Genomic DNA, 57,671 nt, shown 5'->3' with positions numbered 1-57,671 from the left:
TTATCTTTGTGTATTACCGGCAACCGTTCAATCTGCTATCGCGTTTACCTCAATAGCAAAAGGCAATGTGGCTGCTGCAATTTGTAGTGCTTCAGCATCAACTTTATTGGGAGTATTTATTTCCCCTGTTTTAGTGAGTTTATTGATGCATACTCAAGCTTCAAATTCTATGAATATGCTAGATGCTATCACTTCTATCATGTTAAAACTTATGTTACCATTTGTACTTGGTCACTTATCAAGACGCTTTATTGGCAAATGGGTAGATAAATATAAAAGTGCCATTTCTAAAACCGATCGATTCTCTATTCTATTAGTTGTATATGTAGCCTTTAGTGATGCCGTTGCTAATGGCATTTGGTCTCAAATTAGCTTGTTATCACTTCTAGCAATTATCTTTTATTCAATAGTGTTGTTAACTATTGTTTTATTTATAACAACTTATGGTGCAAGACTACTGGGTTTTAATAAAGAAGATGAAATCACTATTGTGTTTTGTGGTTCCAAAAAAAGCTTAGCCAGTGGTATTCCTATGGCAAGTATTATCTTTCCTATGTCGATAATAGGAATAATGATTTTACCCTTAATGATTTTTCATCAAGTTCAATTAATGATTTGCGCTATTTTAGCTGCGCATTATGCAAAACGAAAAATTTAAAAATTGTTTTGCTCATTACACTATTCTCAAGGATAATAGGCGCGCTATTAACAACAGAGAGATATGTTATGTTACATCTATTTGCTGAATTAGAATTTTCGACCATTATGCTATTGGTTTTGGCGCTGTTTTTTGTTCTCTTTTATGAAGCAATTAATGGATTTCATGACACAGCTAATGCTGTTGCAACAGTTATTTATACAAGAGCCTTAAAAGAACAACTTGCTGTTTTTATGGCTGGTATGTTTAACTTTTTTGGGGTTTTGCTTGGTGGTCTTAGTGTGGCTTATGCCATAGTTCATCTACTACCTACAGATTTATTACTTAATGTAAGTTCATCACATGGGCTTGCTATGGTCTTTTCTATTTTATTTGCAGCTATTATTTGGAATCTTGGAACATGGTATCTTGGTATTCCAGCGTCAAGCTCACATACCCTAATTGGTTCAATTATTGGTGTGGCACTTACTAATGCATTTATTATGGATACATCAATAATAGATGCCCTTAATATTCCTAAGATGATTCATATCTTTTTATCATTAATTGTTTCCCCTGTTGTTGGTCTTGTGGTTGCTGGCTTGATGATCTTTTTACTGCGGAAATATTGGACTCGTAAAAGTCAAAGTAAAAAAAGTAGTAAAAAACGAGAACGTATTTTCATGACACCAGAACAACGTGAAAAGCTCTATGGCAAAAAAAAGCCTCCTTTTTGGATCCGCATTATGCTTATAATTTCAGCTGCTGGTGTGAGTTTTTCGCATGGTGCTAATGATGGTCAAAAAGGTATCGGCTTATTGATGTTAGTATTAATGGGCATTGCGCCAGCTGGCTTTATTGTTAACATGAGTGCCTCTACCTATGATATTGCAAATACGCGCAATGCGATTCACAATATTCAAGAGTACTTTGTTACTCATAACAATGATTTAAATACGATAATTGGTACTCAACCTGCGTTAGACACCAGTATTCCAGAAGGCGATTTGAATAAATATCATTGTGATTATTCTCGGTCATTTATCACATTAGATATTGCTAATCATTTATTTAACAAAATAAATGATTACGACTCACTGACTGTTGAACAACGATCTCAAACTAGACGTATATTGTTATGTCTATCTGATACAGTATCTCATGTTGCTAAACAACCGAATGTATCATCAGAAGATAAACAATATCTTAAATCTTTAAAAAATGATTTACTTAAGACGGTAGAGTATGCCCCAATTTGGATTATTGTTGCGGTTGCCTCAGCATTAGCAGTAGGGACGATGATTGGTTGGCGTCGTGTGGCTATTACTATCGGTGAAAAGATTGGCAAAAAAGGCATGACTTACGCACAAGGTGTATCGGCACAAATCACAACAGCTTTATCAATAGGGATTGCAAGTTACACTGGCATGCCAGTATCAACAACTCAAGTTCTTTCTTCATCGGTTGCGGGGACGATGATTGTTGATGGTGGGGGGGTGCAAAGTAAAACCATTAAAAGTATTGCATTAACATGGATTTTAACACTTCCAATTTCGATTTTGTTATCTGGATCACTTTTTTGGCTTGCTCAAAAATTGATTTAGTAGTAAAAGTAGAGTACTGATTTTCAATTTACTTGAGCGTTAAAAATAGGAAGGAGTAAAGTATCATGGCTTATAAACATATATTAGTCGCTGTAGATTTATCACCTGAAAGTGAAGTTCTAGTCGAAAAAGCTGTTTCAATGGCTAGGCCATATAATGCTCAAATATCATTGATTCATGTTGGTATTAACTATTCAGATCTTTACACGGGGTTAGTTGATATCAATATGAATGATATGAAAGATCGTATCACTGAAGATGCACATCTTGCATTAAATAAATTAGCGGATGATGCAGGCTATCCTATTGCCCATACTCTTTCAGGCAATGGGGAATTTGACCAAGTATTAATTGAAGCTATTCACGAATATAACATTGATCTGGTGGTGTGTGGGCATCATCAGGATTTCTGGAGTAAATTAATGTCTTCTGCTCGTCAACTTATCAATAATACCCATATTGATACTTTGATTGTTCCATTAAAAGATGAAGAGCCAATGGAAGAACCCGTTAAATGAAGTGTTAAATATCAACCCGCTTAATTAGCGGGTTTTTTATTAGTAATTTCATAAATAAATTTGTAAAAAACTTTCAGAAAAGTATGTGTTTCAGTCTATTTTTATTTACTACTTTCTTGTTTGTGCCTATTAAATTTATGGAAATATACTAAAATTATTATATAGTCAATAAGGGGATTTAATATGAATATCGCTTTAGTTACTGGTGCATCTTCTGGATTTGGGCAAGCTATTTGTCGTAAGCTAATTGCAGATGGCTATAAAGTGGTCGGTGTCGCTAGGCGTGCAGAAAAATTACAAAAGCTAGCCGATGAATTGGGAAGAAACTTTATTTTTTTAACTTTGGATGTCACAAAAAAAGATGCAGTAGAGTCAATATTGTTGCAGCTACCTACAGAATTCCAACCTGTCGATATTTTAATTAACAATGCTGGATTAGCTTTGGGGTTAGAGCCTGCTTATCAAGCGGATTATAATGATTGGGAAACAATGATCCAAACTAACATAATTGGATTAATCCACTTGACCCATCAGCTTTTGCCTAGTATGGTTGAGCGCAATTTTGGTTATATCATTAACCTTGGTTCTGTAGCTGGTACTTATGCTTACAAAGGGGGAAATGTATACGGTGCGTCTAAAGCATTTGTTAAACAATTTAGTGCTAATTTGCGTACCGATCTTTTAGGAACAAACATTAGAGTGACTAATATCGAACCTGGATTATGTGGAGGTACTGAATTTTCTAATGTTAGATTTCATGGAAATAATGAACAAGCAGCTGCCGTATACAAGGGTATTGATTATATAACCCCAGACGATATTGCCAATACTGTCTCATGGCTAGTTAATACACCAACACATTTTAATGTCAATTCACTTGAGATCATGCCTGTTGCACAAGCTCAAGCTGGATTAGCGGTTTACAAAGAAAATGAATAATCAAATGGCATCGGGATTAAATTATAAATACCGATATTCTTTAATTTTAAAAAATAGATATGAAAAACAAAATAGACTTGCACTTCTTTCTTTGGATTGCTATTCTTTTCCCTTGTAATTTCGATTGAGGTTAATGGTAATGACATTTACTGAAGTGATTAAAACATTTTCAACAAGCTTACCTGGCACAGATAGCTATGTGAAACTGCGCAATGCTATGCGGACATTGATTCAAAAAGATTCAAAAAATGCAGCGGTTTATTTTTTGATCTTTGGATTTGCGCGTACTTATGTCATGCTATATGAAGATCAGGAAATATCGCCAACGTTTGCAGAAGACAATCAAAATTTAATGTTATCGTACCTCAATATTCTTGATGAAGCGTTAAAAAAACAAGATACTGAAAGTATCTACCAAGCCTTGAATAAAGTTGTTAATGAGTACGAAAACAGCAAAAAAGTTTTTTAAAATTACAGCCTGACATGAAAATGTCGGGCTGTTTTGTTTTTAGAGTTTAAAGTATTAATTGAGTTAGGAAAGTGATGAAAATGATAACGACTATTTCAAACATTATTGGCACCTTAGGCACTATTATTCAATATAGGGCGGGTTGATTTTTCCTTAAAAAATATAAAAACCCGCCAAAAAAGGCGGGTTTTTAGTTTATATAAAAAGTATGTTCAAAAAGAATAAAAATAAATAAAAGATAAAATTTTAACATTTTGATATTTATAGTAATGTTCTTTAAATTGCTGGTTTTTTGGCAAAAGGTATTTTGGGTTTTAATGGGCATAAATTAGAAAAATAAGTAAAGGTGTGATATGAAAGTTTTAAAATTTGGAGGAACGTCTGTCGCTAACGCAGAACGTTTTTTACGCGTTGCAGAGATTATTGAAAATAATGCTAAGCAAGAGCAAAACGCAGCCGTTTTATCAGCACCGGCTAAAATTACCAATCATTTAGTTGCAATGGTAGAAAAAACGGTTGCAGGGCAAGATATACAAAATAATATCTATGATGCTGAAAAAATCTTTGCTGATTTATTAGAAGGCATTGCAAAAGCACAATCTAATTTTGCTTATGAACAGATGAAGCGTTTTGTGCTTGATGAATTAAATAATATTAAGCAATTGCTTGAGGGGATTGGTTTATTAGGTCAATGCCCTGATAGCATTAATGCATCAATTATCTGCCGTGGTGAAAAACTTTCTATTGCCATTATGGAAGAACTACTAAAGGCTAAGGGGCATTTAGTTACAGTAATCAATCCAGTCGCTATGTTAGTTGCCGAAGGTAGCTATTTAGAATCGACGGTCGATATTGCAGAGTCTTCACACCGAATTAGTGAAATGCGTATCCCACAAGATCATATTATTTTAATGCCTGGCTTTACAGCAGGTAATGAGAAAGGCGAGTTAGTTGTTCTTGGGCGTAACGGTTCAGACTATTCAGCTTCGGTACTAGCGGCATGCTTACGCGCTAATAGCTGTGAAATATGGACAGATGTTGATGGTGTTTATACTTGTGATCCCCGTATTGTTCCAGATGCTAAACTGCTTACAACGATGTCTTATCAAGAAGCCATGGAGCTTTCATATTTTGGTGCAAAAGTACTTCATCCTAGAACTATTTTACCTATTGCACAGTTTCAGATCCCTTGTTTAATTAAAAATACGAATAACCCTGATGCACCAGGAACACTTATTGGTGCTAATGTGGTTGATTCAACAACACCTGTAAAAGGTATCACTAATTTAAATAACATGGCAATGATCAATGTCTCAGGTCCTGGATTAAAAGGCATGGTTGGCATGTCGGCCCGAGTTTTTTCTGCAATGTCTTATGCAGGTATTTCAGTTGTACTTATTACACAATCATCATCCGAATACAGTATTAGCTTTTGTGTACCTCAAACTGAACTGTATCGCGCTGAAGAAGCATTAAGTGATGAGTTTTTTTTAGAGTTAAAAGATGGGTTACTTGAACCAATTGAGATAATCGAAAAACAGGCAATTATCTCTGTTGTCGGTGATGGTATGCGGACATTGCGAGGCTTATCGGCTAACTTTTTTACAGCGCTTGCTAGAGCCAATATTAATATCGTCGCGATTGCACAAGGTTCATCTGAAAGATCTATTTCAGTTGTGGTTGATAATGATGTTGCCGTGATGGGCGTACGTGTTGCACATCAGATGTTATTTGGTACTGATAAAATGCTTGATGTGTTTGTGATTGGTGTTGGTGGTGTTGGAGGCGCATTAATTGATCAAATCGGACGCCAACAGAAATGGCTAAAAAATAAACAAGTTGATTTGCATGTTTGTGGGCTATTTAATTCTAAACATAGCGTGCTTAATCGCGATGGTATTGATCTTACTAATTGGCGAGAGCAAATCAAACACAGTGAAAATGACTACACATTAGATAGTATTATTGAGTTTTCAAAAAATAATCGGTTACTCAATCCAATTTTAGTGGACTGCACTTCTAGTAGTGAAGTATCTGATAAATATGCAGACTTTTTAGCCAATGGTTTTCATGTTGTCACGCCAAATAAAAAAGCAAATACAAGTTCAATGGCTTATTATTTACGTTTACGTCAAGAAGCCGAAAAAAGTAAACGTAAATTTCAGTACGACACCAATGTTGGAGCTGGCTTACCCGTTATTGAAAATTTACAAAATCTACTTAATGCTGGGGATGAGCTAATTAAATTCTCTGGCATATTATCAGGTTCGCTCTCTTTTATTTTTGGAAAACTTGATGAGGGAATGTCATTGTCTGAAGCTACTAAATTGGCAAAAGAAAAAGGCTTTACTGAACCTGATCCTCGTGATGATTTATCGGGTACAGATGTCGCTAGAAAGCTATTAATTTTAGCTCGAGAAGCAGGATTACAATTAGAGCTTGATCAAATCGAAGTTGAATCAGTTTTACCTGATCAATATGCACAAGGTAGTATTGATGAGTTTATGGCTAAATTACCGCAATTAGATTTAGAGTTTAAAGCAAAATCAGAACAAGCGGCAAAAGAAGGCAAAGTATTACGTTATGTTGGTAGCATAGAAAACAATCAATGCAGTGTTAGAATTGAAGCTGTTGATAGTGAAGATCCGCTTTATAAAGTCAAAAATGGCGAAAATGCCTTAGCATTTTATACACGTTATTATCAACCAATTCCTTTGGTCTTACGTGGTTATGGGGCAGGGAATGATGTCACAGCAGCAGGAGTTTTTGCTGATATTTTACGGACAACATCAGGCAAAATTGGAGGTTAAATGAATCATAAATCTTTAACTGTTTATGCTCCAGCATCAATGGCCAATATTAGTGTTGGCTTTGATATATTAGGTGCAGCAATTAGCCCTATTAGTGGTGCGATGCTGGGGGACTGTATTACCGTTGAATCTGCGAAGGAATTTTCTCTTACTAGCAAAGGACAATTTGTTAAAAAACTACCACGCGATCCCAAATATAATATTGTATTTCAATGTTGGCAACGCTTCTGCCAAGCAATGGGTAGAACGTTACCGGTTAGTATGACGCTTGAAAAAAATATGCCAATTGGCTCGGGACTAGGATCAAGTGCTTGCTCTGTGGTTGGGGCGTTTGTTGCCTTAAATGAGTTTTTTGATAAACCATTTAATGAGTTTGAAATGCTTTCAATGATGGGGGAACTTGAAGGGCGGATTTCCGGTAGTGTGCATTATGATAATGTGGCGCCCTGCTATTTGGGCGGAATGCAACTTATCCTTGATGAAATGGGCATCATTAGTGAATCGATACCTCATTTTGAAGATTGGTACTGGGTTATGGCATATCCAGGCATTAAGGTTTCAACCGCTGATGCGCGCGCAATATTACCTGCCCAGTATCAAAAAGCTGATTGTGTAGCGCATGGGCGCTATGTTGGCGGGTTCTTGCATGCTTGTTATACCAAGCAATCTAAGCTAGCTGCGACAATGCTTTTTGATAATATTGCTGAGCCGTATCGCAAACAGCTATTGCCTCACTTTGATGAAACACAAAAACGGGTTAAACAACTTGGTGCGTTGGCATCGGGTATTTCTGGTTCTGGTCCAACAATATTTGTGATTGCCGATAAACTTGAAACTGCTCAGCAAATTGAATTACTGCTTAAACATTGTTATTTACAAAATGATGAAGGTTTTACCCATATTTGTAAAATAGATAGCCAAGGTGCAAGAGTGATCTAAGTTTATTGATTATAAAAAATTGGATTAAACCTAAGAAGACGCCAACTTTTCACTAATTAAGTTGACATCAGAAAGAGCACAAAATTAAAGCATAAAGATAACTGGAATATATTATGAAATTGTATAACTTAAAAGATCATTACCAGCAAGTTAGTTTTGCTGATGCGGTACAACAAGGATTAGGAAAAGGGCAAGGTTTATTCTTCCCTCAAGAGCTACCTAAGTTTTCTATAAACGAAATTGAATCATTATTAAAACTCGATTTTGTCACTCGTAGTGCTAAAATCTTATCCGCTTTTATTGGCGATGAGATCAGCTTTGATGATATGCACAGGCTTGTTAAAAATGCGTTCCAATTTCCTGCACCTGTAAAATCAGTAGAAGCAGATATTGGCTCCCTAGAACTCTATCACGGACCAACGCTCGCATTTAAAGATTTTGGTGGACGTTTTATGGCGCAAGCATTAGTGCAAGTTGCTGCAGATAAAAAAATTACTATTTTAACCGCTACATCTGGTGATACTGGAGCTGCTGTCGCCCATGCATTTTATCATTTACCTAATATTCGGGTCGTAATTTTATATCCTGAGGGAAAAATTAGCCCATTACAAGAAAAACTTTTTTGTACACTTGGTGATAACATCCATACAATTGCGATTCAAAGCGACTTTGACGCTTGCCAAGCATTAGTTAAAAAGGCATTTGATGATGAAGAATTAAAAATTAACATTGGTTTGAATTCTGCTAATTCTATCAATATTAGTCGATTACTAGCACAAATTTGTTATTACTTTGAAGCTTACGCACAACTAACGCCTAAGCAACGTGAACAACTTGTGATTTCAGTACCAAGCGGTAATTTTGGTGATTTGACTGCTGGTTTACTAGCAAAAACAATGGGCTTACCAATTAAACGGTTTATTGCTGCAACAAATGCGAATGATACCGTACCAAGATATTTAGAAACTGGGAAATGGGAACCTCACGCAACAGTTGCAACGCTATCTAATGCAATGGATGTTAGCCAACCTAATAATTGGCCTCGAATTGAGGAAATTTATAAAAGAGCAGGTTGGGCACTTAAATCACTTGGTCATGCTGCTGTGTCTGATGAAGTTGCTAAACAGACCGTTCGCGAACTTAATGAAAAAAATTATTTGTCAGAGCCCCATGGTGCAATTGCCTACCGTGCATTACGTGATCAACTGCAAGATGGTGAATATGGTCTATTCTTAGGTACGGCCCATCCAGCTAAATTTAAAGAAGTAGTTGAAGATATTCTTGGCAAGTCAATTCCACTACCAAAAGCGCTAGCGGAACGAGCAGATATGACATTACTTTCCCATAATATGCCTGATGATTTTGCCAAATTACGTGATTTTTTAATTAACTTAGATTGGTAAATATTGTGCCGTTGCCCAATAGGCGACGGCATTTTTTACTTAATGATAGTGCTCCATATTTGTTTATTTCATTGAATAGCCAATTTTATCCTCACTGTCATCATCTTTATGTTCAACGCTTAAATTTACTTATACTAGCCGATCTAAAGATAGAAGATACTAATCAACCTTGTTTAAATTAAAATTTTCAGCTATTGTAAGCTTAATTATGTCATTATAAGGATATTGTTATGTACTGTCCGTTTTGTAATGCAGATGATACAAAGGTGATTGATTCACGTCTTGTCGGTGAAGGATATCAAGTTCGCCGCCGCCGCCAGTGTGTCGAGTGCAATGAACGTTTTACCACATTTGAAATTGCTGAATTAATTATGCCTAATGTCATTAAAAGCAATAAAGTTCGTGAACCATTTAATGAGGATAAATTACGTAATGGCATCCAAAGGGCACTTGAAAAACGCCCAGTGAGTTTTGATGCTATTGAAGATGCCATTACACGTATAAAATCTAAAATTAGAGCAACTGGTGAACGTGAAGTTCCAGCAAAATTAATTGGTAACTATGTGATTGAAGAACTCAAAAACTTAGATAAAATTGCTTATATTCGTTTTGCTTCGGTCTATTTTAGTTTTGATGATATCGAACAATTTAGTAATGAAATTGCCAAGTTACAACAGAAATAATACCCCAGATGACGATGATAAACGACAATGATTATTTTTATATGCAACAAGCGATTGAGCTAGCTAAGCTTGGTCGTTTTACCACATCACCTAATCCTAATGTTGGTTGTGTGATTGTGAAAGACAATCAAATCATTGGTAAAGGCTATCATCAAAAAGCAGGGCTCCCACATGCCGAAGTTTATGCACTACAAATGGCGGGGAATAATGCTAAAGATGCAACAGCATACGTAACACTAGAACCCTGTAGCCATTTTGGTCGAACGCCACCTTGTGCTGATGCTTTAATCAAATCGCAAATTAAGCGTGTTGTTATTGCCATGCAAGATCCTAATCCAAATGTTTCGGGCAATGGTATAAAACGATTGCGTGATGCGGGAATTGAGGTGGTTGTTGGGGTATTAGATAGGCAGGCTGAAACTCTCAATCAAGGCTTTTTAAAACGAATGCGAACTGGATTGCCATATGTACAACTTAAACTTGCTACTTCTCTTGATGGTAAAGTGGCAATGGCATCGGGTGAAAGCAAGTGGATCACATCAAGCACGGCAAGGCAAGATGTACAAAAATTTAGGGCACAGGCAAGTTGTATTTTAAGTACCCGTATGACGGTACAAACCGATAATGCGAGTTTAACAGTGAGACATGCCGAATTACCTGATAACATAAAACAGGTTTATTGCGCCGAAAAAATTCGGCAGCCCATTCGGGTCATTATTGATGGCCAAAATAAATTAACCGGTGATGAGAATCTTTTTAAGCAATTAGGCGAAATATGGGTAGTGCGGAAGCAAGCTATTTCCATCAATAAGCCTAACAGCCAATTAATAGTTGAATCCTCACCAAACAATAATATTGATTTAGTGCATTTAATGACAATTTTAGCTCAAAAAGGTATTAATTCTGTCTGGGTTGAAGCGGGTGCTCAGCTAGCTGGTGCTCTAATAGAACAAAACTTAGTTGATGAATTGATTATCTATTACGCGCCTAAATTACTTGGTCATAATGCAAAAGATATGTGCATATTGCCTAACTTACAGAATCTGTCAATGGCGCCAAATTTTCGATTTGAATCGGTTGTTATGGTGGGCGAAGATCTGCGGGTTATTTTAAAACGGATATAATTCTATTAACAAAAAAATCACCAATTAAACGATATAGTCAAAAGCTAAAATGGGATTCATTATAAAACTACAAATCTAGGTTTTGATTTTAAATTAGGACGTCTGTTTGTTTTTAACTGATACCTTGAATCGTAGCTAGATATTTAAACATCATATCAAGAAGATGATAAACGTTATTATTCTAACATCAATGAACAATTTATTGTCTTTAGTCTTAGCTTTGAAAAGAATTTAGTATTATTGGAAATAGATAATAATAAGAGCATTATCGATAATAGGTTCAAATATTTCGAATCTTAAAAATAATTTTATAGTTAATTCAAAGATTAAGCTTAACAGTTGATATCAACTAGTATTAAATAACATAAAAAAATCAATCCCATGAATGAGAATACAATCTCATCATGGGATGATTGATATTAACCACCTTGTAATATTTTTAATAAATCTTCAGTGGTATTAATTGCTTTAATACGCTCAAGCGTATCTTCCGCAATTACAGCACGCGTTAATTGCCGTAAAATATCTAGATGTTCATTGCTTTTTGCTGCTATACCAATGATAACATAAGCAATATTGTTATCTTCATCCCAATAAATTCCTTCAGGATAATAATTTATTTTTAGCCCTGTTTTAATGACACTATCACGTTTGTCTGTAGTACCATGCGGAATGGCGATGCCATTACCTAAAAAGGTTGAGATTTGCGCATCGCGGTCAAACATAGCTTGGGTATAATCATCTTTAACTAAACCAGCTTTGATCATCGCTTCTGATATTGACTGAATGGCTGCTTGCTTAGAGTGAGCTCCGCTTATGATTGAAATATCATTAGTTGTCAGTTTTAAATGACTCATTTTTCGTCCTTATTAATTTTGATATACCGAAAAGCTATCGATATATCAATTAGTTAATTATATTTTGTTTTTAATTGTTAATTGTCGATTTTGATGAATACGAACTAAACCTAATAATATGGCACCAATAAGTGCTCCTGCGAAAATGCAACCCACCCAGAGAAAAGGTTTATTTACCAATGGCAGTACCAAAAAACCACCATGAGGCGCAGGGACTTGAATTTGGCTTAAAAAAGTCAATACAGAAGCAATGGCCGATGAGAGCATCATGATTGGGATCACGTGTAATGGATCTTTTGCGGCAAAAGGAATAGCGCCTTCGGTAATATGTGTTGAACCTAAGACATAGTTTACCATTCCAGCTGCACGTTCTTCTTCAGTAAATGCTTTGTCGCGGAAAATAGTCGTTGAAAAGGCAATCACAAAAGGTGGCACAATACACGCAGCAGAAACTCCAGCCATAAAGTAAAAATTACCTTCACCTAGTAGCATGGTGCCAGTCACATAGGCTGCTTTATTGACAGGACCTCCAAAGTCAAAAGAGCACATAGCGCCAATTACTATACCAAGTAAAATAGGGTTAGCGGATTGCAATGACTCAAGGAATGATTTCATGGCATTGTTAATTGTTGCAATCGGCCCGCCTAGTAAATACATGCCTGCACCGATCACAAATACGCCGATTAATGGCATGATAAAAATAGACTTTAGTCCTTCAAATGAACGGGGCAAACAGTCTAACCACTTTTTGACATAAAGCATCAAGTAGCCTGCAGCAAAACCAGCAATAATGCCGCCTAAAAAACCAGCTCCGGTAATATTGGCAATCAATCCGCCAACAAAACCAGCAACCATTCCAGGTCTTCCTCCAATAGAGTAAGCGACAAAACCGGTAAAGATTGGCACCATAATACCAAATGCTTGCCCGCCTATTTTCATCAATAATGCAGCAAATTCATTGTATTGTGCATTGGTTTCATCTGCTGAATAGATCCCCCATAAAAATGAGAGTGCAATTAATACTCCACCAGCAACAACAAAAGGCAACATGTTAGAGACACCACTCATAAGGTGTTTATAAATCTGTCGACCAATAGATTCTTTTACCTCTATTGGGTTAGATGATGAAACTGAATTTTTGGTGTCGTTTTTATCGCCTTTGCGGATAGGAACCTTACCTGAAGTGATTTGTTCAATTAGTGCAGCTGCTTTATGAATACCATCTTTGACAGGGACTTCAATAACTGGCAATCCATCAAAACGGTTTGGATTGACATCTTTGTCTGCTGCTATAATAACACCTATTGCATTTGCAAGATCCATATCGGTAATGGCATTATCAACCCCTCCTGCACCATTGGTTTCTACTTTTATTGCAACGCCTGCTTTTTCAGCAGCCGCTTTCAAGGCTTCTTCTGCCATATAGGTATGGGCAATGCCCGTTGGGCAGCCTGTTACAGCTAATATTTTTTTCATAATAATTTCCCTTACTTTATTTGGGTAACTTCAAGCTGATCCATATAAATATTGATTTTATCTAATAACCCTAATCCATCTGATTCGGCCACGTTAGCACCAGTTGCAGCCGCTTTTTTCATTGATTTTTCAACGTTTTGTTGCTCAGGTAACCATTCACTAACAAAAGCCGCCAGTGAAGCATCACCAGCACAAGCAGAGCTGATTAATTTGATTGCTATAGCATTGCAATACCAAATATGCACTCCATTAGAAAAGTAGAGTCCCTTAGCCCCCATGGTTAATAAAATGTTTTGTGCACCTTGCGCATGTAGCGTTTCTAGTGTGGTGATGATTTGTGATGTAGTTCTTGTTTCAAAACCAAAAATCTCTTTTACTTCATCATCATTGGGTTTAATTAATAGTGGTTTATAGGTAAGTAACTCACTTAATTTTGGATGGCTAATATCAAGAATAACTTGAATATTTTTTTTGTTACATAAATTTAAGATAGTGTCATAATATTCAGGCTCAATATTATTTGGCAAACTACCACTGATAACTAAATAACTATTGTTGGTTAATGATTCAATAATAGTGAGCATCTCTATTTTTTTATCGTTCGGTACAAATGGACCTTTACCTACCAATTTATATTCATTTTGTCCATCATTAATAAAAACATTAATACGTGTAATATCATCAATAAAACAGGGTTTTGTCTCAATCTGCATTTTAGTTAGTTCATCAGCAATATATTTACCTGAAAACCCACCAAAAAAGCCTAGTGCACAAGTTGGTTTAGCAAATTTATGTAAGACAATTGAAACATTGATTGCTTTACCATTGGGACTATATTTCGTGTGTAATGTGCGATTGACGCTATTAGGGTTAAGCCCCTGACAATGAATATTCATATCGATTGCCGTGTTAAGTGTTAATGTATAGATCATCATCTCGGCCTCTATAATTTGCCTGCACATCCACATGTCGCAATAATTTTTTTGACAACATCTTTCATAGCTGCTTTTGCAGGTTTCATATAGTGGCGAGGATCATTAGCATCAGGATGTTCAATAAGATACTGTTTTAGGGCATCTGAAAATGCAATTTTTAATTCGGTTGCGACATTGACTTTACAAATGCCACGTCGAATACACTCACGGACATCCTTTTCTGGCACGCCAGATGCGCCATGTAATACAAGGGGGATATCAACCATTGAACGGATTTCTGATAAGCGTTCAAAATCTAGTTTTGGTTCTGATTTATAAAGACCATGTGCGGTACCAATGGCGATAGCAAGAGAGTCAATTCCTGTTTTTTCAATAAATTCTACTGCTTGCTTAGGGTTGGTATATAAAGCATCTTTTGTATCAACAACGAGATCATCCTCAACACCACCAAGACGCCCTAATTCAGCTTCTACACTGACATCATAACGATGCGCATAATCCACTACCCGCTTAACAATCGCAATATTTTCTTCAAATGGACAATGTGAACCATCAATCATTACCGAGCGAATGCCTGCGTTGATTTTATAAGCTATATCATCGAATTGTTCATGATGATCTAAATGGACTGCTAATGGAATGTTATGTTTTTTCGATAACTCATCAGCAATGGCTATAATATTTTCTGTTCCGGCATAACTATATGTCCCAGGTGTGCCAGCTAAAATGACAGGGGACTGCAATTCGGCGACAGTTTCGACAACAACCTGCATGGTTTCTAAATTATGGATGTTAAAGGCAGGTACGGCATAGTGTTCTGTTTGCGCTTTTTTTAACATATTGTGGCTTGAAATAATAGACATATGACTTTCCCTTGATAATTTGGTTTCTATTGATATTGCGCTGATAACTTTCTTTTTGAAATGTATCATTGGTGAATATACTTTCAAAACGAAAGTTAAGCTAGTATTAATCACGTGAGATAGATCACAAAATTCAACTTTACTTTCGAGACGAAATAAAAATCATTTATAAATTTTTGTTTTGATAGTTAATATGTATATAGGCAATGTTGCAGAATAAAGAATGTGTTAAGCATTATTAATAGGATTTATAAGGTATAAACATTGAACCTGTTTGATGTTGACCAAGTATTGGATTAATTCTATTATCACGGCTCTTCATTTTTATCTACAGCATGGGAAATAAAATTGGCTAGAGCATCTTCAGCCCTATTAAAGCGACGATTGCAAATTGCAGGAATAGTTCGTCAGCAAGGCGAAGTTAAAGTTGATGAGTTATCAGAATTGCTTCAAGTCTCAAATGTGACTATTCGTCAAGATTTAACTTATTTAGAGCAGCAAGGATATTTAAAGCGATCCTTTGGTGGAGCGATTTATATTGCCCCAGAGGGTGTGTTTAATCAGGCTAGTACCATTACCCCAAGTTATGCACAAAGTGTTAGTGATAGTCGTGATATTGAATTAGTCAAAATCTGTTTAAGTTATATTAATGATGGTGATACGTTGTTTTTAAGTCATGGTAATTTAATAAGGAAATTGATTCCGTTTTTACATGGCAAAAAATCATTAATACTTATTATGAATGATATTAGTAACGCACAATTAGCAAAAGAATTTACCGATGCTGAAGTAATTGTTGTTGGCGGCGTGTTACTTGATGACAATCTTTTGCAAGATAACAAGATGATTAATTTTGTCTTGAATCAATTTTCAGTCACGCATTTTATTATTGAATTAAGTGCAATTAATGCTGATAATCAATTGATTATTGAAAATTTAGAACAAGTTAAAACTTATCAACAAATAATGAGAAAATCGGCACATACTATCGGCATTTTGCCACAACGCATCGCCCATAATGATAACAATAGCATTGGGATATTAGCTGATATTGATATGGTGGTTTTGTCACGACCGGCTGTAACTGAATATCATCAACAATTATTAGATACTCATTTTGATCAGCTTATTTCCAATAAATATTGTGTGACTTATCAAAACATATTGGAGACATAATATGTATTTTAAAATCTGCACGATAGGTGAGCTGTTGGTTGAGTTTTTAGCGAAAACACAAAATCAGCGTTTCGATCAAACCGGCGAGTTTATCGGTCCTTTTGTTAGTGGTGCTCCAGCAATATTTGCAGATCAAGTTGCAAAATTAGGTTTTCCCGTTGTCTTTTTTAGTTGTGTTGGAAAAGATGCCTTTGGCAAAATGTGCATAAGTCGCCTAAAAAATGATGGTGTGATTATTGATGGCATTACCTCACATCATAAAGCCAATACAGGCAGTGCGTTTGTCACTTATAAAGATTCTAATGAAAGAGATTTCATATTTAATATTCCAAATAGTGCATGTGGTTTACTGTCGTTTAATCATATTAATGAAAACTTATTAAAAGATTGTACCCATTTACATGTAATGGGTTCATCGCTTTATTCATTTCGAGTGATTGATGCCATGCGTAAAGCATTAGATATTATCAAAAGTAAAGGTGGTACAATTTCATTTGATCCTAACTTACGCAAAGAGATGTTTGATATACCCGAAATGGAACAATCTTTTGATTATATTATGGAATATACCGATATCTTTTTACCCAGTGAAAATGAAGTCAGCTATTTCGCTGAACATAATGGTGAAACAGAACAACAAACTATGTCTACTTTGCTCAAAAAAGGAATTAAGCATATAGTGGTAAAAGGGGGCAATAAAGGCGCTAATTACTATGGACTTAATGAACAAGGTAATTTAAAGACGTTGCATATTGACGGATGTACAGTCAACTCGGTAGATCCAACCGGAGCGGGTGACTGTTTTGGTGCGACATTTGTCAGTTTAATGTTAGCGGGTTATTCGGTCGAAAAAGCATTGCAATATGCAAATGCCAGTGGTGCACTTGCTGTATCTAAAAAAGGCCCAATGGAAGGAACATCTACCTTAGTTGAACTTGAGCAATTTCTTTTGCATGTTTCTAGCAAGTAATAATTTAACGCAATAAGGTTATTCAATTTATAGGCAAAAAAAATCCCAATAACAAAGTTATTGGGAAAACATAAGGAATAGGAAAACAATGAAATAAATGCATTGTCGGGATACATTATGCACTTTTTTTAAAAAAAAGTATGTAAAGATAACAGAATGATTGATTAAATAGTTCGTATCTATCATGTTAAATAAATGTAAAGAATTGTTTATTTTAAATAATTCAATATATATCAGTTAATTAACTATAAAAATAGCTCTAATAATGAATTCAAAAATAACTTTCCATGATCGGTTATTTGCCAGTTTTGTTTTTCTTCAATTAAATAATTTTTTTCAATGGCGGTTGCTATTTGTTTCTCTACTATTTGTAAAGGTAAATAAGTCCGTTGTTCAAATTCGTGTTTAGGTGTTGGTTCAAAAAGCCTAAAACGATTCATAAAAAATTCAAAGGGTAGATCTTCTTTTGGTACCGTATAATATTTATCCAAATAACGTCCTTCTAAATAACCTTTTGGATGACGTGTCTTTATGGTGCGAATAACTTTGCCATCAGGTTGTGTTAATTTACCATGAGCACCACATCCAATGCCTAAATAGTCTCCAAATCGCCAATAATTTAAATTATGTTGGCATTGTAAATCCTCTTTAGCATAAGCCGAGGTTTCATATTGCAGGTAACCATGTTTTGTTAATAATTGATGACCTTGTTGATAAATTTCCCAAAGTTTATCGTCATCTGGCAAAACGGGAGGCTTTGATCCAAATAGTGTATTGGGTTCAATAGTCAATTGATACCAAGACAAATGAGGTGGTGCGATAGCAATGGCTTGTTCTAAGTCATATATGGCATCATCAATACTTTGATTTGGCAAGCCATGCATTAAATCTAAATTAAAACTTCTTAAATTTAATGTTTGGGCTAGTTTTCCTGCTGTGATTGCTTCTTTGGGATCATGTATCCGCCCTAATTTAACCAGCTTATCGGCTTGAAAACTTTGCACACCGATTGATATGCGATTTATACCTGCTTGCTGATAGCCATTGAATCTTTCTATATCTACAGAATTAGGATTGGCTTCAATGGTGATTTCTGCATTCTTATTTATGGGGATAATCTTATTTATATTCAATAATAATTTATCAATTAATTCAGCAGAAAACAGGCTTGGTGTCCCTCCGCCAATAAAAATTGAATTAATTGAACGGTTTGAACAAAAAACAGCATCATGCTGTAAATCTTTAATCAAATGCTCTATATAAGCTGCATAATCTGGCGTTTTTTTTACGGTATGTGAATTAAAATCACAATAAGGACATTTTTGTACGCACCATGGCATATGAATATACAAACTCATTGGGATTTTATACATAAACGTAGTCTTTCCTGAAACTTTTTAACAAAAATAACCCGTGTGTTACCTTATTTTTTATAGCGTGCTATTTTACTCCAATTTATTAAAAAAAGCTTTTGGCATCTATAGTGTTTTCATTATTAAGTTAAAAAGCGTACAATCATCGATAAATTTTGATATTAATGGTTGATTAAATTTATTATTTAGGAGTAAGTATGAGTATGTATAAAGCAATTTTAGATAGTAGCTTATCAGGCGTATCACTAAGCTCATCGGTTAAGCAATCGACTTATGGTGAACTCCCTATTGTGGTTATTAACCATAAAACTTGCAAGGCAGCGGTTACATTACAAGGTGCTCATTTGTTATTTTGGCAGCCTGCTACTGAACAAACCCCCGTTGTTTGGCTAAGCGACAAAACAAATTTTAAACAAGGGGTGGCTATTCGAGGTGGAGTACCTGTTTGCTGGCCATGGTTTGGTCAGTTAGGAAATCCTTCTCATGGTTTTGCGCGTATTGTTGAATGGCAATTAGATTCTTGTAAAGAGGATGACAATGGTGTTGATCTCATTTTGTCACTCACGAATAATCAGCAGACAGAACCTTATTGTCGCCAACCTTTTACTGTGTCATTAAATCTTCATTTAGGTAAAACTTGTGAAGTTACTTTAAGCTGTTTTGCTGACTTTGATGTAACTAGTGCGCTACATACTTATTTTGGTATTGATAATATTGACCATGTTGTTGTCAAAGGTTTAGGTGAAACTTATCAAGAACGACTTGCTGTTGAAAACAAACCGGTGACAGTAGGTCAATTGACTTTTAATCAAGAAGTCGATCGTATTTATACTGATGCGAGTAAACAACTAACGATAACTGATGGTATCCGAACAATTCGATTAACCAACACTAATGTCAGTGATGTAGTTACTTGGAATCCATGGATAAATAAAGCTAAAGCAATGGCGGATTTTGGTGATGACGAATATAAATCAATGGTTTGTGTTGAAGCTGGTTGTATTACAAAACCATTGAAATCATCTCCCAATAAGAAATCAACTTATGGTTTTCTTATAGAAGTGAACTAATCGTTCATATTTTATACCACATACGCAATCAATGTTTTACTCAATTTGTAATATGATTAATTGATTGCGTTTACAGGGATAACACTTTATAATCCACACCACTTTTTAAAGTGCTAGTTTGATAGTCAACTACTGGGTCGCCTGTAATTGGCTTTTATTTTAAATCATTAAGAGAAATAAATATGTTTACATTTAAAGCTGAAGTTAGAAAAGAGCATGGTAAGGGTGCGAGCCGCCGCCTGCGTCACGCTGGTCAATTCCCAGCCATTATTTATGGTGGAACTGAACCTGCAATCTCTGTTGTGCTTGATCACAACCAAATCTTTAATATGCAAGAAAAACCAGAATTTTATTCTGAAGTGTTAACTATCGAGGTTGACGGCAAAGCAGTTAAAGTAAAAGTACAAGCAGTACAACGCCATGCATTTAAACCAAAATTAGTTCATATGGATTTTGTACGCGTATAATTTATATATTGGAATATTATCCAATTATTTGTTTTAAAAAAAGGTCACCACAGTGGTGACCTTTTTGTTTTAGGGCAAATGTAGGCTAATGCCTATTGTTATGATTTAGCCTGTACACTAACCATCCAACATAATAGAATAATTACATTATACCATCCTAGGAGAAAACCATGTCTGATATCCCAGCTTGCGATTTAGTTATTTTTGGTGCTAAAGGGGATTTGACAAGACGTAAATTACTACCGTCTTTATATCAACTAGAAAAATATGGAAAACTACCTGAACAAACTAAGATTTTAGGCGTAGGACGCGCTGATTGGGATCATGCTGCTTATTGTGAAGTTGCAAAAGATGCACTCATTTCATTTATGCCGGAGCCGTTAGACGATAGTATTTGGCAACGATTTAGTCAACGATTGGATTTTCATAAACTAGATGTTAATGATAGCGCTGGTTTTGAACGATTGAAAAATAAACTTGATTCAGGTCATCCCGCTATTTTCTATTTTGCAATGCACCCAGGTACTTTTGGGACGATTTGCCAAGGTTTAGCTGCTGCTGGATTAAATCAATCACAAAATCGTATTGTGATGGAAAAGCCGCTTGGAACTGATTTGCAATCATCTCGCGAAATCAATGATTCGGTGGCTAAATTCTTTAGCGAATCGCAAGTCTATCGTATTGATCATTACTTAGGGAAAGAATCAGTACTAAATCTCTTGGCCTTACGTTTTGCTAATACAGTGTTTGCGTCATTTTGGGATCGTAATTCTATTGATCATGTCGAAATTACGGTGGCAGAACAAGTTGGCATTGAAGGACGTTGGGGGTATTTTGATAAAGCTGGTCAAATGCGTGATATGGTGCAAAATCATTTATTACAAATATTAACCATGATTGCAATGTCACCACCTGCTAACCTTGAAGATGATAGTTTACGTAGTGAAAAGATAGCGGTACTAAATGCCCTTAGACCAATTGATAAAACCAATATACGCGAAAAAGTAGTTCGTGGACAATATACAGCAGGATTTGTTAATGGTGTTAATGTACCGGGCTATTTAGAAGAAGACGGCGCAAATCAAAAAAGCAATACCGAAACATTTGTTGCCATTCGAGTTGATATTGATAACTGGCGTTGGGCGGGCGTTCCATTTTATTTACGTACAGGTAAGCGTTTACCGAGCAAATGTTCTGAAGTTGTTGTTTATTTTAAACCATTACCACTTAATCTATTTAGTGAATTTTATCCACAATTACCACAAAATAAATTGACGATTCGTTTACAACCTGATGAAGGAATGGATATTGAAATTCTAAACAAAGTACCTGGGTTAGATAGCACTCACAATCTGCAAACCACAAAACTTGATTTAAGTTTCAGCGAAACTTTTCACCAACAAAGCGCTGATGCTTATGAGCGTTTATTACTTGAAGTTATGCGAGGGCGCCAAGCGTTATTTGTTCATCGTGATGAAGTTGAAGCAGCATGGAAATGGGTTGATTCAATTATTAGTGCATGGGAAACAGAAAATGAACCACCAAAAACGTATCAAGCGGGCACTTGGGGACCCGTCGCATCGGTTGCCTTAATCACTAAAGATGGGCATTCATGGCACGAATTTGAATAAAGGAAAAGTAACTATGTTTACGTTAAATAAATATCAAAATAGTCAGTTATTGATCGAAGATTTAACCTCACATATTGTCAATGAATTAAAACAGGCCATTGTACAAAAAGGACATGCTTCTATTGCGGTTTCGGGAGGTAAAACACCTATTCCATTATTTGTTTCACTAAGTCAACAAAATATAGAATGGAGCCGAGTTTTTATTACGTTAGTTGATGATAGATGGGTTGATGATAATGATGATGCCAGTAACGAAAAGTTAGTGATGACGCATTTATTACAAAACAATGCAAAATTGGCTAATTTTGTCGGTTTAAAAAACAGTTATGATAATCCATTTGATGGCGCTGAAATGACTGACAGGATGTTAGATAAAATTCCGATGCCATTTGATGTAATTGTTTTAGGTATGGGCGAAGATGGACATACAGCTTCATTATTCCCAGGTGCAGCTAATTTAGCGGCCGGTTTAGATATGAAATCAGGTCGAAAAGTTGTCGGAATGACACCATTAACAGCACCACTAGATCGTATTACTTTAACGTTACCTACTATTTTAAATAGTAAAAATATCTATCTACATTTAGTTGGTGAAAGTAAAATGCATGTATTAGAACAAGCCGAAAAAGATCATAATGTTAATCAAATGCCTATTCGAGCTGTTTTGCAGCAGGACAAAGTGAATGTCACCGGGTTTTGGACTGCATCTTAGCTTTTCTACTGTTTTGTTTGCCGAACTTGCGTCGGCAATGAATTTTTATAATAAATTTTGTTTCCAAAGCACTGGCTCAGCAGTGCTTTGACCTTACCAATTAATCCTCTGCATTCTCTTTTATGGACTTTTCTGCTTGTTTTGCTGTTTTTGTTTTTCTTTTTCGGCTGGCTTTTTTCTTGGGTCTTTTAAATTGACCATAGTCGATAAGCTCACCCGTTTCGTCATCAATCACGCCCCACTCTTGGCTACTATCTAAAATCGCCTTTTGTACCTCGGCTGGGTAATCTGATAGGGTGGTTTCTTTTGGTCGGGGTTTACCGGGTTTACCCGCTTGCCTGATCACTTTTGGCCAACGAGGTTGCCAGCATAGGCATTCCGAAATAAAGTAACCCTTCATTGCAATGTTATCTTTGATTATTTTATTGACTTATCGTCATATCGTTGTTTTATTCTGACTATTTTCAGCATAATGATAATGCAAACAGAATATAAACGATTTTAACGCAAAATTTAACTTTTTTAATCAATGCCTTTGTTTAATATGAATAATTTCAGTTAGTTAAACCAGTAAGTGATAGCGCCTTAACGCCTTTATTAAACAAGCGATTTAAGCAACGTTAGGCTTTATCGATAAAAAATTTAACTTATTAAATTTAAAATAATTTTATTCTGAAACGGTATAGACTCCTGAATATTTTTTACAAAAATTAATCTATTTTTGCACCAATAAAATAGGGAGTAATCCTTATATAAATGAAAATTCACTCAATCTGCCAGCCCATAAAAGAATAGGAAAGCAGAAAGCGTGATTTACCGTTGGCTTTGTTCATTTTGAGGAAGAAAGCCAATCTTTTATAAATAATTAACCAACGACCTATTATTTTGTGAGAATTTGTGGTAAAAAGTGGGGGTTAGTGGTAAAAATAGATTATTTAATTAACATTATGATTTATATTAAATAAAAATTAACAAGAAATTTATAAATAATGGTAATTTTATGTTTAGTGGTGCAATTTCAATCAATTTAGATAATAAAGGACGGTTAGCAATTCCTACTCGTTACCGTGAATCTTTATCTGAAGGTATGGTTTGCACAATTGGTTTATACCATTCTTGTTTGACACTTTATTCTTTGTCTGAATGGAAATGCATCGAACAACAACTTGCGACATTATCAACAATTGTTGAAGCTGAACGTAGAATTAAGCGATTGTTGTTGGGTTATGCAACTGAGTGTTTGATGGACAATTCAGGTCGAATTTTATTGCCACCTACGTTACGTACTTATGCAAAACTAGAAAAAAATACAATGTTTGTTGGTCAATCTAATAAATTTGAAATTTGGGATGAAGCGATTTGGTATCAACAAATTAACGATGATATTGCTGCATTACCAACCGATATTGAAAACTTATCAGATAATTTGAAAAGTTTAACTATTTAATAAGAGTAAAAATTGATGGATTATCAACATACAACGGTTTTATTAAACGAAGCTGTAAACGCATTAAATATAAAAAAAGATGGCATTTATGTTGATGGTACTTTTGGGCGAGGCGGTCATTCTCGTTTAATACTTGAACAACTTGGTGCACAAGGTCGGTTGATTGCAATTGATCGTGATGAGCGTGCTGAGCAAGTTGCTTTACAGATAACAGATCCTCGATTTACTTTTATTCGTGGTGAGTTTTCAAATATGTACCAATATATTGATAAACTTGAACTAATGGGTAAGATTGATGGCATCTTGTTAGATCTTGGTGTTTCATCACCACAACTTGATGACCCCGAAAGGGGATTTTCTTTTATGCGTGATGGACCACTTGATATGCGTATGAATAACCATAAAGGTTTAACAGCAAGTGAATGGTTACTCAGCAGTGATGAAGACGATATCGCGTGGGTGTTAAAGACATTTGGTGAAGAGAAATTTGCCAAGCGTATTGCTCGAGCGATTGTGGAGCAAAATAAAGTTTCACCGATCAGCCGTACTTTGGAGTTGGCTAATTTAATTGAAAAAGCAACACCAAGAAAAGATAAAAATAAGCATCCAGCTACACGTAGTTTTCAGGCTATTCGTATTTATATTAATAGCGAATTGGAAGAAGTTGAGCAAGCATTAAATAGTAGTTTATCCTTGCTTGCTAATCAAGGAAGATTAGCAGTGATTAGCTTTCATTCTTTAGAAGATAGAATTGTAAAGCAATTTATTAATAAACAGAGTAAAGGTCCAGATTTACCTGCTCGATTACCACTAACAGAACAACAAATTAAACAATATGGTGGTGCTAAATTAAGATCTCTTGGCAAAATTAAGCCAAATACTATTGAAATTAATAATAACCCGCGTTCTCGCAGCGCACTATTAAGGGTAGCAGAAAGGAAAGATGAATAGCAACCAATACAATGAGACTTTTCCAAATAAAATTGACTTTGATAAAGATATTCAAAGAAGGCCAAGTAGGAGTTTATTTGGTTTAATTATTGGTGATTTATTTGGTCATCAAAAAATTTCATTGATATTACTTGTAATGATTATTATTTCTGCTGGTGCTGTATTAATAACAACGCAACAGGTTCGTAAGCAACTATTTGAACGCGAGCAACTTTTATTGGAACAAGATGTATTAGAAAGCGAATGGCGAAATTTAGTTATTGAGGAAAATGTACTTGCAGATCCCAAGCGAGTAGAAGAAAGAGCAAAGAATCAATTAGGTATGTCTTATGTGACGCCGCTAAATGAAACAGTTATTGTGATAAAGAGTAAATAATGAAATCCGTCACTAAAAATAAAAAAAACAAAGTAAAAAAGACGACGAAAACAAATAAAGCCAATAAGTTGAATAGTAAAAAGCAATATTTTACTTCTAATCGTTTTTATATTGTATATGGTTTTATTATTTTTGCGATTATTTGTCTTATTGTCCGAATGGCATTGTTGCAAATTATTGAACCCGATAAACTTATTGCAGAAGGTAATAAACGTTCGCTTCGTCATCAAGAAATGGATGCGCCAAGAGCTATGATCACCGATCGTAACGGTCGTGCATTAGCGGTCAGTGTACCAATGTTTGATGTTTGGGCAGATCCTAAAATTGTTATAAAAAAGGGGGGCGTTAAAGCAGATGATATTAGGTGGCAAGGGTTAGCTAAAACGTTAAATATCCCAATGTCGACATTAGCGCAAAAATTGGGTAATCCATCAATGCGATTTGTTTATTTGTCTAAGCAAGTAACGCCAACAATATCTAACTATTTAAAAAAACTAAAGCTACCAGGAATATCGTTTGCGAAAACATCTAAACGTTATTACCCAGCAGCAGAAAATATAGCTCAATTAATTGGTTTAACAGATATTGATGAAAATGGTACTGAAAAAGGTTCTGAGGGTATCGAAAAAAGCTTTAATAAATGGTTAATTGGTGAATCAGGGCAGAGAATAGTGCGACGTGACCGAGTAGGTCGTGTTATTGAAGAATTGGAACGTACAGAAAGTGAAACGGCATCAGACTTAACGCTAAGTATCGATGAACGTCTACAATCATTGGTGTATAGTGAACTTAGTCAAGCTGTTAAATTTAATAAAGCAGACAGTGGAACAGCGGTATTGATTGATGTACATACCGGTGAGATTTTAGCAATGGCAACAAGTCCATCTTATAATCCTAATAATCGTTCATCAATTGATTATAATTTATTGAGAAATAGAGCTGTCACTGATGCGTTTGAGCCTGGTTCTACGGTTAAACCTTTAGTGGTAATGGCCGCTTTAGAAAAGAAAATAGCTAATTTAAATACTATTATTGACACTAGACCATTTTATGTTAATCGCTATGAAATTAAGGACGTGTCATATCAAAAAGCGCTCAATTTAGCTGGTATCTTGGAAAAATCAAGTAATGTTGGCGTAAGTAAATTAGCTTTACAAATGCAACAGGGCGATCTTGTAGAGTTCTATAGCCGCTTTGGACTTGGTCAACCAACGGGGTTAGGTTTAGGTGGTGAGGTTAGTGGCTCAATTGCAGCTGATAGAACCAGAAAATGGGCTGATATTGAACGAGCGACATTTGCATTTGGGTATGGGTTAAGTGTTACACCGTTACAGCTAGCAAGAGCTTATGCGACCATTGGTAGTTATGGAATTTATCGACCTGTATCAATTTTAAAAGTCACAAAACCGGTAAAAGGTCAACGTGTAGTTGCTGAAAAAGAGGCTAAAACAGTAGTTCAATTAATGGAAGCGGTAGCTGTTACTGGTGGAGGAACCAAAGCATCGGTTCCTGGTTACAGTGTTGGTGTTAAAACAGGAACAGCAAAAAAATTATCGGGTGGGCGATATGTTAATCAATATTTAGCGTATACCGCAGGTATCGCGCCTGCAACAGAGCCAAAATATTCCCTTGTAGTTGTGATTGATAATCCAAAAGCAGGTCAATATTATGGTGGTTCGGTTTCTGCTCCTGTTTTTAGCCGAATTATGGGCGGCGTTCTTAGAACGATGAATGTAAAACCAGATCGCCAAGTTGATGGCCAAATGATTATTTATTAATAGGTGGAAATGATGGCTACAAGCTCGTTTAAAACATTATTTGAATTATTAGGTGGAAGTCGTAATCTAAAATTAAACGATGTCCCACTTAATCATTTGCGTATTGATAGTCGTAAAGTGAAAAAAAATGATGTTTTTGTTGCGATCAAGGGACATACTGTTGATGGACGAACATTTATTCCTCAAGCCATCTCAGCAGGTGCAGCTGTCATCTTGATCGAAACAAAAAGAAAATCGAATGATCTAAAAATAGATTATCTTAAAAAAGATAATAAATCGGTCATCCCACAAATCAGTGTTTTTCAACTTTCGCAACGTTTATCATTAATTGCCAATGAGTTTTATCATTCGCCATCGAAAAATTTATCGGTTATTGGCGTAACAGGGACTAATGGAAAAACAACCGTTACCCAGCTCATTGCGCAATGTACAACATTACTTAATGACAAAACAGCTATTTTAGGTACTATTGGTAACGGAATTTATAATCAAATTGAGCCATCAGTTAATACGACAGCTTCGGCAATAGATGTGCAAACATTATTAGCTGATTTTGTAAAAAAACAGGTCAAAGTTGTGGCCATGGAGATTTCTTCTCATGGTCTTGCAATGGATCGTGTTAAAGGACTAAATTGCGTAGCTACCGTATTTACCAATTTAAGTCGTGATCATCTTGATTACCATAAAACCATGAGTAAATATGCTAAAGCAAAATGGTCATTATTTACTCCTGATGAAAAAGAAAAAAAAGTTTTAACTGCCGGTAAATCGATTATTAATTATGATGACAAATATGGTAAACGTTGGATTGAAAAACTTCCGCAAGTGACAGCAGTATCATGCCAACCTAAGTCATTGCGTCGATTAAAAGCCTTAAATATACCTTATGTTGGGGTTTCTATGATTGATTATCATGATAAAGGTGCTCAAATTCATATGGAATCAAGTTGGGGAAACGCCATTATCAATAGCCGATTATTAGGTGAATTTAATGTTTCAAATCTATTATTAGCTATAGCTACGCTTTTAACATTGGACTTTCCATTTTTTGCGGTAATTAATATGGCTTCTTTTTTGAAACCTATTTGTGGACGAATGGAAGTATTGCATATTAAAAATAGTCCAACGGTCATTGTTGATTATGCGCATACTCCTGATGCATTACAAAAAGCATTACAAGCAAGTCGAATTCATTGTAAAGGAACTTTATGGGTGATTTTTGGTTGTGGAGGTGATAGAGATAGCGGTAAAAGACCTTTAATGGCTGCAATAGCAGAACAGTTTGCCGATAAAATTGTTTTGACAAATGACAATCCACGTACTGAAGATGAAATGAAAATTATTGAGGATATTCAGCAAGGTTTACATCATACCGACAACCTATACATAATTACCGATAGGGTGCAAGCCATTACACAAACGTTAAAACAAGCTAAACCTAATGATGTAATTTTAATTGCAGGTAAAGGGCATGAGGATTATCAAATAGTGGGTAAAACTAAATATCACTATTCAGATCAAGAAACAGTTAAAAAGCTTTTAGGAGTAGAGAATCAACCATGATTCCATTAGAAATTGAGCAAATAAAAAAAATAGTGAATGGTAAATCTTATCATATTCCAGATGAAAGTGCTGTGATTGATTGTATTTGTACTGATTCACGAAAAATCGTTAAACAATCGTTGTTTATTGCACTTGTTGGTGATAATTTTGATGGGCATGCTTTTGCTGAGCTTTCTATCAAAGACGGTGCTATAGCTGTGATTGTCGATCATAAACTTGATAAGGCAATACCGCAGATTGTTGTCAAAGATACTCGCTTAGCTTTAGGGGAAATTGCCAATTTTGTCCGCCAAAAAAGTACAGCCAAAATTGTGGCACTTACAGGCTCATCAGGTAAAACATCAGTTAAAGAAATGACAGCAGCCATTTTGCAAAATTGCGGTCAGACTCTTTATACTCAAGGTAATTTCAATAATGACATCGGTGTGCCATTAACTCTTCTGCGCTTAACCAAGCAAGATCAATTTGCAGTAATAGAACTAGGTGCTAATCATATTGGTGAAATTGCCTATACTACTAATCTTGTTAAACCGCAAAGTACTTTAATTAATAATATTGCTGAAGCACACATTGAAGGGTTTGGTTCGCTTGAAGGTGTGGCAAAAGCTAAAGGTGAAATCTTTCAAGGATTACCTAATGATGGTATGGCTATTATTAATTTAGATAGTTGCTCAGATAAATGGTTTGCTCAGCTAACAGATAAAACAGTTTGGACATTTGCGTTGGCCAATACATCAGCCGATTTTTATGCGAGTAATATTCAATATGCTCAACACACGACATTTACATTACATACCCCAAAAGGTGAATGCGCAATTGTGTTACCGCTAGTTGGACAACATAATGTTGCAAATGCTATTGCGGCATCAGCTTTAGCGCTTTCTGTTGGTGCAACCTTTAATCAGATTCAGCAAGGTTTAGCTACTTTAAAGCCAGTAAAAGGTCGGTTATTTCCAATACAATTAAATCAAACCCAATTAATTTGGGATGATACTTATAATGCTAATGTTGGTTCAATGTCGGCAGCAGTGAAAACCTTGGCAAAACAAGCAGGATATCGAGTATTGGTTGTTGGTGATATGGGAGAATTAGGGGTTGAAGCTGAAAAATATCATCGACAAATTGGTGAGCTTGCTCATGATGAAAAACTTGATTGTGTTGTGAGTGTTGGCAATTTAAGTCAATTTATTAGTCAGTATAGTGGTGTGGGTCACCATTTTAACAATAAACCAGATGCTGTGAATTTTCTGTTAACGTTATTACGTCAATATCCAACTTTAACTATGCTAGTTAAAGGTTCACGTAGTGCCAAAATGGAAGAAATCATCGAAAAAATTCAAATTGAACAATAGTGAGTTAGGATTAAAATTATGTTGGTGTGGATATCAGAATATTTAGTGAAACATTTTACCTTTTTTAATGTTATCTCTTATTTAACAGTAAGAGCCATTTTAGGGTTATTAACTTCTTTAGCGATTTCTTTATTTTTTGGTCAGAAAGTGATTGATGGGTTACAAAAACTGCAAATTGGGCAAGTTATTCGTCATGATGGACCCGAATCACATTTAAGTAAAAAAGGTACGCCGACTATGGGGGGCGTGCTTATTTTAGCATCGATTATCTTATCGGTATTTTTATGGGCAGATCTTCGTAATCCTTATGTTTGGGTTACCTTATTTGTTTTAATTGGTTATGGCATTATTGGATTTGCCGATGATTATTTAAAAGTGATTCGTAAAAATAGTGCTGGTCTTATTGCAAGATGGAAGTATTTTTGGCAATCGGTTATTGCATTAATTGTTGCTTTTGGTCTGTATGTTTATGGGAAAGATAGCGCAGTAACAGTACTGGTTTTACCCTTTTTAAAAGATGTTATGCCACAATTGGGGTTATTATTTATTTTGCTTACTTACGTTGTGATTGTTGGCGCTGGTAATGCTGTGAATTTAACCGATGGACTTGATGGACTAGCCATTATGCCAACTGTCTTTGTTGCAGCTGGTTTTGCTCTCGTATCTTGGGCAACAGGTAATGTTAATTTTGCTGCTTATTTACATATTCCTTATATTAAATTCAGTGGTGAATTGATGATTGTCTGCACCGCAATTATTGGTGCGGGTCTTGGCTTTTTATGGTTTAACACATATCCAGCAATGGTTTTTATGGGCGATGTTGGGTCGTTAGCTTTGGGCGGTGTGTTCGGTATTATTGCAGTTTTATTAAGACAAGAATTTTTATTACTGATAATGGGCGGAATATTTGTTATTGAAACACTATCAGTCATTTTACAAGTTGGTTCATATAAATTACGCGGTAAACGGATATTTAAAATGGCGCCGATTCATCATCATTATGAATTAAAAGGTTGGCCTGAGCCTCGCGTTATTGTTCGGTTTTGGATTATATCATTAATGTTGGTATTGATTGGTTTATTAACCTTGAAGTTGCGTTAATTAAGAATAAATCAGGATGGAATCATGGTTAGCTATCAGGGCAAAAATGTTGTTATTATTGGGTTAGGCATCACAGGGCTTTCTTGTGTTGACTATTTTCTCGCTCAAAATGTTATACCTAAAGTTATTGATACACGTTCATCTCCATCAGGGATTGAGCAATTAGATAAACGTGTTGCGTGTCACTTAGGCGAGCTAAATATTGATTGGATGCTTGATGCTGACTTAATCATTGCCAGCCCTGGTATTGCTTTATCTACGCCCGAACTGCAACAAGCAGCTAAAAAAGGGGTTGAAATTATTGGTGATATTGAGCTATTTTGCCGTGAAGTAAATGCGCAATCCAATAAACAAATTGTCGCTATCACAGGTGCTAATGGTAAAACAACGGTAACAACTCTTGTCGGCGATATCATTAAATCATCCGGTATTAAAGTCGGTGTTGGAGGGAATATAGGCGAACCTGCACTATCCCTTTTAAAGCAGGATTACGATATCTATGTGCTCGAATTATCAAGCTTCCAACTAGAAACAACTTACACTTTACAAGCGACAGTTGCGACAATTTTAAATATCTCAGAAGATCATATGGATCGCTATCCGCTTGGTTTAATGCAGTATACCGAGGCTAAACAACGCATTTATCATAATGCAAAATATTGTGTCACTAACTATGATGATAAATTAACATCACCAATATCTAAGCACCATGCTTGTGTTTCATTTGGATTAAAAATGGGCGATTATCATTTAGATAGTCAATGTGAACATTTAATTGCTCAAAATAGTCCTGTTTTATCGACCAAAGTGATGAAGCTAGTTGGTTGTCATAATTATCTTAATGCTTTAGCTGCTTTGGCTATAGCAGATAAATTAAATATTGCTCGAGAGTCAAGTTTAGCAACAATCGCTTCATTTCAAGGTTTACCGCATCGTTTTGAATTGGTTTTTGAACAAAATGGTGTGAAATGGATTAATGATTCTAAAGCGACCAATGTGGGGAGCACGGAAGCAGCCTTAAAAAGTGTTGTTTGTCAGGGCAAATTATATTTATTATTAGGGGGAGATGGAAAATCAGCGGATTTTTCGCCTTTAACTCCTTATTTACTGAATAACAATCTTGAAGTTTTCTGTTTTGGGCGAGATCGTAATTTGTTGGCTAAATTAGCGCCAGCTGTCACAACAATGACTGAAACAATGGCCGATGCCATACAAATTATTGCACAAAAAGTAGCAGCAAATGATGTGGTTTTACTTTCTCCAGCTTGTGCAAGTCTCGATCAATTTAAAAATTATATTGATCGAGGAAACCAATTTGCCAAACTTGCCAAAGAATATGTTCATAGGAGTAAACAATGACATTTTTTTGGATAAAAAAACAAGTTAATCCAAATATACCATTTGATAATTCATTACTTTGGACTGTGTTTGGTTTAATGATATTTGGTCTGATAATGGTCACATCAGCATCGATGTCATTTAGCGAAAGTAATCCTTTCTTTTATACACAACGAGAGCTTATTCAGTTAGGACTATCACTCTTTTTAATGTTTATTACGTTGTATATTCCGATGCAACGTTGGCAGCAGTTTGGTTCAGTGTTACTAATTATTGCTATTATTATGTTGATCGTTGTGCTAGGCATTGGATCTTCAATTAATGGCGCATCTCGTTGGATACCCTTAGGTGTATTCAATTTTCAACCAGCAGAGCTTTCAAAATTAGCACTCTTTTTATTTTTAGCGGGTTACTTATCTCGTAAATCCGAAGAAGTGCAAAGTGGTTTTTGGGGATTTTTTAAACCAATGGTTGTCATGGCCGTACTTTCAATTTTATTACTTAAGCAACCCGATTTGGGTACAGTTATTGTTTTGTTTATGGTGACTATTGGTATCTTATTTATTGCTGGTGCTCAATTGTGGCAATTTATTGCTATTTTGCTAACAGGGGTTGGTGCAGTGATTTGCTTGATCTTATATGAAGCCTATCGATTAACTCGGCTATTGACCTTTCTTGATCCCTGGCAAGATGCAACAGGTTCAGGTTATCAATTAGTTGCATCTTTAATGGCAATTGGTAGTGGAGGAATTACTGGTCAAGGTATGGGAAATTCTATCTTGAAATTGGGATATTTACCTGAATGCCATACTGATTTTATTTTTTCAATTATTTCTGAAGAGTATGGATATATAGGCGTGGTTGCTTTATTGTCATTACTTTTCTTTTTGACATTTAAGGCGCTTGCAATTGGTTATCGAGCTTTGAATGAAGGTTCATTGTTTTCAGGTTATTTGGCCTGTGAAATTGGTATATGGTTTGGTTTTCAAACATTCGTTAATGTTGGCGTTACATCAGGTATGTTACCGACTAAAGGATTAACCTTACCATTTATTAGTTATGGTGGTTCAAGTCTTATCGTGATGAGTATTGCGGTTGCCATATTACTCAGAATAGATTTTGAATTTAGACAACAACAAGCGCAAGCAAGAATAAGGTTATTAAAGTAATGAAAAAATTATTAGTTATGGCGGGGGGAACAGGAGGACATGTTTTTCCAGGTATTGCTGTTGCGCATTATTTAATGAAGCAAGGTTGGCAAGTAAGATGGTTAGGTACCGCCGATCGAATGGAAGCTCATCTTGTCCCAGAAAATGGTATTGATATTGATTTTATCGAAATATCAGGGCTACGAGGCAAAGGTATGATGGCACTATTAAAAGCGCCTTATAAAATTCTAAAAGCAGTTTTACAAGCTCGAAAGATTTTAAAAACCTATCGTCCTGATGTTGTTTTAGGTATGGGAGGATATGTTTCTGGTCCTGGCGGGATCGCCGCCAAAACCCTTGGCATACCAGTTGTATTACATGAGCAAAACGGCATTGCAGGATTAACTAATAAGTGGCTAGCTAAAATTGCCACTAAAGTTTTGCAAGCATTTCCTACCGCTTTTCCTAAGGCTGAAGTAGTGGGTAATCCTGTGCGTTGTGATCTTTTAACTGTTGCAAAACCTGAAGAACGATTCAAAGATCGTCATGGACCAATTAGAGTATTAGTCATGGGAGGAAGCCAAGGCGCTAAAGTTCTTAATGACATTGTGCCTCAAGTGATAACAAAGTTGTCGGATAAATATGTGGTATGGCATCAAACAGGAAAAGGAATGTTAAATTCAGTAATTGAGTCTTATCAAGATTGTGATATGACAAATAATAAAGTGACTGAATTTATATCTGATGTTGCCGGTGCATACAGTTGGGCAGATATTGTAATTTGTCGCAGTGGAGCATTAACTGTTAGTGAAATTCAAATTGTCGGTATTGGCGCTATTTTTATTCCGTTTATGCATAAAGATCGTCAGCAATTTTGGAATGCAAAATCATTAGCTGATATAGGGGCGGCTGATATTATAGAGCAACCAGATTTTAATGTTGAATCGTTAGCAAATTTATTATTAAATTTACATCGCGACAAATTACTTGAAATGGCAATTAAAGCTAAAAGTCTCTCAATTGTAAATTCCACTGAAAAAGTGGCACAAACCCTTGAGTCAGTGATAAAATGATTAGTTTATGATATAAGTTTATGTAATAATTTTGCCAAAAAGTTTCAGGTTAGGTGCATGTTTGAGTCAATGATTTGTTTGGACTAAAAAAATAATTGCGATACAAATATTTAATGATGATATGACGCAATACACTGCACAACAAAAGAATAATTAGGAGTTCGATAGTGAATACAAGGGAATTAGCGGAGTTAAGGGCAATTATTCCTGAAATGAAACGAGTCAAACATATTCACTTTGTGGGTATTGGCGGCGCGGGTATGGGGGGAATTGCTGAAGTGCTAGCTAATGAAGGATACGAAATTAGCGGTTCAGATATTGCTGAAAATGCGGTAACCCAACATCTAGAAACGTTAGGTGCAAAAATTGTCGTTGGTCACGCGGCTGAAAATGTGATTAATTCTAGTGTTGTTGTTATATCTTCGGCTATTTCACAAGATAATATTGAAGTGGTTGCTGCTCGTCAAGCACGTATACCCGTCATTCAACGAGCTGAAATGCTCGCTGAATTAATGCGTTTTCGCTATGGAATCGCTATTGCTGGCACACATGGTAAAACCACAACAACCGCGATGGTAACTGCAATTTATGCTGAAGCAAAACTGGATCCAACTTTTGTTAATGGTGGGTTAGTAAAAGCGGCAGGAACTCATGCTCAATTAGGTAGCAGTCGTTATTTTATTGCCGAAGCCGATGAAAGTGATGCATCGTTTCTTCATTTGCAACCAATGGTGTCAATTGTAACCAATATTGAACCTGATCATATGGATACTTATCAAGGCAGCGTTGAAAACCTGAAACAAACATTTATTTCATTTTTACATAATCTACCGTTTTATGGTTTAGCTGTTATGTGTTATGACGATCCGATTAACCGTGAGCTGTTACCTATTGTAGGACGTAAGATTATTACTTATGGATTTAATGAAAAAGCGGACGTTGTTATCAAAAATTACCGACAAGAGCGAGGTGTAAGTTATTACACTGTTTGTCGTCCAAATCATAAAGATCTACATATAGAATTAAACGCACCTGGTAAACATAATGCTTTGAACTCGGCAGCAGCAATTATTGCTGCAACCGAAGATGGTATTGATGATGAATCAATTATAAATGCATTAGCTAAATTTGCAGGTACCAGTAGGCGCTTTGATCTGTTAGGTGTATTCCCCCATATTAATGGAGGGGATATTATGATGGTTGATGATTATGGTCATCATCCAAGTGAAGTTAATGCAACAATTCAAGCTGCTAGAAATGGTTGGCCTGATCGTCGCTTAGTTATGTTATTTCAACCTCATCGATATACACGAACTCGTGATTTATTTGATGACTTTGCACAAGTACTTTCTCAAGTTGATGCTCTTGTGATGTTAGATGTTTATTCAGCGGGTGAACCGCCTATTGCTGGGGCTGATAGTCGATCTTTATGTCGTTCAATTCGTAATCGGGGTAAAGTTGATCCTATTTATGTTTCTGATTTAGATATCTTACCTGAAATTATGGAAGAGATATTACAAGGTGGAGATTTATTATTAACACAAGGTGCTGGTAGTGTTGGTCGTATTGCTCGTCAACTAGCCAAAACTCAATTATTTTCAAAAGAGGTTTTATAAAAATGGTTGATAAAGTTGCTGTATTGTATGGTGGTACCTCTGCTGAGCGAGAAGTGTCTCTTAAGTCAGGTAAAGCTGTACATGCAGGATTATTGGCAAATGGTATTGATGCTCATCTTATTGACACGAAAAATTACGCTATCACACGATTAAAAGAAGAAGGATTTACAAAAGTATTTAATATTTTACACGGACGTGGTGGAGAAGATGGTATCATTCAAGCAATGTTGACTTATCAAGATATTCCTTATACTGGTAGTGATGTTCTTTCATCTGCACTGACTATGGATAAGTTAAAAACTAAGTTAGTTTGGAAAGCGCTTGGTCTACCTGTTGCTGATTATGTTATGGTTAATAAATCGCAGATGGTTGATATTGATGCTATTGTAAAACAACTTGGATTACCGTTATTTGTAAAACCAATTCATGAAGGCTCTAGTGTAGGTATGGCTCGGGTTAATGAAGCCTCTGAATTGAAAAGTGCGATTGACATGGCGTTTCAATATGATGATGCGGTTATGATTGAATCATTTTTAGCTGGTCCAGAATTTACAGTGGCAATTGTTGGTGAAGAAGTTTTACCTGCAATTGGCATTAAACCCACTACCAAATTTTATGATTATGATGCAAAGTATTTATCGGACTCAACGCAATATTTTTGTCCAAGTGGATTACCAGATGACAAAGAACAACAGATTCGCAAATTAGCATTAGATGCTTATAAAGCGGTTGGATGCAGAGGCTGGGGACGGGTCGATGTTATGTTTGATGCGAATCAAAATCCGTACTTGCTTGAAGTGAATACAGCACCTGGTATGACCGATCATAGCTTAGTACCAATGGCAGCCAAACAACATGGTTGGTCATTTAATGAACTTGTAGCCAGAATCTTAAATTTGGCAACGCTATAATTGGCCTTATTTTATGAAACAAGTTCGGCAAGCAGCACATAGACGAGATGATAAAAATAAAAGGCGGCTGCTTATTTTTCGTAATACAGAACAATTGATAGGCTTTTTGTTCTTTATTATGATTATTTTCATTAGTATTTGGGTAGTTCAAAGCTTTAAAAATTGGATGGATGATCCAGAACAAATGGTATTGTCGCAATTAACGTTAAGTGGTGAACATACCTATACAACTGAGGATGATCTTCGGAAAGCCATTCTAGGATTAGGCTTACCTAATACCTACATTGGACAAGATGTTAATGATATACAGCAAGAAGTGATGCGATTTCCATGGGTTAAACAAACCAGTATACGTAAGCAGTGGCCAGACAGATTAATTGTCTATGTGGAAGAATATAAACCAGTGCTTTATTGGAATGACCTATTTTTACTGGATAAAAACGGTAATGTTTTTAGCGTGCCACTTGATCGTATTGCCACATTACAATTACCAAGGCTATACGGTCCTGAGGGCAAAGCAAAACCAGCGTTAGAAGTTTATTATAAATTAGATAATCTTTCTAAAAAATTAGCTAATAATCAGTTGGCATTACATATAAAAGCAGCTATAACTGATGAGCGTAATGCATGGCAATTAATGGTAGAACAGTGTATATCTGGTACTTGCTTTGAAAATCGGGAAATGAAGTTGCTGTTAGGTAGTGAAAACATTGAACAGCGATATCAACAATTTATTAAATTATTTCCAGAAATTCAATCAAGAGTGCCAGAAAGTGAAAGAATAACGGTAGCTGATTTACGTTACGAAAATGGTATTTCAGTGCAAAAAGAAAAAATGGTGCAGTAAGGAATAAATTAAGGCTGAAGTATGAAAGCAACAGAAAAAAAATTGGTTGTTGGACTAGAAGTTGGTACATCCAAAGTACTCGCTCTTGTTGGTGAAGTTCTTCCTGATGGTATTGTTAATATTATTGGCGTAGGGCATTGCCCATCAAAAGGGGTTGATAAAGGTGGTGTAAACGATCTTGAGTCTGTCGTGAAATCAATCCAGCGAGCGGTTGATCAAGCAGAATTAATGGCTGATTGCCAAATATCTTCAGTATATCTAAGCCTTTCAGGTAAACATATCCGTTGCCAAAATGAAATAGGTATGGTGCCAATATCGGATGAAGAAGTAACAGCTGAAGATGTAGAAAATGTTATCCATACAGCAAAATCAGTTAGAATTTTAGATGAGCACCGTATTTTGCATGTCATTGCACAAGAATATTCTATTGATTTACAAGAAGGCATTAAAAATCCTATTGGCTTATCAGGGGTAAGAATGAAAGCCAAAGTTCATTTAGTCACCTGTCATAATGATATGGCTAGAAATATTGTTAAAGCCGTTGAACGTTGTGGATTGAATGTAGATCAACTTATTTTTTCTGGATTGGCTTCTAGCTATGCAGTTTTAACGGATGATGAAAAAGAACTAGGCGTTTGCGTAATTGATATAGGTGGTGGCACAATGGATGTCACGGTTTATACTGGTGGTGCTTTACGTCATTCTGTTGTCATTCCTTATGCGGGTAATGTTGTTACGAGTGATATTGCCTATGCCTTTGGTGCACCGCCAATGGATGCTGAAAATATTAAGATTCGTTATGGGTGCGCTGTCGGTTCGTTAATTGGTAAAGATGAAGTTATTGATGTACCAAGTGTAGGTGGTAGACCATCTCGCTCACTACAACGACAAACTCTAGCTGACGTAATTGAACCACGTTATTCAGAACTTCTCTCGTTGGTACAAAAAGAGTTACTTACATTACAAGAAGAACTTAAAAAACAAAATATCAAATACCAATTAGCGGCAGGTATTGTATTAACTGGTGGCGGTGCTCAAATAAAAGGAATGGTCGAGTGTGCTGAAAAAGTGTTTCAAAATCAAGTTCGTATTGGGCAGCCATTGAATATATCTGGATTAACAGACTATGTACAAAAACCTTATTGTTCAACAACGATAGGGCTATTACATTATGGAAAACAAAGTTTATTAAATGATGATGCAAAAGATAGTAATAAATCATCATTAAAAGGGATAGCTAAACGATTGACCGGTTGGTTTAAAAAAGAGTTTTAGCTAATATATTTCAAGAACTTCGTGGACATTGTAGATGATTATCTGTACAATGTGCCTAGATCGTAAATTTGGAGATAAGTTATGTTTGAGCCTATGGTTGCAGATGATGAACCAGCAGCAGTCATTAAAGTTATTGGTGTCGGTGGTGGCGGAGGTAATGCTGTCGAGCATATGATTGCTGAGCATATTGAAGGTGTTGAGTTTTTTGCGGCAAATACCGATGCACAGGCATTAAAAAGAATTAAGGTAGGTCAAACTATCCAGATCGGTACTAATGTTACTAAAGGACTTGGTGCAGGTGCTAATCCAGAAGTGGGTAGGAATTCTGCTGAAGAAGATCGTGAGGTCATCCGTAGTGCCATCGAAGGTGCTGATATGGTTTTTATCGCAGCTGGAATGGGGGGAGGCACTGGAACAGGTGCTGCACCAGTCGTTGCAGAAATAGCAAAAGAATTAGGTATTCTAACGGTTGCTGTTGTTACTAAGCCTTTTGGTTTTGAAGGTAAAAAACGAATGGCTTTTGCTGAGCAAGGTATATCTGAATTGGCAAAACATGTTGATTCACTGATTACTATTCCGAATGATAAGTTATTAAAAGTGTTAGGTCGTGGCGTTAAATTACTGGATGCTTTTGCTGCTGCTAATGGTGTTTTAAAAGGTGCTGTGCAAGGTATTGCTGAGCTTATTACTAAACCTGGTCATATCAATGTCGACTTCGCTGACGTAAGAACAGTGATGTCTGAAATGGGATATGCGATGATGGGATCTGGTCGAGCTAGCGGCGATAACCGTGCGGAAGAAGCTGCCGAAATGGCAATTTCGAGTCCATTGCTTGAAGATATCGATTTATCAGGGGCTCGAGGTGTATTAGTCAATGTCACTGCAGGGCTAGATCTTGGTTTAGAAGAGTTTGAAACAGTTGGTAGTACAGTTAGAGCATTTGCTTCTGACAATGCCACCGTTGTTGTTGGTACGACTTTTGATCCTGATATGTCTGATGAGATTCGAGTAACAGTGGTTGCAACTGGTATTGGTATGGATAAACGTCCAGAAGTTAAAATGCCTAAACCTGTGCCACGCAATGATTTATTTGGTCAAAGTAATACTCTAGGTCAACAAGAAGATAAATTAGCGAAAGTTGTTAATGAACCAACAGCTTCTCCTCTTGAGGATCACAAGATTTTAGATATTCCTGCTTTTATCCGTAAGCAAGCGAATTAAAATGAACTTATTTGATTTTTTATTGTCAAAGTCGATAAGAACACATAACAAAGTAGGTGCAAAGTGAAACAAAGAACATTAAAAAAGACTATTCAAGCAACTGGTGTTGGTTTACATACCGGTAAGAAAGTTACTTTGACATTACGTCCTGCGCCAGAAAATACAGGTATCATTTATCGTCGTACCGATCTAAATCCATATGTGGATTTTCCGGTAGATGCAAAATCTGTGCGCGATACCATGCTTTGTACTTGTTTAATAAACGAAGACAATGTTCGTATTTCTACTGTTGAGCATATCAATTCTGCTTTAGCAGGGCTTGGTATTGACAATATTATTATTGAAGTTAATGCTCCTGAAATACCTATTATGGACGGTAGTGCAAGCCCATTTGTTTATTTATTACTTGATGCGGGTATTGCAGAACAAAATGCACTCAAAAAGTTTTTGCGTATAAAAGAAACAGTTCGAGTTGAAAATGGCGATAAATGGGCTGAAGTAAGGCCTTACAGTGGTTTTAGATTAGATTTCACTATTGATTTTCATCATCCGGCTATTGATAGTAGCTCGCAACGTTATCAATTAGATTTTTCGTCTGAATCGTTTATTCGCCAGATTAGCCGTGCTAGAACTTTTGGTTTTATGCGTGACATTGAAGCGTTACAGTCTAAAGGCTTATGCTTGGGCGGTAGCTTAGATTGTGCAATTGTGGTTGATGATTATAAAGTGCTTAATGAAGACGGTTTACGTTTTGAAGATGAGTTTGTACGTCACAAAATGCTTGATACTATCGGCGATTTATATATGAGCGGTCATAATATGATTGGTGAAGTAGTTTGTTATAAATCTGGTCATGCATTGAATAATCAATTATTGCAAGCATTGCTAGCAAAACAAGATGCATGGGAATATGTGACATTTACAGAAGAGCAAACAGTGCCACTAGCATTGGGTACGCAGCAGCTTATTCTAGCGTAAAATCATAAGTAATATTGTTATATATTATAAACGCTCCTATTTTTAATGGGGGCGTTTTTATTTTATATTAAAGAGATAATTAAATGAATAATAGCCATTTTTTTGCTCATTTGTCACGATTGAAACTAATTAATCGTTGGCCTTTAATGCGTAATGTAAGAATTGAAAATGTATCGGAGCATAGCTTACAAGTTGCTTTTGTTGCACATGCTTTAGCAATAATTAAAAACAAAAAATTTAATGGTCATGTGAATCCCGAGCGAATTGCATTATTAGCCATGTATCATGATGTTTCAGAAGTCATAACTGGTGATTTACCAACACCTACAAAATATTATAATCCGCAAATCACGATTGAATATAAAAAGATTGAAAAAATAGCACAACAAAAACTTATTAATATGCTCCCTGAAGAGTTACAAGATGATTTTAGAACGTTAATCGATGATGATTTTTATGATGAATCAGAAAAAAACATTGTAAAACAAGCGGATACGTTATGTGCTTATCTTAAAACGATTGAAGAACTCAGTGCGGGTAATAATGAATTTAAATTGGCTGAACAACGTTTAAAAAAGACTTTATCCGAACGCAGTAGCCCTGAAATGAATTACTTTTTAGATGTTTTTATTCCAAGCTTTAGCTTGTCATTAGATGAAATAACTATGTAATAATGATTTATCTAGCTAATTGTTGCCTATTGTGCCTTTATCATATTTTATATTATGAAGTGTAAATATCTTGGTGTTTTCCTGTATTTTAGATGTGACCGCTTGGTGTCGACATGCAGCATTTGGCCTATACTGGTTTTGTTATACCATTTAGCTGCCGGCTTAATTGATCTTCAGAGAATTTTCAATTTAGGCATTTAAATTTAAATAGCGCAAAATCTCAGGTATCAATAACAATATTTAGACAGCGAAACTGGCTTATATTACAATCTTTCCAGATATTATGACGCTTTAGCCAGCCTGAACAGAGTGGTTGACTCTGTATCCGTATGCGCCTAATAGGTTGCTTGGATCGATTCGACTGCGGCAGTTTTGTCGATACAATTAAACATGCAATTACAACAACAGGCAAAAATTCCAAATTGCAGAAATATTTAAATTTACAAGTAAAATAAAAATTAATAGAGTTCCTTTCAAGAAAATCGATTATTTCTATCTACACAATATTCACAAAGAACGTTATAAGGCATTTTCATCTTGAAATAAATCTAAAGGCGTATTCAATTCAGATGGTACATTTAATAAAAAGAAATCTGTGTTAACAAAAAGAGAGACTAGGTTGTTGAAATGAACTTACACATAAAAAATGACTTAAAAAATAAAATATTGCAGAATAGAGATGATTTAATAAAAGATACTTTTTGCTATTCATTATTTGAAGAAGGTTTTTTTCATGCCAATTTAATTGAGATTATAATAAAAAATGTAGAACAATATCTATCTCTAGTTAAAAATGACATTGATATAAAAAAACTTTTAATTTGGATTTGTCAATGTGTCGACCAATGTTTCATTTCTCACCATGATAAAGATGATTATTACACTATAAAAAACTATTCCCCTAAAATTGAAAATAAATGGATTAATGGCTGGAAAGCAAGAATACAATTATTAGTTGAAAAATTATAAAATAAAAAATGAAATATTATCGGGTTACCTCTTAATTTTGCCATTCACATTGCGACTACCGTACCGATCTGAATGGCTGTTTGTGAGAGCTTACTGGTGCGAACGGCGAAATACTCTGTGGGAATGAAACTATCAGGTTTGAGGTAAGCGTATTTAGGAAATTGAACACGAATCAATAGAGTAAAACTTCAGATATCAGGGACAATATTTAGACAGGAAAACGTTTATTAATTATGAATAAGAGCAAATACAATAATCCTTATCATCCATTTCCCTATGAAATGAAAGGGCAATTTTTTGAAAGATTAGAAGAAAATAAAACTCGTTTTATTGAGATTTATTCTATTGAATATAAGAAACCTAAGGAAGACGATGACGAATGGGAATTTTCCTTGTATTCACTTTATATAGATCAACTTATAAGACCAATAATAGATGAAGAAGAAGTGTTTTTTTTATACAAGCTCCGTACATATTATGCAGACCCCGCATTAACGGATAATGATAGTGCATTCAATCAATCAATAACTTCATTTGAACAATATGTTTTTTCTAATTTCGATGAGTTATTAGAATATGTTGAGCAACGATGGAAAATAGGATTAAGTGATTTTGTTCCAATTAATGAAACAAATATACCTTATTAAACAATGAAAATATTAAGTTACATAATATTCCAAGGCGGTTAAGTGTCAATAAAAGTAAATTAAGAGGAAATTACCATTACAGTAGTTTCTCAAATTATTGTGAAACAACACAATTAGTTTTTTGATACCAAAATAAATAATAGAATTAAAAAATATATTGAAACCAACTCGTTATTGACGTAATAAGCATTCTTGAATTTTATCAACTTCTTTATTGAGCGCTTCAATCACAAGGTTAGGATGAGCGCTCTCAAGCGTTTTAACATTCTCAAATCCATCATTTACGACTGAACCAGTATATTGTTGCGCTTGCTTAATGTTGCTGAATAAATAATGGATGTTATTTTGATTGCGAGTCGTTGTTAAGGTATAGCTGACAAAATATTTAGTGTGATGTAGATAGTCAGTTACAGCTTCGGCGACAACATGATTACCTTCAACTAGCTTGATTGTGTCACCACCACTAACCGCGATTGATTGTTGATTTGGTATATTATAATAAGACCACCAAGGCGAACCAAAATAATTTTCACTGGTTAATACAACAGGGCTGTTATCCAGTTCTTGAGCGATGCATAATGATAATGATGAGTGAAAGACTGTAATAGGCCGTGACGTGTTATATTTATTTAAAATATCCACACCTGATGAATTTTGAGCTATTTCAACGCCACTAGTCTGATAAATGGACATCATTTTTTGAGATGCGCAACTAGTTAGCATAGCTAAAACGGCAACATAACCAATTAACTTTTTCATACCCTATCCTTTTTGAATAAGCTAATTAATTCTAGCTGTTTATTGATCAATTTGCTAGTGTTGGAAAATAGTGAATACAAATTTTATTAATATGCAGACACTATTTGCCTTGTCTACAGTAATTTTAAAAACTACAGCAATGAATAAGCATAAAACAAAACTAACGCCTTATTCCAGATAAGAAATAGGTGCTTATATCATAAAGATAAAATCACCGTCACTGATTAGGCGAAACGTTTTATGGTCAGCTGTTCGATTATTTAACGTTATAAAACAAAACCATAAGAGATGGATTAAACGTCTGAAGTTGAAAACTCCATTGAAGATAAATTAAGCTGGCAAGCTAGATGTTCGCGTTTTAGGTTATATTTTTGTAAAAAATATTCAGGATTCTATACCGTTTCGTGGTTATTTGACAATTGCATTATCTATTGGTTAAAACATGTGATAACTATCGTGCCAATCAAAAATTAACAACCCTTACTTACTAACAAATGAATGGGAAATCCGAAGACTATAGGTGCTTTAATGAAGATGTGATATTTCTTTTTTAGGTTATATTTTTGTAAAAAATATTCAGGATTCTATACCGTTTCGTGGTTATTTGACAATTTGCAGTATCTATTGGTTAAAACATGTAATAATCATCGTATCAATCAAAAAATCACAAAATCTATCCACCAACAAATATTTAACGATTTAAAAGATAGAAAATGATTTATTTACTTTTACGATTAAACCATATAAAGCAATTGTGGGTAAAAACGCCTTATACGTTTTAGCGGATTATTTGAATCATGAAGTATCATAATCGGGTAGTTTTACTACAATGAATACTATGGATTAATCGAAAGGTTATGTATTAATAACTAACGTTTGATGCTCGCATTAATTATCATTGTGAGTAACTAATTCCTCACAATGATAAAATGTTTAATCTTCTTTACCACGGATTTTACGAGATAACCGTTTAAATCCATGAGTAAATTTTTTAATTGCCATGGCAAAAAAAGGAACCTTAATTTTAATATTAAAACGTTCTTTTAATTCGATTGCGTCATTGGCTTTAGTTAACCAAATAAAACCTGAGTTAGTTAAATCAATGGCTTTGATTTTTCCTTCAGGTGTTAAGATAAAATTACCGCCATGGACATCATTAGAGACTAGGTTATAGCTGTGTAGTTTTTCTATGCAGTTTTTTATTTGCTCGCCATACTCTTTCATTTCTGCCCATTTTAAAGATCGTCCTTCAATATAATTGAAAATCATATAATGACGCTTTGTTTTTTGGTCGAAAGCAACCAAATAAAGTTCATAAGCAATATCACATTTATCAAGTGATATTTTGGCAAGTTTACGAATTAAATTGAAATAAAAATCACCTGTAATTTTAGCAATCAAGCGACGCTCTAAACGGTGTTCAACGCCACCATCAATTTTAAAAATAAATTGACTTTTATTATGATTGATTAAATAAGTATATCGCTCTAATCTATCGCTAGGATCGAGTAATTCATGATGCCCTTCTTCCGCCAAAAATTGGTCAAAAAGGTCTAGATAATTGATTTCATCATTTTGTACATAAGCGAATTTCATATCGCCACGTTGGATTTCAATAATTTTTGCAAAGTTATTCAAATTTATTGCCTTAAAATACATAAAAAATTATGCCTATCTTAAACATTATCCCCATTAAAGTAAACGAAGCTATCACTTTTGCATTACTCGATCCACTTTACACAAAAGTGACTAAAATCGGTGTTATACTGATAATAAGATGAAAATACTATTATTAACAAATAGATAAATCGATTATTCTTGATTATTTATGAAAAACAACGTATCAGTATGGTTTTTATATATTATTAGAACAGCAAAGCAATCATTGTACACAGGTATTACCACCGATGTTGCTAGGCGTTTGCAACAACATAAAAATGGTAAAGGTGCTAAACATTTAAAAGGTCATAAAGATCTCAGTATTGTTTATCAAGTTAATGTGGGTGATAGGTCAACTGCGCTTAAAATTGAGTATCGAATAAAGCAACTATCTAAGCAAAAAAAAGAGCGATTGGTTTTGCAACAACCTGATTTAGAACAGTTGTTGCTTTTAATTGCGTTATAAATGGTACACTTTAGTGTCTTAAATTGTAAAGCCTTAAGGCGAATTTTGTTGTTGCTTGATTTCTTAATTTGGTAACATTGCCATCAATTGTGGTGGTGATTTTATGGTAGTAATTTGCTGTGCAAATTCAATTAATTGTTGACGCCAAAAATCATCATCAGTCATCCATGGAAAGGCGATAGGAAAAGCAGGATCTTGCCAGCGTTCTAAAATCCATGCTAAATGATGAACCATTCTCATTGCTCTTAAAGGTTCAATAAGTTGTAATTGATGGTTATCAAAGTCATAAAACTCTTGATACATTTCAATTAGCATATCTAGCTGTATGCGTCGCTCTTGCTGATTGCCAGAAAGCAACATCCACAGATCTTGAATAGCAGGGCCATTACGCGCATCATCAAAATCAACAAACATTGCATTATCACGCCATAAAATATTACCTGCGTGACAATCGGCATGTAGTCGAATAGGTTGCCAATCGTTATGCCAGTATTGCTCAACGGTTTTAATTAATTGCGCTAAGGTTATTTTAAGATCGGATTGCAATTTCTTAGGAATTAATCGACAAGATAATAAAATTTCTTGAGGATGATAGAGATATTCTTCTAACCCAATAGTTGGGCGATGCAAAAAAGGTTGCTTTGCGCCAATTTGATGAATACGGGCAAGAAACATAGCCACCGATTCCATTTGTACTATATTATCTATTTCGTATTGTCGCCCCCCCACACTTGGGAACAGGGCAAACAGATAACCTTGATACTGGTGTAGTGAGGTATGATTAAATGTTAATGGCGCAATAACGGGTATTTCAGCATCAGCTAATTGCTGCGTAAATTGATGCTCCTCCAAAATCTGATTTTTATTCCAGCGAAGAGGGCGATAAAATTTCGCAACATAACGTTTGCGATCCTCATCTTGAAATTGATAAACTCGATTTTCATAACTATTCAATACGGTTAAACCAGAATCTACATATACGCCTATTGAAGATAAGCTATCAAGAATAAGATCCGGCGATAAAGATTGAAACGAAAATGTTGAACTATCCATTAAAGGATTTCCTTTATTGCTGACTAAACCATTCATCTAGTTTTTGTTTTAGCGCTTCAAGTCCAATGCGTTTAGGCGATGAAAAAGGCGCAACAGTAATATCCCCCTGAAAAGGTAAGATAGCTTCTTTGACCATGTTAACCTGTTTTTTTTGCGCACCAGAAGCCAGTTTATCGGCTTTAGTCAGTAATAACATAACAGGAATATCAACGGAAACTGCCCATTCGATCATCTGTTGATCTAAATCTTTTAAAGGGTGCCTTATATCCATTAATACAACCAGTCCTTTTAGGCTTTCGCGTTTTTGGAGGTATTCGCCCAGTGATTTTTGCCATTTTCGCTTTATGGCTTCCGGTACCTGAGCATAACCATAACCCGGTAAATCAACTAAACGGCAATTTTCTTCAACTTTAAAAAGGTTGATAAGTTGTGTTCGCCCTGGGGTTTTACTCGTTCTAGCGAGACCTTTTTGATTGGTTAAGGTATTTAGTGCACTTGATTTACCTGCATTAGAGCGACCCGCAAAAGCAATTTCGACACCACTGTCAATAGGTAGATGAGAAATATCGGGCGCACTTAAAATAAAATGAGTTTTGGCATAATTTAATGGGTGAAAATCGGTCATAAATAAGTATCCTTTAAATGCAACGGCACTTAATTGATTAAAATGCCGTTACTGTATAGAAAAACTTAAGCATTGACAACCTTTTCCACTGCTTTTGCAAATCGCAACATACCTTCTTTTATCTCATCATCTGAAATAATCAGTGATGGTGTAAAACGCAGCACATTTGGACCAGCATTTAAGATCATCACCTTAAACTCAGTGGCAACGTTCAAAAAATCGCGCGCTTTATTGTGAAATTTCGGTTGTAACTCTGCTCCTAATAACAATCCTTTACCTCGATATTCGCGGAATAGTTTAAATTGATCATTAATTTCTTCGAGTTTTTCAATGAACAGCGCACGCCGTTTTTGTACGCCGTCAAGTACTTCAGGGGAGTTAATAATATCAAAAGCTTCACAGCCCACCGCACAAGCAAGAGGGTTACCACCGTAAGTGGTACCATGCACGCCAGGATGCATGACTGACGCAATTTCATTGGTTGTTAACATAGCACTAATTGGAAATCCTCCCCCTAATGCCTTAGCTGAGGTTAAAATATCGGGTTTTATATTATATTGTTGATAAGTATATAAACTGCCTGTTCGCCCCATGCCACATTGTACTTCATCAAATACAAGTAGTGCTTGATGTTCATTACATAACTGACGTACACCTTGTAAAAATTCTGGTGTTGCTGACGTTAATCCGCCTTCGCCTTGTACTGGCTCTAATACAACCGCACAAGTATGGTCATCCATTACCGCTTTAACGGCATTAAGATCATTAAAAGGAACGTGAATAATATCAGCAGGTTTTGGTCCAAAACCATCAGAATATTTTGCTTGACCGCCAACAGATACAGTAAAAAACGTACGACCATGAAAAGATTGATAAAAAGCAATGATTTTGCTCTTATAAGGGCTATATCTTTGTGCTGCATAATATCGCGCTAGCTTAAACGCGGCCTCATTAGCTTCCGCTCCTGAATTGGCAAAAAACACACGCTCAGCAAAAGTATTATCAATAAGCTTCTGCGCAAGATTTAATGACGGTTCATTCGTAAAAACATTGCTGACATGCCATAACTTTTCACTTTGTTCATGTAGAGCTTTAACTAGTCTTGGGTGACAATGACCCAGCGCATTAACAGCTATGCCACCTGCAAAATCAATATACTCTTCACCATCTTGATCCCAAACTCGGCTACCTTGACCTTTAACAGGAATAAACTGAGCGGGTGCATAAACAGGTAAAATAACTTGATCAAATAGTTCTCGTGCAATTTTGGACTGCATTATTTAATCCTTAATTTATTTTTACTAAATAGCTTATGTTATTTTAAGCAAATTAACCGCCGTGTAAAGTAAATAATTATTCAGTTATTTTAAATTTATATTCATTTTGCAACGATATTAATTTAAATGCTGATTCAATAATTTTCTTCTTATCTACCATTATTTTCAGGTATAATCAGCCATTAGTTCGTTAATTGTACTTTAAAGAGATAAAAATGAGTCGTGTTATTTATTGTCATTATCTAAAAAAAGATGCTGATGGTTTGGATTTTCAACTTTACCCTGGTGAGCTTGGCAAACGTATTTTTAATGAAATATCAAAACAAGCATGGCAAGAATGGCTTAAAAAGCAAACGATGCTAATTAACGAAAATAAGCTCAATATGATGAATCCTGAGCATCGTAAAAAGATTGAAGCGGAAATGATTAAATTTCTATTTGAAGGCGAAGAAATTGTTATTGATGGTTATAAACCCCAAAATTGAGATATCAAATGACAAATAATAAAAAAATTCTCACATTACTCATCACTGTGAGCCTTTTATCGGGTTGCCCTAGCAAAAATTCGAAAAATCGTAATGATGATTATTATGTTAAAGATACCAATGCCTTTAATATTTTGATTAGTCAATATGCTAATAATATTGAACAAATTTGGGGACCTAAAGAAATTTTGATAGCTGGTCCTAAAGACTATGTTCAATATGAAGATAATTTACAAACGCGCGTCCATATTAACTTTGTTTCAGGTATGATTACGATTGAAACCATGTCTGAATCACCAATAGAAAATTTAAAAGAGGCGATAGTTTCGACCTTACTTATGCCTGAACCGGTGGATATTATTCGCCATGATAAAATCAGTCAAGATTTGTCTGGTGAACCATTTTTATATAATCAAGTATTGGATCAAGAACATCAACCTATTCGTTGGCCTGGTAGAGCAACTAGTTTTGCTGATTATGTGCTAGCCAATAATTTGAAACAACGAACATCAGGTATGCACCAAATTACTTATGTTGAAATCAAACTTGTGCCAAATCATATTAATCAGCGAGCTAGAAAATTCTTACCAATAGTAGCTGAAGCTTCTAATCGCTATTTTATTGATGAACGCTTGATTTTAGCCATTATGGAAGTTGAATCAGCATTTAACCCATATGCTGTCAGCCGTACTGATGCACTTGGACTAATGCAAGTACAACAACACACTGCTGGGCGTGATATCTTCAAATTACAAGGCAAATCAGGAGAACCAAGTCGAAAATTCTTACTCGATCCGCGTAATAATGTTGATATAGGTACAGCTTATTTATCTTTATTGAAAACGAAATACTTAGCCGGCATTAGTAACCCAATTTCATTAAGATACGCCGTGATTACATCTTATAATGGAGGAGTAGGAAGTGTGTTGCGTACGTTTTCTAACAATCGCAATGAAGCCATCAACATCATAAACTCAATGACACCACAACAAGTTTATCGAAAACTCGTCACTTCTCATGTTTCTCAAGAATCACGTAATTATCTAATAAAAGTCAGTAGGATTTTAGATAATAAATAAGCGGGTAACCAATATAAATAACTCCTCCTTATTATTTGTAACGAATAATAAGGAGCTATTCCATTCTAAAAAACAACAATGGTGATAAAGTTTAATTTATATCATTTTCTACTAAATCCCAACCCATACCAAACAGAGATGTTTGGTATGGGTATATTAGTTAGGAACACAAATTTGTCTGGAACATATTAAAGCATCTGAGCAAAACGAAGATAGCCTCGAAGTGGCGAGTATTAGGATGATGCAATTAAATATAAGTTGGTCATATTTTGTAGACAAAGCGTGAGTCGGTAATAAATTCAAGAGCATCCTAACTCGACCCTTGTCACTGCTGCTATTTATTTCACCAACAGCTCAACACATCCGAACCCCAAACCCGAAAATTATAAAAAACAGTTAAATAGAGTATTTATTTTATTATATTTTTTTGTTGTTTTTTAACAAAGACTAAGATTTTCAATCCCTTAAATCTTTCCCCAAAGCTTAACCCGCCTTTTTCTTTATATTTCCTTACAAAAAATCCCCAAAAAAACTAGCTAAGTTTTTTTAAGTCTTATAATCTTAACGGTAAAAATTAAGTTATCTTATCTTATAGGTTAACGAACATAAAAAAAGACAAGTAAAAAAATATTTTAATTAACGGACAGGATGCTATGAAGTATAATTATGGACAACTGACATGGCAAACCTATGCCTTAAATTTATCCAATAACCGCGTTAGATGGTTTTTTATCTTTTTCTCGTTTATATCATCAAAATTATCCACAGAATTATTTGCAAAAATCCCGTTGTCATTAGCGGCATTGTTGTTATTGCCATATTCGCAATGTTCCCAGTCATTAGTAGCGCATACTAGCCAAGTGATTCAAGGTAGTGCGCCGTATTTAACGTTTGATGGAGGTCAAACTAAAGTGACTACCATTGATGCGTTGTTGTTTATTACCTTGCCGGATGGTACAACGGTTACGCCATCAACCAATACATCAAGTGCGACAAATCCAATAAGGCTAATAAATGAAAGTAATCTTAGTAATATAGGGATGTTGGTGCCGCCGTCAACCAACTCAATAGGATTAGATGCACTTATTCGAGCGCCGTATAACTATTGGGGAGATGATGATGGAGATGGTCAGGGTACTAATGGGGTGACTGCAACGGGGAATTTATCGGTGAGTTTTACTGATAAGAATGGCAGTACAGTAAGTCGTAGTGATACATTAGATATATGTAGTGCACCTTATAAGGTAACATTAAGTAGTACAGATGGTAATTTAACTACCCAATATGGTATACCGAATAGCAGGAATTTCGGGGGTAGTACGGTGACGTATTATATCTATCCAAATGCACAGTCTAAAGTTTGTTACGCAAGGCCGAATCTTTACTATGGTGAAAATGAAGCGGCAGGCCCTGCTAGCATATGGAATTCTGATAATGGCTTTCTTACTCAGTCAATAAATCCATCATCTTATGGTCTTAATTTTCCGACAACAGGTGCTGATGGATTATATTTTGATTTAGATATAGGTGGAGTGGATGCAAGTCAATTGACCTGGTCGCCTGTTACTCATGGTGGAATAATGGCTACTGTGAGTTGGACACAGCCACGTTCGGACTCATTTACAAGCATGTGGGGAGTAACAGAATACGATTCATGGATTGATGATAAATCTCAGTATGTAACGCGGGTAACATTAAATGGTCCTAGAGCAAGTGATGCGCAAATACGGTTAGATAATCCTAGTCCACTTCGTAGACCTATTTTACCGCAGACCTTTGAATTAGAGGGTAGGGATAGAAGTGGTCATGTGGTGATTAAGTACGGTTTTGTATTGCAGAAGTGGTTTATCAATCGAGGTCATAAACTGAGGACTTATTCTGAACAATCATCGTGGTGTAGTAGTTTGGGGTATCGTTTGTCACAAGTCAGAGATTTAACCAATTCGAAATGTGGTAAGGATAAGTGGTTTCCATGCTTAGAAGGCATAGAGGGTGCCACGCCGTCATCAAGTGGTAATTATTTCCAGCGTCAAATAGGAGCAGGCTTTTTAACCGAGTGGGGCTACTTAAGTTATTACCCTGATGAAGTTTTCCAGACTAACAGCTTTTGTGTAGATTCTGACTATGGCAGCAAGGTTATGATCTCAAGTGAGTACTACGAGGTATCCTACATAGACACCTTTGACGAGCACAGTGTTATTTGCACTGCACCTTAGCTTTTAGCATTTAGTTCTTACTCATTAAGGCGCAGTGATACTTATATGACTGTAGTTGGTTAAGTTATAAAAGAACAACCCCGCCTCATTTTTGGGGGCAGGCAGAGCCTGCGAGCTTTGCGCTTTAATGACGGAAAATCAAAAAGCTCTTCCCCGACTGACGATGCCAAAGGAATGGTTGGCATTAAAAGGATCAGTCTTAAAGGTATTTGGGTCGGTAAGTTTTTGGATTTTGATACTAACGTTGTTTATTTTCCTAAAAAGGTTAAAATGTCCAAAACTTAACCATATCCACATAGGCTTTACTCAAATACAAAATCTCCCAAAAATACACTATAAGTACTTAATTTTACCAAAAAATTATTAATTAAAAAACTTAAATAAAATCAACATTCTACTTGAGCTATTTTTATGGAAAAACAGTTCAATTTTTTACAACACCAAAAAGCTAATCTAACTATTAATTTAGTGTTAGAATGCAACAATAAATAAACAACGTACGTTGCCAATCGTGGATAAGGTTCCCAGAAAACTTGCCTTACTTATTTTTTACGATAAGCAACTCTTTTAATAAACAGCGATTTTTTTAGTTTTAACATTTTTTAATAAAAAAAACGTGATCTGCTTCAAATTTTGAGTATACTATGCCTCTCATAAAACCCTAGTTTTTTTGAGGATGTTAGTTTGAGTATCGATAAACTTGTAGATTCCTATTCTCCCGCACAAATGACCCAAATTGCCGAAGATATTGGTAATTACAAAGTAAACAAACACCCATGTAGTACAATTTTATCCGCAATGCTTGCGGGTGTTTTTATCTCTATCGCTTTTGTATTTTATATTACCGTAACAACTGGAACCGCAACCGTTGCTTTTGGTTTAGCAAAATTAGTCGGCGGTATCTGTTTTTCATTAGGACTTATGCTGGTTGTTTGTTGTGGTTCTGACTTATTTACTTCAACCGTATTAACCATTTTACCCAAAATGACTCGCAAAGTGAGTTGGGCGAAAATGATCCGTAATTGGATTTTGGTCTATATCGGTAACTTTATTGGTGCTATACTGTTTGTCACAGTTATTTGGTTTTCTGGTCAGTATATGGTTGCTAATGGTTTGTGGGGATTGAATGTTCTACAAACTGCTGATCATAAATTACATCATACCTTTATTGAAGCTGTGTGTCTTGGTTTTCTCGCTAATTTAATGGTTTGTTTGGCTGCTTGGATGAGCTATGCTGGACGTAGTTTACTCGATAAAATGCTCATTATGGTATTACCTGTCGCCATGTTTGTCGCCAGCGGTTTTGAGCATAGCATTGCAAATATGTTTATGATCCCAATGGGCATTGTCATTAACAATTTTGCTTCTCCTGAATTTTGGCAAGCAGTTGGTGTGTCACCTGATGCATTTAAAGAGCTAACAGTCACACATTTTATATTTAACAATTTAATCCCAGTGACAATAGGGAATATTTTAGGTGGTTTAGCTGTGGCGCTACCTTATTGGGCTTTATATTTACGTAAGCCGCATTGATTTTATAATATTTACCCTCATATATGTGGGGATAAATAGATATTTTTGTAAACCTGAGGTGAAAAACTATGAGTAATTTAAACGAAGTACAAGCAGTTGCTTGGAAAGGCTTTAAAGATGGTGATTGGCAAAATAATGTTAATGTCCGCGATTTTATTCAAAAAAACTACACGCCATATGAGGGCGATGAGTCTTTCTTAGCTGGCGCAACTGAAGCGACAACTAAGTTATGGGATAAAGTAATGGAAGGCATTAAAATTGAAAATGCTACCCATGCCCCTGTGGATTTTGATACTAGTGTTATTTCGACAATTACTGCTCATGATGCAGGTTATATTGAAAAAGATTTAGAAAAAATTGTTGGTTTACAAACTGAAAAACCACTAAAACGTGCAATTATTCCGTTTGGTGGTATCAAAATGATCGAGAATTCATGTAAAGCTTATAACAGAACTCTTGATCCTTTAGTAAAAAAAATCTTCACAGAATACCGCAAAACACATAACCAAGGTGTTTTTGATATTTATACACCAGATATTCTTCGTTGTCGTAAATCAGGTGTTATCACTGGTCTTCCAGATGCTTATGGTCGTGGTCGTATTATTGGTGATTACCGTCGTGTTGCACTTTACGGTATTGACTACTTAATGCAAGACAAATTTGCACAATTCAATTCATTACAAGCAGATTTCGAAAACGGTGTTGATTTAGCAATGACTATGCAACGTCGTGAAGAAATCGCAGAACAACATCGTGCGCTTGGTCAAATTAAAGAAATGGCCGCTAAATATGGTTACGATATTTCAGCTCCAGCTAAAACAGCACAAGAGGCAGTGCAATGGACTTACTTCGGTTATTTAGCTGCGGTTAAATCACAAAATGGTGCAGCAATGTCATTAGGTCGTACATCGACTTTCTTTGATATTTACTTCCAACGTGATCTTCAAGCAGGGTTAATTACTGAAAAAGATGCACAAGAAATTGTTGACCATTTCGTTATGAAATTACGTATGGTTCGTTTCTTACGTACTCCTGAATATGATGAGTTATTCTCTGGCGATCCAATTTGGGCAACTGAATCTATCGCAGGTATGGGGGTTGATGGTCGTACTTTAGTTACTAAGACTTCTTTCCGTTTCTTAAATACTTTATATACAATGGGGCCATCACCAGAACCTAATATGACTATTCTTTGGTCTGAAAAATTACCAAGTGGATTTAAAGAGTTCGCATCAAAAGTATCAATTGATACTTCATCATTACAATATGAAAATGATGATTTAATGCGTCCTGACTTTAATAATGATGACTATGCTATTGCATGTTGTGTAAGCCCAATGATTGTGGGGAAACAAATGCAATTCTTTGGTGCGCGTGCAAACCTTGCTAAAACACTTCTATACGCAATCAACGGCGGTGTGGATGAGAAATTAAAAATGCAAGTTGGTCCTAAAGAAGCCCCAATCACTGATGAATATTTAGATTTTGATACAGTGTTTGCTCGTTTAGACCACTTTATGGATTGGTTAGCAAAACAATATGTAACAGCATTAAATGCTATTCACTACATGCACGATAAATACAGCTATGAAGCATCATTAATGGCGCTTCACGACCGTGATGTTATTCGTACTATGGCATGTGGTATTGCCGGTCTTTCTGTTGCGGCTGACTCACTTTCTGCAATTAAATATGCAAAAGTGAAAACTATCCGTGACGAAGATGGTTTAGCGACTGACTTTGAAATCGAAGGTGAATATCCACAATTTGGTAACAATGATCCACGAGTTGATGATATTGCTGTTGATCTAGTTGAACGTTTCATGAAGAAAATTCAAAAACTTAAAACTTATCGTAATGCAATTCCTACTCAATCAGTATTAACCATTACTTCAAATGTTGTATACGGTAAAAAAACGGGTAATACTCCAGATGGTCGTCGTGCTGGTGCTCCATTTGGCCCAGGTGCTAACCCAATGCATGGACGTGACCAAAAAGGTGCAGTGGCTTCATTAACCTCTGTTGCTAAATTACCATTTGCTTATGCTAAAGACGGTATTTCTTATACTTTCTCTATCGTTCCAAATGCATTAGGTAAAGATGATGATGTGCGTAAACGCAATTTAGCTGGCTTAATGGACGGTTATTTCCATCACGAAGCAACAATTGAAGGTGGTCAACATCTAAATGTTAATGTATTAAATCGTGATACATTATTAGATGCAATGGAGCACCCTGAAAAATATCCACAATTAACCATTCGTGTTTCTGGATATGCGGTACGCTTCAACTCATTAACTAAAGAGCAGCAAAATGACGTAATTAGTCGTACATTTACGCAAGCAATGTAAGTGCGACAAGAGGCGCACTTGTACGCCTAACTCTTTGATTTTTAATCAAAAGTTAGGCGGGCTATTAAGGTGAATAACTTTAATTAGCCACCCCTCGCAATATCTGAGTAGGACGGTATACAATGTCCGAAAGGATATTGCATAACCTATATTCGGTAAAGAATGTACCTTAGTCTGTGGGAGATAAATCTCATAACTAAAGAACAAAATTCTTTGGACAATTCAATTAATCCTATCTGATATTCTGGAA

52 protein-coding genes (1 of these 52 running past the window's edge) are annotated in these 57,671 nt (G+C 35.5%); 41 read left to right on the top strand and 11 right to left on the bottom strand.

The window, feature by feature from the left end:
* The 10 genes from GQ593_RS08160 to ribD form a co-directional block, all read left to right on the top strand.
* Window positions 1-658, top strand: partial view of a bile acid:sodium symporter family protein gene (locus tag GQ593_RS08160; protein WP_160431594.1) — the 3' portion only. 314 nt of this gene lie to the left of the window's left edge; the window shows 658 of its 972 coding nt (coding positions 315-972); the start codon falls outside the window, past its left edge; its stop codon occupies window positions 656-658.
* Between the two features lie 68 nt (window positions 659-726).
* Window positions 727-2,241, top strand: a complete 1,515-nt coding sequence (pitA, locus tag GQ593_RS08155) for an inorganic phosphate transporter PitA (protein WP_160431593.1) — start codon at window positions 727-729, stop codon at window positions 2,239-2,241.
* Window positions 2,242-2,306: 65 nt separating this feature from the next.
* Entirely contained in the window at window positions 2,307-2,759 is a 453-nt protein-coding gene (gene uspA / locus GQ593_RS08150) for a universal stress protein UspA (RefSeq protein WP_160431592.1), read from the top strand.
* A gap of 183 nt (window positions 2,760-2,942) precedes the next feature.
* Window positions 2,943-3,698 (top strand): SDR family NAD(P)-dependent oxidoreductase, encoded by a 756-nt coding sequence (locus GQ593_RS08145; RefSeq protein WP_160431591.1) that lies wholly within the window; start codon window positions 2,943-2,945, stop codon window positions 3,696-3,698.
* 139 nt (window positions 3,699-3,837) lie between these two features.
* Window positions 3,838-4,167 (top strand): hypothetical protein, encoded by a 330-nt coding sequence (locus tag GQ593_RS08140; protein ID WP_160431590.1) that lies wholly within the window; start codon window positions 3,838-3,840, stop codon window positions 4,165-4,167.
* Between the two features lie 353 nt (window positions 4,168-4,520).
* Window positions 4,521-6,977, top strand: a complete 2,457-nt coding sequence (gene thrA, locus GQ593_RS08135; protein ID WP_160431589.1) for a bifunctional aspartate kinase/homoserine dehydrogenase I — start codon at window positions 4,521-4,523, stop codon at window positions 6,975-6,977.
* Window positions 6,978-7,916: a homoserine kinase gene (gene thrB, locus GQ593_RS08130; RefSeq protein WP_160431588.1), complete on the top strand. Its 939-nt coding sequence runs from the start codon at window positions 6,978-6,980 to the stop codon at window positions 7,914-7,916.
* A gap of 113 nt (window positions 7,917-8,029) precedes the next feature.
* The gene (gene thrC, locus GQ593_RS08125) at window positions 8,030-9,319 is read left to right on the top strand and encodes a threonine synthase (protein WP_160431587.1); all 1,290 of its coding nucleotides are present in this window, start codon (window positions 8,030-8,032) and stop codon (window positions 9,317-9,319) included.
* A gap of 230 nt (window positions 9,320-9,549) precedes the next feature.
* Window positions 9,550-10,002, top strand: coding sequence for a transcriptional regulator NrdR (gene nrdR, locus GQ593_RS08120; protein ID WP_160431586.1), 453 nt, complete (start codon window positions 9,550-9,552; stop codon window positions 10,000-10,002).
* 14 nt (window positions 10,003-10,016) lie between these two features.
* Window positions 10,017-11,126, top strand: coding sequence for a bifunctional diaminohydroxyphosphoribosylaminopyrimidine deaminase/5-amino-6-(5-phosphoribosylamino)uracil reductase RibD (ribD, locus tag GQ593_RS08115; RefSeq protein WP_160431601.1), 1,110 nt, complete (start codon window positions 10,017-10,019; stop codon window positions 11,124-11,126).
* 419 nt (window positions 11,127-11,545) lie between these two features.
* Here ribD and GQ593_RS08110 read toward each other — a convergent pair whose 3' ends face one another.
* Genes GQ593_RS08110 through GQ593_RS08095 form a run of 4 tightly spaced genes read right to left on the bottom strand, consistent with a single transcriptional unit; the run spans window position 11,546 to window position 15,257 of the window.
* Complete coding sequence (locus GQ593_RS08110) at window positions 11,546-11,983, bottom strand: PTS sugar transporter subunit IIA (RefSeq protein ID WP_160431585.1); 438 nt, start codon at window positions 11,981-11,983, stop codon at window positions 11,546-11,548.
* Between the two features lie 57 nt (window positions 11,984-12,040).
* A complete protein-coding gene (locus GQ593_RS08105; RefSeq protein WP_160431584.1) occupies window positions 12,041-13,459 on the bottom strand; it encodes a PTS fructose transporter subunit IIC in 1,419 nt (472 codons plus the stop codon).
* A gap of 11 nt (window positions 13,460-13,470) precedes the next feature.
* Complete coding sequence (locus GQ593_RS08100; protein WP_160431600.1) at window positions 13,471-14,391, bottom strand: 1-phosphofructokinase; 921 nt, start codon at window positions 14,389-14,391, stop codon at window positions 13,471-13,473.
* A gap of 11 nt (window positions 14,392-14,402) precedes the next feature.
* A complete protein-coding gene (locus GQ593_RS08095; protein ID WP_160431583.1) occupies window positions 14,403-15,257 on the bottom strand; it encodes a tagatose bisphosphate family class II aldolase in 855 nt (284 codons plus the stop codon).
* 348 nt (window positions 15,258-15,605) lie between these two features.
* Between GQ593_RS08095 and GQ593_RS08090 the strand changes: the two genes are divergently transcribed.
* Window positions 15,606-16,433 carry a DeoR/GlpR family DNA-binding transcription regulator gene (locus GQ593_RS08090; protein ID WP_160431582.1) on the top strand — a complete coding sequence of 276 codons (828 nt, stop codon included), beginning with the start codon at window positions 15,606-15,608 and terminating at the stop codon, window positions 16,431-16,433.
* A 1-nt stretch (window position 16,434) separates the two neighbouring features.
* Window positions 16,435-17,403: a sugar kinase gene (locus GQ593_RS08085; RefSeq protein WP_160431581.1), complete on the top strand. Its 969-nt coding sequence runs from the start codon at window positions 16,435-16,437 to the stop codon at window positions 17,401-17,403.
* Between the two features lie 245 nt (window positions 17,404-17,648).
* On the opposite strand, the gene hemW is transcribed toward GQ593_RS08085, so the two are convergent.
* Window positions 17,649-18,776, bottom strand: coding sequence for a radical SAM family heme chaperone HemW (gene hemW / locus GQ593_RS08080; protein WP_160431580.1), 1,128 nt, complete (start codon window positions 18,774-18,776; stop codon window positions 17,649-17,651).
* Window positions 18,777-18,973: 197 nt separating this feature from the next.
* On the opposite strand from hemW, the gene GQ593_RS08075 reads away from it, so the two are divergent.
* The 4 genes from GQ593_RS08075 (at window position 18,974) to pgl (ending at window position 22,656) form a co-directional block, all read left to right on the top strand.
* Window positions 18,974-19,846 carry a D-hexose-6-phosphate mutarotase gene (locus GQ593_RS08075; protein WP_160431579.1) on the top strand — a complete coding sequence of 291 codons (873 nt, stop codon included), beginning with the start codon at window positions 18,974-18,976 and terminating at the stop codon, window positions 19,844-19,846.
* A gap of 182 nt (window positions 19,847-20,028) precedes the next feature.
* Window positions 20,029-20,313, top strand: coding sequence for a 50S ribosomal protein L25 (gene rplY / locus GQ593_RS08070; protein WP_065637261.1), 285 nt, complete (start codon window positions 20,029-20,031; stop codon window positions 20,311-20,313).
* 170 nt (window positions 20,314-20,483) lie between these two features.
* Window positions 20,484-21,944: a glucose-6-phosphate dehydrogenase gene (gene zwf / locus GQ593_RS08065; RefSeq protein WP_160431578.1), complete on the top strand. Its 1,461-nt coding sequence runs from the start codon at window positions 20,484-20,486 to the stop codon at window positions 21,942-21,944.
* 13 nt (window positions 21,945-21,957) lie between these two features.
* Window positions 21,958-22,656, top strand: coding sequence for a 6-phosphogluconolactonase (gene pgl, locus GQ593_RS08060; protein WP_160431577.1), 699 nt, complete (start codon window positions 21,958-21,960; stop codon window positions 22,654-22,656).
* A 100-nt stretch (window positions 22,657-22,756) separates the two neighbouring features.
* Here pgl and GQ593_RS08055 read toward each other — a convergent pair whose 3' ends face one another.
* Complete coding sequence (locus tag GQ593_RS08055; RefSeq protein WP_160431576.1) at window positions 22,757-23,056, bottom strand: hypothetical protein; 300 nt, start codon at window positions 23,054-23,056, stop codon at window positions 22,757-22,759.
* A 600-nt stretch (window positions 23,057-23,656) separates the two neighbouring features.
* Here GQ593_RS08055 and mraZ point away from each other — a divergent pair.
* From mraZ to GQ593_RS07960, 19 genes are all read left to right on the top strand, one after another.
* The gene (gene mraZ / locus GQ593_RS08050) at window positions 23,657-24,103 is read left to right on the top strand and encodes a division/cell wall cluster transcriptional repressor MraZ (RefSeq protein WP_160431575.1); all 447 of its coding nucleotides are present in this window, start codon (window positions 23,657-23,659) and stop codon (window positions 24,101-24,103) included.
* Window positions 24,104-24,118: 15 nt separating this feature from the next.
* On the top strand, window positions 24,119-25,054 hold the full coding sequence (rsmH, locus tag GQ593_RS08045; protein ID WP_160431574.1) for a 16S rRNA (cytosine(1402)-N(4))-methyltransferase RsmH: 936 nt from the start codon (window positions 24,119-24,121) through the stop codon (window positions 25,052-25,054).
* Entirely contained in the window at window positions 25,047-25,430 is a 384-nt protein-coding gene (ftsL, locus tag GQ593_RS08040) for a cell division protein FtsL (protein ID WP_160431573.1), read from the top strand. Before rsmH ends, ftsL begins: the two co-directional genes overlap by 8 nt.
* Complete coding sequence (gene ftsI / locus GQ593_RS08035) at window positions 25,430-27,208, top strand: peptidoglycan glycosyltransferase FtsI (protein ID WP_160431572.1); 1,779 nt, start codon at window positions 25,430-25,432, stop codon at window positions 27,206-27,208. The genes ftsL and ftsI overlap by 1 nt, the downstream gene beginning before the upstream one ends.
* A gap of 12 nt (window positions 27,209-27,220) precedes the next feature.
* The gene (murE, locus tag GQ593_RS08030; protein ID WP_160431571.1) at window positions 27,221-28,771 is read left to right on the top strand and encodes a UDP-N-acetylmuramoyl-L-alanyl-D-glutamate--2,6-diaminopimelate ligase; all 1,551 of its coding nucleotides are present in this window, start codon (window positions 27,221-27,223) and stop codon (window positions 28,769-28,771) included.
* On the top strand, window positions 28,768-30,123 hold the full coding sequence (murF, locus tag GQ593_RS08025) for a UDP-N-acetylmuramoyl-tripeptide--D-alanyl-D-alanine ligase (protein ID WP_160431570.1): 1,356 nt from the start codon (window positions 28,768-28,770) through the stop codon (window positions 30,121-30,123). The genes murE and murF overlap by 4 nt, the downstream gene beginning before the upstream one ends.
* Before the next feature lie 18 nt (window positions 30,124-30,141).
* Window positions 30,142-31,224: a phospho-N-acetylmuramoyl-pentapeptide-transferase gene (gene mraY / locus GQ593_RS08020; RefSeq protein WP_160431569.1), complete on the top strand. Its 1,083-nt coding sequence runs from the start codon at window positions 30,142-30,144 to the stop codon at window positions 31,222-31,224.
* A gap of 24 nt (window positions 31,225-31,248) precedes the next feature.
* The gene (gene murD / locus GQ593_RS08015) at window positions 31,249-32,583 is read left to right on the top strand and encodes a UDP-N-acetylmuramoyl-L-alanine--D-glutamate ligase (RefSeq protein WP_160431568.1); all 1,335 of its coding nucleotides are present in this window, start codon (window positions 31,249-31,251) and stop codon (window positions 32,581-32,583) included.
* Window positions 32,580-33,731, top strand: a complete 1,152-nt coding sequence (ftsW, locus tag GQ593_RS08010) for a cell division protein FtsW (RefSeq protein ID WP_081303128.1) — start codon at window positions 32,580-32,582, stop codon at window positions 33,729-33,731. The genes murD and ftsW overlap by 4 nt, the downstream gene beginning before the upstream one ends.
* Entirely contained in the window at window positions 33,731-34,783 is a 1,053-nt protein-coding gene (gene murG, locus GQ593_RS08005; protein ID WP_160431567.1) for an undecaprenyldiphospho-muramoylpentapeptide beta-N-acetylglucosaminyltransferase, read from the top strand. Before ftsW ends, murG begins: the two co-directional genes overlap by 1 nt.
* Window positions 34,784-34,950: 167 nt before the next feature.
* Window positions 34,951-36,399 carry a UDP-N-acetylmuramate--L-alanine ligase gene (gene murC, locus GQ593_RS08000; RefSeq protein ID WP_160431566.1) on the top strand — a complete coding sequence of 483 codons (1,449 nt, stop codon included), beginning with the start codon at window positions 34,951-34,953 and terminating at the stop codon, window positions 36,397-36,399.
* A gap of 2 nt (window positions 36,400-36,401) precedes the next feature.
* Window positions 36,402-37,310, top strand: a complete 909-nt coding sequence (locus GQ593_RS07995) for a D-alanine--D-alanine ligase (protein ID WP_160431565.1) — start codon at window positions 36,402-36,404, stop codon at window positions 37,308-37,310.
* Window positions 37,311-37,323: 13 nt separating this feature from the next.
* Window positions 37,324-38,157, top strand: a complete 834-nt coding sequence (locus tag GQ593_RS07990; protein ID WP_160431564.1) for an FtsQ-type POTRA domain-containing protein — start codon at window positions 37,324-37,326, stop codon at window positions 38,155-38,157.
* A gap of 21 nt (window positions 38,158-38,178) precedes the next feature.
* The gene (ftsA, locus tag GQ593_RS07985) at window positions 38,179-39,432 is read left to right on the top strand and encodes a cell division protein FtsA (RefSeq protein WP_160431563.1); all 1,254 of its coding nucleotides are present in this window, start codon (window positions 38,179-38,181) and stop codon (window positions 39,430-39,432) included.
* 81 nt (window positions 39,433-39,513) lie between these two features.
* On the top strand, window positions 39,514-40,653 hold the full coding sequence (ftsZ, locus tag GQ593_RS07980; RefSeq protein WP_160431562.1) for a cell division protein FtsZ: 1,140 nt from the start codon (window positions 39,514-39,516) through the stop codon (window positions 40,651-40,653).
* A 63-nt stretch (window positions 40,654-40,716) separates the two neighbouring features.
* Window positions 40,717-41,631 carry a UDP-3-O-acyl-N-acetylglucosamine deacetylase gene (gene lpxC / locus GQ593_RS07975; RefSeq protein ID WP_160431561.1) on the top strand — a complete coding sequence of 305 codons (915 nt, stop codon included), beginning with the start codon at window positions 40,717-40,719 and terminating at the stop codon, window positions 41,629-41,631.
* Between the two features lie 83 nt (window positions 41,632-41,714).
* Window positions 41,715-42,302: a 5'-deoxynucleotidase gene (gene yfbR, locus GQ593_RS07970; RefSeq protein ID WP_160431560.1), complete on the top strand. Its 588-nt coding sequence runs from the start codon at window positions 41,715-41,717 to the stop codon at window positions 42,300-42,302.
* A 627-nt stretch (window positions 42,303-42,929) separates the two neighbouring features.
* Window positions 42,930-43,271: a hypothetical protein gene (locus GQ593_RS07965; RefSeq protein ID WP_202115421.1), complete on the top strand. Its 342-nt coding sequence runs from the start codon at window positions 42,930-42,932 to the stop codon at window positions 43,269-43,271.
* A 233-nt stretch (window positions 43,272-43,504) separates the two neighbouring features.
* A complete protein-coding gene (locus GQ593_RS07960) occupies window positions 43,505-43,918 on the top strand; it encodes a hypothetical protein (RefSeq protein WP_160431559.1) in 414 nt (137 codons plus the stop codon).
* A 171-nt stretch (window positions 43,919-44,089) separates the two neighbouring features.
* Here the strand turns inward: GQ593_RS07960 and GQ593_RS07955 are convergent, their stop codons facing one another.
* Window positions 44,090-44,677, bottom strand: a complete 588-nt coding sequence (locus GQ593_RS07955) for a hypothetical protein (protein WP_160431558.1) — start codon at window positions 44,675-44,677, stop codon at window positions 44,090-44,092.
* A 933-nt stretch (window positions 44,678-45,610) separates the two neighbouring features.
* Window positions 45,611-46,315, bottom strand: coding sequence for a lipopolysaccharide core heptose(II) kinase RfaY (locus tag GQ593_RS07950; protein WP_160431557.1), 705 nt, complete (start codon window positions 46,313-46,315; stop codon window positions 45,611-45,613).
* Window positions 46,316-46,505: 190 nt separating this feature from the next.
* Between GQ593_RS07950 and GQ593_RS07945 the strand changes: the two genes are divergently transcribed.
* A complete protein-coding gene (locus GQ593_RS07945; protein ID WP_160431556.1) occupies window positions 46,506-46,802 on the top strand; it encodes a GIY-YIG nuclease family protein in 297 nt (98 codons plus the stop codon).
* Between the two features lie 63 nt (window positions 46,803-46,865).
* Here the strand turns inward: GQ593_RS07945 and GQ593_RS07940 are convergent, their stop codons facing one another.
* From GQ593_RS07940 to argD, 3 genes are all read right to left on the bottom strand, one after another.
* Complete coding sequence (locus tag GQ593_RS07940; RefSeq protein ID WP_160431555.1) at window positions 46,866-47,855, bottom strand: serine/threonine protein kinase; 990 nt, start codon at window positions 47,853-47,855, stop codon at window positions 46,866-46,868.
* 13 nt (window positions 47,856-47,868) lie between these two features.
* Window positions 47,869-48,480 (bottom strand): ribosome biogenesis GTP-binding protein YihA/YsxC, encoded by a 612-nt coding sequence (gene yihA, locus GQ593_RS07935; RefSeq protein WP_160431554.1) that lies wholly within the window; start codon window positions 48,478-48,480, stop codon window positions 47,869-47,871.
* Window positions 48,481-48,545: 65 nt separating this feature from the next.
* Window positions 48,546-49,757: a bifunctional acetylornithine/succinyldiaminopimelate transaminase gene (gene argD / locus GQ593_RS07930; protein WP_160431553.1), complete on the bottom strand. Its 1,212-nt coding sequence runs from the start codon at window positions 49,755-49,757 to the stop codon at window positions 48,546-48,548.
* A 215-nt stretch (window positions 49,758-49,972) separates the two neighbouring features.
* On the opposite strand from argD, the gene GQ593_RS07925 reads away from it, so the two are divergent.
* From GQ593_RS07925 to pflB, 5 genes are all read left to right on the top strand, one after another.
* The gene (locus tag GQ593_RS07925; protein WP_065638777.1) at window positions 49,973-50,242 is read left to right on the top strand and encodes an oxidative damage protection protein; all 270 of its coding nucleotides are present in this window, start codon (window positions 49,973-49,975) and stop codon (window positions 50,240-50,242) included.
* Window positions 50,243-50,250: 8 nt separating this feature from the next.
* Window positions 50,251-51,321 (top strand): membrane-bound lytic murein transglycosylase MltC, encoded by a 1,071-nt coding sequence (mltC, locus tag GQ593_RS07920; RefSeq protein ID WP_160431552.1) that lies wholly within the window; start codon window positions 50,251-50,253, stop codon window positions 51,319-51,321.
* 653 nt (window positions 51,322-51,974) lie between these two features.
* The gene (locus GQ593_RS07915) at window positions 51,975-53,537 is read left to right on the top strand and encodes a hypothetical protein (RefSeq protein WP_160431551.1); all 1,563 of its coding nucleotides are present in this window, start codon (window positions 51,975-51,977) and stop codon (window positions 53,535-53,537) included.
* Window positions 53,538-54,221: 684 nt separating this feature from the next.
* Window positions 54,222-55,070: a formate transporter FocA gene (gene focA / locus GQ593_RS07910; protein ID WP_237397718.1), complete on the top strand. Its 849-nt coding sequence runs from the start codon at window positions 54,222-54,224 to the stop codon at window positions 55,068-55,070.
* Window positions 55,071-55,138: 68 nt separating this feature from the next.
* The gene (gene pflB / locus GQ593_RS07905) at window positions 55,139-57,421 is read left to right on the top strand and encodes a formate C-acetyltransferase (RefSeq protein ID WP_160431550.1); all 2,283 of its coding nucleotides are present in this window, start codon (window positions 55,139-55,141) and stop codon (window positions 57,419-57,421) included.
* The last annotated feature ends 250 nt before the right edge of the window (window positions 57,422-57,671 follow it).

It is taken from the genome of Gilliamella sp. Pas-s25 (assembly GCF_009795885.1).
Taxonomy (GTDB): domain Bacteria; phylum Pseudomonadota; class Gammaproteobacteria; order Enterobacterales; family Orbaceae; genus Gilliamella.
Note: the sequence above shows the minus strand (reverse complement) of the source record. Positions and strands in the feature narration are given on the sequence as shown.

What these genes read in the sequence shown, in the direction of transcription:
- pitA (WP_160431593.1), top strand. Translation starts at nt 727, where the DNA reads ATGTTACATCTATTTGCTGAATTAGAATTTTCGACCATTATGCTATTG.
- uspA (WP_160431592.1), top strand. Translation starts at nt 2,307, where the DNA reads ATGGCTTATAAACATATATTAGTCGCTGTAGATTTATCACCTGAAAGT.
- GQ593_RS08145 (WP_160431591.1), top strand. Translation starts at nt 2,943, where the DNA reads ATGAATATCGCTTTAGTTACTGGTGCATCTTCTGGATTTGGGCAAGCT.
- GQ593_RS08140 (WP_160431590.1), top strand. Translation starts at nt 3,838, where the DNA reads ATGACATTTACTGAAGTGATTAAAACATTTTCAACAAGCTTACCTGGC.
- thrA (WP_160431589.1), top strand. Translation starts at nt 4,521, where the DNA reads ATGAAAGTTTTAAAATTTGGAGGAACGTCTGTCGCTAACGCAGAACGT.
- thrB (WP_160431588.1), top strand. Translation starts at nt 6,978, where the DNA reads ATGAATCATAAATCTTTAACTGTTTATGCTCCAGCATCAATGGCCAAT.
- thrC (WP_160431587.1), top strand. Translation starts at nt 8,030, where the DNA reads ATGAAATTGTATAACTTAAAAGATCATTACCAGCAAGTTAGTTTTGCT.
- nrdR (WP_160431586.1), top strand. Translation starts at nt 9,550, where the DNA reads ATGTACTGTCCGTTTTGTAATGCAGATGATACAAAGGTGATTGATTCA.
- ribD (WP_160431601.1), top strand. Translation starts at nt 10,017, where the DNA reads ATGATAAACGACAATGATTATTTTTATATGCAACAAGCGATTGAGCTA.
- GQ593_RS08110 (WP_160431585.1), bottom strand. Translation starts at nt 11,983, where the DNA reads ATGAGTCATTTAAAACTGACAACTAATGATATTTCAATCATAAGCGGA.
- GQ593_RS08105 (WP_160431584.1), bottom strand. Translation starts at nt 13,459, where the DNA reads ATGAAAAAAATATTAGCTGTAACAGGCTGCCCAACGGGCATTGCCCAT.
- GQ593_RS08100 (WP_160431600.1), bottom strand. Translation starts at nt 14,391, where the DNA reads ATGATCTATACATTAACACTTAACACGGCAATCGATATGAATATTCAT.
- GQ593_RS08095 (WP_160431583.1), bottom strand. Translation starts at nt 15,257, where the DNA reads ATGTCTATTATTTCAAGCCACAATATGTTAAAAAAAGCGCAAACAGAA.
- GQ593_RS08085 (WP_160431581.1), top strand. Translation starts at nt 16,435, where the DNA reads ATGTATTTTAAAATCTGCACGATAGGTGAGCTGTTGGTTGAGTTTTTA.
- hemW (WP_160431580.1), bottom strand. Translation starts at nt 18,776, where the DNA reads ATGTATAAAATCCCAATGAGTTTGTATATTCATATGCCATGGTGCGTA.
- GQ593_RS08075 (WP_160431579.1), top strand. Translation starts at nt 18,974, where the DNA reads ATGAGTATGTATAAAGCAATTTTAGATAGTAGCTTATCAGGCGTATCA.
- rplY (WP_065637261.1), top strand. Translation starts at nt 20,029, where the DNA reads ATGTTTACATTTAAAGCTGAAGTTAGAAAAGAGCATGGTAAGGGTGCG.
- zwf (WP_160431578.1), top strand. Translation starts at nt 20,484, where the DNA reads ATGTCTGATATCCCAGCTTGCGATTTAGTTATTTTTGGTGCTAAAGGG.
- pgl (WP_160431577.1), top strand. Translation starts at nt 21,958, where the DNA reads ATGTTTACGTTAAATAAATATCAAAATAGTCAGTTATTGATCGAAGAT.
- GQ593_RS08055 (WP_160431576.1), bottom strand. Translation starts at nt 23,056, where the DNA reads ATGAAGGGTTACTTTATTTCGGAATGCCTATGCTGGCAACCTCGTTGG.
- mraZ (WP_160431575.1), top strand. Translation starts at nt 23,657, where the DNA reads ATGTTTAGTGGTGCAATTTCAATCAATTTAGATAATAAAGGACGGTTA.
- rsmH (WP_160431574.1), top strand. Translation starts at nt 24,119, where the DNA reads ATGGATTATCAACATACAACGGTTTTATTAAACGAAGCTGTAAACGCA.
- ftsL (WP_160431573.1), top strand. Translation starts at nt 25,047, where the DNA reads ATGAATAGCAACCAATACAATGAGACTTTTCCAAATAAAATTGACTTT.
- ftsI (WP_160431572.1), top strand. Translation starts at nt 25,430, where the DNA reads ATGAAATCCGTCACTAAAAATAAAAAAAACAAAGTAAAAAAGACGACG.
- murE (WP_160431571.1), top strand. Translation starts at nt 27,221, where the DNA reads ATGGCTACAAGCTCGTTTAAAACATTATTTGAATTATTAGGTGGAAGT.
- murF (WP_160431570.1), top strand. Translation starts at nt 28,768, where the DNA reads ATGATTCCATTAGAAATTGAGCAAATAAAAAAAATAGTGAATGGTAAA.
- mraY (WP_160431569.1), top strand. Translation starts at nt 30,142, where the DNA reads ATGTTGGTGTGGATATCAGAATATTTAGTGAAACATTTTACCTTTTTT.
- murD (WP_160431568.1), top strand. Translation starts at nt 31,249, where the DNA reads ATGGTTAGCTATCAGGGCAAAAATGTTGTTATTATTGGGTTAGGCATC.
- ftsW (WP_081303128.1), top strand. Translation starts at nt 32,580, where the DNA reads ATGACATTTTTTTGGATAAAAAAACAAGTTAATCCAAATATACCATTT.
- murG (WP_160431567.1), top strand. Translation starts at nt 33,731, where the DNA reads ATGAAAAAATTATTAGTTATGGCGGGGGGAACAGGAGGACATGTTTTT.
- GQ593_RS07995 (WP_160431565.1), top strand. Translation starts at nt 36,402, where the DNA reads ATGGTTGATAAAGTTGCTGTATTGTATGGTGGTACCTCTGCTGAGCGA.
- GQ593_RS07990 (WP_160431564.1), top strand. Translation starts at nt 37,324, where the DNA reads ATGAAACAAGTTCGGCAAGCAGCACATAGACGAGATGATAAAAATAAA.
- ftsA (WP_160431563.1), top strand. Translation starts at nt 38,179, where the DNA reads ATGAAAGCAACAGAAAAAAAATTGGTTGTTGGACTAGAAGTTGGTACA.
- ftsZ (WP_160431562.1), top strand. Translation starts at nt 39,514, where the DNA reads ATGTTTGAGCCTATGGTTGCAGATGATGAACCAGCAGCAGTCATTAAA.
- yfbR (WP_160431560.1), top strand. Translation starts at nt 41,715, where the DNA reads ATGAATAATAGCCATTTTTTTGCTCATTTGTCACGATTGAAACTAATT.
- GQ593_RS07965 (WP_202115421.1), top strand. Translation starts at nt 42,930, where the DNA reads ATGAACTTACACATAAAAAATGACTTAAAAAATAAAATATTGCAGAAT.
- GQ593_RS07960 (WP_160431559.1), top strand. Translation starts at nt 43,505, where the DNA reads ATGAATAAGAGCAAATACAATAATCCTTATCATCCATTTCCCTATGAA.
- GQ593_RS07955 (WP_160431558.1), bottom strand. Translation starts at nt 44,677, where the DNA reads ATGAAAAAGTTAATTGGTTATGTTGCCGTTTTAGCTATGCTAACTAGT.
- GQ593_RS07945 (WP_160431556.1), top strand. Translation starts at nt 46,506, where the DNA reads ATGAAAAACAACGTATCAGTATGGTTTTTATATATTATTAGAACAGCA.
- GQ593_RS07940 (WP_160431555.1), bottom strand. Translation starts at nt 47,855, where the DNA reads ATGGATAGTTCAACATTTTCGTTTCAATCTTTATCGCCGGATCTTATT.
- yihA (WP_160431554.1), bottom strand. Translation starts at nt 48,480, where the DNA reads ATGACCGATTTTCACCCATTAAATTATGCCAAAACTCATTTTATTTTA.
- argD (WP_160431553.1), bottom strand. Translation starts at nt 49,757, where the DNA reads ATGCAGTCCAAAATTGCACGAGAACTATTTGATCAAGTTATTTTACCT.
- GQ593_RS07925 (WP_065638777.1), top strand. Translation starts at nt 49,973, where the DNA reads ATGAGTCGTGTTATTTATTGTCATTATCTAAAAAAAGATGCTGATGGT.
- mltC (WP_160431552.1), top strand. Translation starts at nt 50,251, where the DNA reads ATGACAAATAATAAAAAAATTCTCACATTACTCATCACTGTGAGCCTT.
- GQ593_RS07915 (WP_160431551.1), top strand. Translation starts at nt 51,975, where the DNA reads ATGAAGTATAATTATGGACAACTGACATGGCAAACCTATGCCTTAAAT.
- pflB (WP_160431550.1), top strand. Translation starts at nt 55,139, where the DNA reads ATGAGTAATTTAAACGAAGTACAAGCAGTTGCTTGGAAAGGCTTTAAA.